A 41681-nucleotide genomic window follows, 5' to 3' on the forward strand; every position below is an offset into this window, starting at 1 on the left:
ACGTTTCACTCCGGTGTCCGAAGAGGATTACCAGCAGTGGGTCGGTAACCAGGGCAAAAAACGCCATATCGTGACGCTGTTGACCCGCAAAGTGACCGCCGGGCAATTGCAGGCCGTGAGCTCGATCACCGCCAAATATGGCTTGAACATCGACCACATCGATCGTCTGTCCGGCCGCATGCCGCTGGATACCCCGGCCGACAAGGGCAAGGGCTGCATCGAGTTCTCCGTGCGCGGCGAAGCGGCTGATCCGCAGGCGCTGAGGGCCGAATTCCTCAGCGTGGCCCAGGAACTGAACGTCGACATCGCCTTTCAGGAAGATTCTCTATTCCGTCGCAACCGCCGTCTGGCGGTATTCGACATGGACTCGACCCTGATCGAAGCCGAAGTCATCGACGAACTGGCCAAGGCGGCCGGCGTGGGCGACAAGGTGTCGGAAATTACCGAGCGGGCGATGGCCGGCGAACTGGATTTCCGCGCCAGCTTCAAAGAGCGTCTGGCGTTGCTCAAAGGTCTGGATGTTGGCGTGCTGGATTCGATCGGTGCCTCGCTGCGTCTGACTGAAGGTGCCGAAACCCTGTTCGCTGAACTCAAGCGTCTGGGTTACAAGACAGCCATACTGTCAGGCGGCTTCACTTACTTCGCCAAGCAATTGCAAGCGAAGCTGGGCATCGACTATGTGTTCGCCAACGAACTGGAAGTGGTCGACGGCAAGGTGACCGGCGTGGCGGTCGAGCCGATTGTCGATGCACAGCGCAAGGCTGATCTGCTCAAAGAGTTGGCGCACAAGGAAGGCTTGCGTCTGGAGCAGACGATTGCAGTCGGCGACGGCGCCAACGACTTGCCGATGCTGGCGATTGCCGGGCTGGGTGTGGCGTTCCGTGCCAAGCCGCTGGTCAAACAGTCGGCGAAGCAGGCAATTTCAACCCTGGGGTTGGATGGTGTGCTGTACCTGCTGGGCTTCCGCGATCGCGACGGCCAGCTTTAACACCACAAAACAACTGTAGGAGCGAGCCTGCTCGCGATGAACCTGAGGGCAACGCGGGCATTCTGAATGCCCGCGTCATCGTTAACGTCCATCGCGAGCAGGCTCGCTCCTACAGTAGCGGTGTCTATCAGGCTTTCGGCAGGCCCATGCCTTGGCCCATCTGCACCGGCGAACCGGCCGCCAACTCTTCGGCCCATTTCACTTGATCCGGCCCGAACAGCACGACAGCGGTCGAGCCCAGCTTGAAGCGGCCCAGTTCCGCACCTTTTTCCAGGTGGATCGGCGCGCGTGCGGCTTCGTCGTAGCGGAAGGTTTTCAGCTCGCGTTTCGGCGGCGTGACCAGCCCGGCCCACACGGTTTCAATCGATGCGACGATCATTGCGCCCACAAGCACCACGGCCATCGGTCCGCGCTCGGTGTCGAAAATGCACGCCACGCGTTCGTTGCGGGCGAACAGTTCCGGCACGTTTTCAGCGGTGGTCTGGTTGACCGAGAACAAACGGCCTGGAATGTAGACCATCTCGCGCAGTGTGCCGGCCAGTGGCATGTGCACGCGGTGGTAATCCTTCGGCGACAGGTAAATGGTGGCGAAATCACCGCCCATGAACGGCGCGGCATTCGCCGCATCGCCACCCAGCAGTTCCAGCACGCTGAAGCTGTGGCCCTTGGCCTGGAACACGCGGCCGTGCTCGATCGGGCCAAGCTGGCTGATCGCGCCGTCGGCCGGGCTGAGGATCGCCCCCGGTGTTTCGTCCAGTGGGCGGGCGCCGTCTTTCAAGGCGCGGGTAAAGAAGGCGTTGAAGTGCTCGTAGGCGGTCAGGTCTTCGACCAGGGCCTCGGACATGTTCACCTGGTAACGCTGCGCGAACCAGGCGGTGAAGGCATTCTTGAACCAGCGCACGCGGCATTCGGCAATGCAGCCGGCCAGTCGCGAGAGCAGGTTGTGGGGCAGCAGGTACTGGCTGATGATAAACACACGCTTGTTCATTAACTGTCCTTAAAAACCTTAATTCTCTACAGGGGTATCGGGATGGTTGCCCCATTCGCCCCAGGAGCCGGCGTAGCCTTTGACCCGCGGATAACCGAGGGACTTGGCCACCAGATAGGTGAAGCCGGACCGGTGATGGGTCTGGCAATGGGTGATGATTTCTTTATCTTTGCTGATCCCCAGTTGTTCCAGGATTTGCGGCATATCGCTGCGAATGCGCAGGTTGCGCGCCTTATCCATGCCCGCAGTCCATTCGAAATTGACCGCGCCGGGAATGTGTCCGCCCTTGGCCGCCAGGACTTTCTCACCGGAGTATTCCAGCGGCCCGCGCGCGTCCCAGATCGCAAGGTCGGCAGCACCGAGACGGCTTTGCAGATACTCGCGGGTAGCAGTGGGTTCATCGTGCAGAGTCAACGCAACCGGGCCACCAACGTGAGCCGGGATCTGAATCGACATAGGCATGCCTTCTGCCAGCCACGCCGGGAGGCCACCGTCGACATAGTGGTATTTGCTGTGGCCGATGACATCCAGAAGCCAGATAAAGCGCCCGGCCCAACCGCCGCCTTCGTCGTCATAAACCACGTAGACCGCATTGGAGTTGTGTCCCAGCTCACCGAACAACGTTTCGAGTGCAGCTTGCGGCGGCATCAGCCCCGGTGCAGGCGCCTGACCGAGCTGCGTGCGTTTCGGATCGACAAACCGCGCACCGGGAATATGCCCTTCGGTATAGCGGGCGCTGCTGGTCAGGTCCACCAGAATCAGTTCGCGGGACTCGAGGCGAGGGAGCAAGTCGCTCGGTTCGATCACCAGCGGCAAGCCAGAGAAGTCAGACATGTGAGGTCTCCAGGGCACAAAAGGGAGGATTGTAGCGCAGCGTCATTTGCCGCGCTGACTAAAGCTATGCAGCGCTTTCTCGATGCACTGCGCGGTTTTGCCGAAGGCTTGTACGGTGATTTCCGAAAATGGCCCGCCGCCTTGATCCGCCACAACGATCATGATCACCCGGCCATTGTTGACCAGCGAGCGCAGCAACACGTGTTCGCCGCTGAACTGCGAACGCAGGCTGTTGGGCAACAGGGCGGAAAACTGAGCGTTGTTGGTCGGTGTCAGACGCACTTGAGCCTGTTGCACGAGCAAGCGTTGCAGAACGTTGCTCTGGCTGACGACAAAGTTGAGGCCTGCAACTTCCTTTGGCAATCCGGCGGTCTGGTGCACCCGCAGATTGGCGTGGGTGCGATCGGCCATCAGGATCATCACCCGACGCATGCCGCATGCAACCAATGCGTCCCGGGCAGAGGTAGTCAGGTGCATGGCATTGGTGAAGCGACTCGGCTCGATCAGCAGTTCGGCACATTGTCTGCGCCACTTCGCCAGGTCTTCGGCGGTCGGTGCCGGGGCCGGCAACAGACCGGCGTGGACGCGATTTGTGCCCCACGGCCATATCAGCGCAACGGCAGGGTGCCACAGGTCGGGCATGGCGTGATGGCGCGCACTGTTGGCCGACTGCTGGTGCAGTTGCTGCTGCACTTCGTCCATCGGCATTTGCAGATAAAGGCTGGTCAGGTACTGCCAGCGCTCGCTGTGCGGGCTGTCCCAGGCCTGTTGCGCCGACAGCGCCAGGCCGTTGGCCAGCAGTACGGTGTTGGCCGGTTGATTGAGCCAGCGGCGCAGGGTCGGATCGTCGTCGAGACGGTTCTGCTGACGTAACGGATGCTCGCTGTCGCGGGCAATGCGCAGCACTTTCACCAGTTCCCGTTGCTCGGTGAGCAGCAGTTTATAACCCTGCTGCACCCAGATCGGCAGCCGCCAGAGATCCACCAGGGCCAGGCCGATTTCCAGCAAGCGCGCGCCAAACAATTGCTTTTCGACTTTTCGCGCCGACTCGCCTTTATGGATGACCCGCAGTTCCCAGTCTTCGAGCAACTGTGGATGCGTCAGCGCCAAAGGCCACAACGGCGAGAGAAACAACAGGCTGCCCCAGTGGATGTCCTGCCACAGGCGCGCCAGGCGACTGGCGAAAAAACCGTTGGCCTGTTGGCTGGCGTGCTGGCTGATCATCTGCAACTGGCGCAGGGTTTTTGGAATTTCGTTCTGGGGCAAGGCGGGCAGGCGTTCGAGCAGCTCTTCGGTGCGCTTGAGACCGAGGCGATTGATCGCGACCTCTAGGTTTTCAGCAGGCTCGGTCATGCTGCCATGGGTGTGCCGATTGGCTTCGCGGATCACGGTCAATGCCAGGGCCGGGCTGCCCTGCATTAATTCGGCAATGTCGCGCAACGAGCTGCGACTGTCGCGGATCGCCCGGCAGACACTGTCGTGACTGGCCTGCGGGATCGGCAAGCGCACGCCATCCAGAAGCTTGACCCAGCCTGCGAGAGTGGTTGGTTTTGGAGTTGGGACGTTCGTTTCGTTAGCCATGTCTGGAGGCGATCATCGTCAGCATTATTTATGCCCGGAATGGGTCAAATTGGTTTTTCGCCTGAACTGGCTTTAGTCTGGCGCAGTTTTGCCGATAAGTAGAAGAAGAGATTTATTAACTTCCGAATATGACCTTGAACCCGACTCAGTAAGTGCTCTCCTACCTATGGCTAAAATAATCGGCATCATCGTCGTATTCGCGAGCGTGCTCGGCGGATACGTACTCTCTCACGGCAAAATTGCCGCCCTGATCCAGCCCTTCGAGGTCATGATTATCGGTGGTGCGGCGCTTGGTGCATTCCTGCAGGCCAACCCCGGCTACATGACGATGCACGTGCTCAAGAAGTCCTTGAGCATGTTCGGTTCGCGCTTCAGCCATACCTTCTATCTAGAAGTACTGGGCCTGATCTACGAGATCCTCAACAAGAGCCGCCGTGAAGGCATGATGGCCATCGAAGGCGACATTGAAGATGCCGCCGCGAGCCCGATCTTCGCCAAGTACCCGACGGTTCTCAAAGACGAGCGCATGACCGCGTTCATCTGCGATTACCTGCGCATCATGTCCTCCGGCAACATGGCGCCCCATGAACTCGAAGGCCTGTTCGACATGGAGCTGTACAGTCTCAAGGAAGACCTGGAGCACCCGTCCCACGCGGTGAACGGTATCGCCGACGCCATGCCCGGTTTTGGTATCGTCGCGGCGGTACTGGGTATCGTGGTGACCATGGCTTCCCTGGGTGAGGGCGATCAAAAATCCATCGGCCTGCACGTCGGTGCGGCACTGGTCGGTACGTTCTTCGGTATTCTCGCGGCCTACGGCTTCTTCGGCCCGCTGGCCCATTCCCTGGCCCACGATGCCAAGGAAGAACTGAACGTCTACGAAGCCATCAAGGCTTCGCTGGTCGCCTCGGCTTCCGGCATGCCGCCATCGCTGGCCGTGGAGTTCGGGCGCAAGGTTCTGTACCCGGCGCACCGTCCTAGCTTCGCTGAGCTGGAACAAGCGGTTCGTGGTCGCTAAGTTATGGAAAATAACCAGCCGATAATCATCAAGCGCGTCAAGCGCATCGCCGGCGGGCATCACGGGGGCGCATGGAAAATCGCCTTCGCCGACTTCGCTACGGCGATGATGGCGTTCTTCCTGGTGTTGTGGCTGTTGTCCACCGCAACACCGGAGCAGAAGATCGCCATCGCCGGTTACTTCAAGGACCCGATCGGTTTCTCCGAAAGCGGTACGCCGTACATCATCGACCTGGGCGGTACACCGACCCTGGCGCCGGAAAACACCCTCAACCCTGAGGTCAAATCCCAGCCGCAGCCGGACAAGGTGACTGTTGACGCCGAACAGGTCGAAGGCATGGCCGAGATGGTAGAAAAGGAGCGACTCGAACTGTTGCTGCAAGAACTGCAGACCAAGGTCGAGGAGAATCCGCAGCTACAGAAATTCAAAGACCAGATTATGTTCGATCTCACGCCGGACGGTTTGCGCATCCAGATCGTGGATGCCGAGAACCGGCCGATGTTCGACTCCGGCAGTGCGCGTCTGAAACCGTATTTCGAAGACATCCTGCTGGCCATGGCTGACACCATCAAGGCGGTGCCGAACAAGATCAGCATCAGCGGCCATACCGATGCCAAGCCGTTCAGCGGCACGGGCGATTTCGGCAACTGGGAGCTTTCGGCCAACCGTGCCAACGCCGCTCGCCGTGCGCTGGTCGCGGGCAGCTATCCGGACTCGCAAGTGGCACGGGTGGTCGGTTATGCCTCATCTGCCTTGTTTGACCGCGAGCATCCGTTCAATCCGGTCAACCGCCGTATCGACATCATCGTGCTGACCAAGAAAGCCCAGCGCGCCATCGAAGGTTCGCAAGGCGCGGAACCGGCTCCCGAGCCGACGCAAGGGCAGGGTGGTCCGGGTGAAGTGCCAGCCGATCCGAACGCATTACCGGCAGACAAGGAACCATTGCCGGCCCACGAGCTTCGCGAGCGGTTGAACCTGTTCGATAACCCGGCACCGAAGCCGGGTGAAGCGCCCAAGCAGTGACCCATAAAAAAGCCGCGATGATCGCGGCTTTTTCATGTCTGCGGGAAGCGGCTCAATAGCCGTTTTCCGGCAGGCTGGCGATGATCGAGCGGTAGCTGTTCATCCGTTGTTGCTGCACGCGGCCATCTTCAAGACCCTTGAGCAGGGCGCAACCCGGCTCGCGGTCGTGTTTGCAGTCGCGGAAGCGGCAGGTGCCGAGCAGGTCATTGAACTCGATGAAACCGGCTTCGACGTCGGCACGGCTGACGTGACCCAGACCGAACTCGCGGATACCCGGGGAGTCGATCAACTCACCGCCACCGGGGAAGTGGAACAGGCGCGCGGTGGTGGTGGTGTGGGTGCCTTGGCCGGATAGCTCGGACAGCGGGCCGACGCGGGTTTCGACGTCCGGCAGCAGGCTGTTGACCAGCGATGACTTGCCGACGCCGGACTGGCCGACGAACACGCTGATGCGTCCGTCCAATAGTTTTTGAAGCTGCTCCATGCCGTTGCCGTGGTGAGCCGACACTTCGAGCACCGGGTAACCCAGGGTGCGGTAAACCGCCAGCAAGGCATTCAGCGCCGGGGCGTTCTGCTCGTCGATCAAGTCGAACTTGTTCAGCAACAGCAGCGGTTTGATACCCGCGTGTTCGGCGGCTACCAGGTAGCGGTCGATCAGGTTGGCGTGGGGTTCAGGCAACGGTGCGAAAACGATGACGATCATATCGACGTTGGCCGCCACCGGTTTGAGCTGGCCACGGCTGTCCGGTCGGCACAGTTCGGTGTTGCGCGGCAGTTGCGCCACGATCACACCGATGCCCTGGTTGCCGGCACGCCAAACCACCTGATCGCCGGTCACCAGCGCCGGCAGGTTGGCGCGCAGGTGGCAACGGAACACCTGGCCGGCGTGCTCGCCATCGCGGGCCTCGACCTCGACCTGCACGCCGAAGTGCGCGATCACCAGACCGTGCTGTTCCGGGCCCAGGTCGCCACCTTCGAGTGCCTCGACAGCTGACGACTCGCGTTTGGCGGCGCGGGCAGCGCGTTCGCCCTGAATCTTTTCGATGCGCCAGTTTTGACGACGATTGAGTTGGCGTTTGGCCATGGGTGTTCCGTATCAATAATGCAGCGATTAGGTAAAACGGCCGCGAGTTTAGCACGCCCAGCCACCCGCCTAGGCTAAACTGCGCAGCATTGCCTAGGAGCCGACACATGCAAAATCCGCAGAACCTGATCTGGATCGACCTGGAAATGACCGGTCTGAACCCGGATACCGACGTCATTATCGAGATGGCTACCATCGTCACCGACAGCGACCTGAACACCTTGGCCGAAGGCCCGGTGATCGCCATCCACCACAGCGACGAAATCCTCGCCGGCATGGACGAGTGGAACACCCGCCAACATGGCGGCTCGGGCCTGACCCAGCGCGTTCGCGACAGCCGCATCAGCATGGCCGAAGCGGAAGCCGAAACCATCGCCTTTCTGGAGAAGTGGGTGCCGAAGGGCAAGTCGCCGATCTGTGGCAACAGCATCTGCCAGGACCGTCGCTTCCTTTATACCCACATGAAATCCCTGGAAAGCTATTTCCACTACCGCAACCTCGACGTCTCGACCCTCAAGGAATTGGCGGCACGTTGGGCGCCAGACGTGCGCGACAGCTTCAAGAAGGGCAGTACCCACCTGGCCCTTGACGATATTCGCGAATCCATCGCCGAGCTGCAGCATTACCGCCAGCATTTCATCAAGTTCTGATTTAGCTGTGTCAGCGCTGACGCCTTCGCGGGCAAGCCTCGCTCCTACAGGGATTGCGCTAAACCTGTAGGAGCGAGGCTTGCCCGCGAAGAAGGTGACGCGGTCTATCTATGGAACGCCCTCTTTTGGTGCTGATGCTAAATGGCTAGACTGCGCGCCTTTCTGCAAGGACCGCCACCATGTTGCTGATGCTCTACCTGATCGCCATTACCGCCGAAGCCATGACCGGCGCCCTGTCTGCGGGCCGTCGCGGAATGGATTGGTTTGGCGTGGTGCTGATCGCTTGCGTCACGGCTTTGGGCGGCGGTTCGGTGCGCGATGTGTTGCTCGGCCACTATCCGCTGACTTGGGTCAAACACCCGGAATACCTGGTGCTGACAACCATTGCGGCGATGTTCACGGTGTTCACCGCCCGTTGGATGCGCCATTTGCGCTCGCTGTTTCTGGTGCTCGACGCCGTGGGCCTGGTGGCCTTCACCCTGATCGGCTGCATGACCGCCCTGGAAATGGGCCATGGCATGTTGGTGGCGTCGGTCAGTGGCGTGATCACAGGAGTTTTCGGCGGCATCCTGCGGGACATTTTCTGCAACGACATTCCGCTGATCTTTCGTCGCGAGCTCTATGCCAGTGTCTCGTTCGCGGCGGCTTGGTGTTACTTGCTTTGTCTTTATCTGAATGTGCCGGGAGAGCAGGCGATTCTGATCACGCTATTCGGCGGCTTCCTGCTGCGCTTGCTGGCGATCCGTTTCCATTGGGAAATGCCCAAGTTCGTCTACAACGACGAGGCCTGATCCACGCCCCCCCTGTAGGAGCGAGCCTGCTCGCGAAAAACCTGAGAACTCCACGGGGCGCCAGCATTACCGCGTTATCGTTGACGACCATCGCGAGCAGGCTCGCTCCTACAGGAGGCCGTGTTGTTTCAGGGCCCATTTGACGTGTTCGCGGACCAGCTCAGACGGATAATCCCGTCGCGCCTTCAACGCCTCCAGCACGGGAATCGTTGACGGCGCGTTACCCAGGCCGACGGCCAGATTGCGCAACCAGCTTTCATAACCCGCCCGTCTTAGCGGCGAACCTTCGGTACTGCTAAGAAACTTTTCCTCATCCCACATGAACAGTTCGGCCAGATCAGCGTTGTCCAGATTGTGTCGTGGCTTGAAATCACTTTCGCCAGAAGGACGGGCGAAGCGGTTCCACGGGCAGACGATCTGGCAATCATCGCAACCGAATACCCGGTTGCCGATCAGCGAGCGCAGCTCTTCAGGGATGACGCCTTTGAGTTCAATGGTCAGGTAGGAAATGCAGCGTCGGGCATCCAGCACATAGGGGCCGACAAAGGCATTGGTCGGACAGATGTCGAGGCAGGCGCTGCATCGACCGCAGTGTTCGGTGGCGTGGGGCGGGTCCACCGGCAGCGGCAAATCGACGAACAGTTCGGCGAGGAAGAAATAACTCCCCGCCTTGCGATTCAATACCAGGGTGTTTTTGCCGATCCAGCCCAGGCCGGCCTTTTGCGCGATGGCTTTTTCCAGCACCGGGGCACTGTCGACGAAGGCTCGGTAGCCGAATGGGCCGATGGCGGCCTGAATCTTTTCTGCCAGTTGTTGCACGCGCTTACGGATCAATTTGTGGTAATCGCGGCCCAAGGCATAACGCGAAACGTAGGCTTTTTCCGGTTGGGCCAGTAACTGCGCCATTTTGGTATCGCCCGACAGGTAGTCCATGCGCAGTGAAACAACGCGCAATGTACCCGGCACCAGTTCTTCCGGGTGCGAGCGTTTACTGCCATGGGCGCCCATGTAGTCCATTTCGCCGTGGTAGCCGGCGTCGAGCCAGCGCTGCAGATGCTGCTCATGCTCACCCAGGTCGAGGCCGCTGATGCCGACTTGCTGGAAGCCCAGCTCGCGGCCCCAGTCCTTGATGGATTGGGCGAGGGCGGGCAGGTCTGTGGTAATAGCGGGCATGAGGCGAGAGAAACCGGAGCTGAGGTGCGTATAATTCTGCCAGACATCGGAGCTCGAAGACGCATGCCGCACACTAAAGATGATTTACCCGACGCGCTGTATAGCGCCGCGCAAGTGCGAGGGCTCGATGCGAGCCTGATCGCGGCCGGAACAAAGGGCTTCGAACTGATGCAGAGGGCCGCACGGGCAACCTGGCGTGCGTTGGTCCGTCAGTGGCCGACGGCGAACGAATTGACCGTCGTCGCCGGTCACGGTAATAACGCCGGCGACGGTTACCTGGTGGCAGTGTTGGCGCAGCGTGCCGGGTGGTCTGTTCGGGTGCTGGCAGCGAGCGAGCCGCGGCTGCTTGGCGGTGATGCGGCATTGGCCCATGCAGAGGCAGTGTCCGAAAACGTTTTCATCGAAGCCTGGAGCGCGCAATCCGAGTTTCGCGGCCTCGTGCTGGACGCCTTGCTCGGCACGGGTCTGGCTGGGGACGTGCGCGAGCCGTACGCCCGCGTCATCGCTGCAATCAATGCCAGCGAACAGCCAGTGGTGGCGGTGGATATCCCTTCCGGACTGTGCGCTGATACCGGTCGCATCCTCGGCTGTGCAGTACGAGCCGATCTGACGGTCACGTTCATCGGCTTGAAACTGGGATTGTTCACCGGCGATGCGGCGGACGTGGTGGGTGAACTGGTCTTCAACGACTTGCATGCCGATCCGCAGATGCTCAAAGATGCGCCGGCCAGTGCTCGTCGACTGAACGCCGGTAACCTGCCGCAGTTGGCCTCCCGGGCACCCACTTCCCATAAGGGCAAATTTGGCCATGTGCTGCTGATCGGCGGTGATCGCGGATTGGGTGGCGCGATTCTGCTAAGCGCGCAAAGCGCACTGCGCAGCGGCGCGGGCATGGTGTCGGTGGCGACTCGCGGCGAACATGTGCCCGCCGCTTTGGCGAGAATCCCCGAGGCGATGGTGTTGGGCACTTCGTCGGCCAATCAGTTGATGGGATTGCTACAAAAAGTGTCCGTATTAGTTGTCGGTCCGGGATTGGGTCAGGGCGCCTGGGGGCGCGGTCTGTTGTCGGCCGCGGCCAACGCGCCATTGCCGCAAGTCTGGGACGCTGATGCGCTGAACATGCTGGCCGAGGAGCGGGTGAACTTGCCCAAGGATTGCGTGATCACGCCGCATCCTGGCGAAGCGGCGCGGTTGCTGGGAATGAGTACCGCAGAGGTCCATGCAGATCGCCCGGCGGCGGCCCATGCGTTGAGCAAAAAATATACAGCGGTTGTGGTGCTCAAGGGTGCCGGCAGCCTGATCGCCAGTCCCGACGGACGGCTGGCCGTGTGTCATCAGGGTCACCCGGCAATGGCCACCGCCGGTTTGGGCGATGTGCTGGCCGGTCTGGTCGGTGCACTGCTGGCTCAGGGCATGGGCGCGTTCGACGCGGCCTGCCTGGCAGTCTGGCTGCACGCCAACGCTGGTGAACAACAAGGTAAATTCGGCCGCGGGCTGGCGGCCAGTGATCTGATTCCAGCCATTCGTCAGTTGTTGGAGGAGCAAGCACCGTGTCTGAAGTAACCCTGTACCTGGCTAATGAAGAGGCGATGACCGCGTTTGGCGCACGCATCGCCCAAACCACTAAAGGACACGGTCTGATCTTTCTCGAAGGTAACCTTGGAATGGGCAAAACCACGCTGTCCCGAGGCATAATCCGTGGCCTTGGGCACGTCGGGGCGGTAAAAAGCCCAACCTTCACTCTGGTCGAGCCTTACGAGATTGGCGACACTCGCGCCTTCCATTTCGACCTGTATCGCCTGGTCGATCCGGAAGAGCTGGAATTCCTCGGCATCCGCGACTATTTCGAAGACGACGCTCTGTGCCTGATCGAGTGGCCTGATAAAGGTGCAGGCTTTTTGCCAAAGCCCGACCTGACCATTACCATTAGCCCGCAAGACAGCGGGCGTTCGCTGAAAATTTTATCCCAGGGCTCGCGTGGCGAGTCGTGGTGTGCCGCTTTGGCATTGGAATCCAAATAGATGATGGGGTTAGGTATGCGCTTTCGCGCGTTGGTTGCTGCCGTAGGGGTGTTGTTTTTGGCGGTGACCGTCGACGCCGTGGCCGAGACGAAGGTCAACAGCGTTCGCCTGTGGCGGGCGCCGGACAACACACGGCTGGTGTTTGACCTGACCGGCCCGGTGCAGCACAGCGTCTTTACCCTGTCGGCTCCGGATCGACTGGTCATCGACATCAACGGCGCGACCCTTGGTGCACCGTTGAGCGTCAACAGTGCGAATACTCCGATCACCGCCATGCGCTCGGCCCAACGCACGCCGACCGACCTGCGGGTGGTCATCGACCTGAAAAAGGCCGTTACCCCGAAAAGCTTCTCCCTGGCTCCGAACGCCCAGTACGGCAACCGACTGGTGGTCGATCTGTTCGATAACCCGGCCGATGCCGCACCACCTCCTGCGCCGACGCCGTCGGTGGCTACGGTGCCGGCTGTCCCTGTCACGCCGACGGAACCGGCAATCAAATTGCCGCCGGCACCGGCGGGCAAGCGCGACATCATTGTGGTGATCGATGCCGGTCACGGTGGCGAAGATCCAGGCGCATCCGGCTCTCGCGGTCAACGCGAAAAAGACGTGGTGCTGGCCATCGCCCGGGAACTGCAACGTCAGGTCAACGGCATGAAAGGCTTCCGCGCCGAACTGACCCGCACCGGCGACTACTTCATTCCTTTGCGTGGGCGTACCGAAATCGCCCGCAAGAAGGGCGCCGATCTGTTCGTCTCGATCCACGCCGACGCCGCACCTTCGGCCGCCGCTTTCGGGGCCTCGGTGTTCGCCCTGTCTGATCGTGGCGCCACATCGGAGACCGCGCGCTGGCTGGCCGATAGCGAAAACCGTTCCGACTTGATCGGTGGTGCCGGGAACGTCAGTCTCGACGACAAGGACCGCATGCTCGCCGGCGTGCTGCTCGACTTGTCGATGACCGCGTCCCTGACCTCCAGCCTGAACGTTGGTCAGAAAGTATTGAGTAACATCGGTCGGGTCACGCCGCTGCACAAGCAACGGGTTGAACAGGCCGGGTTCATGGTACTGAAATCGCCGGATATTCCGTCGATCCTGGTGGAAACCGGGTTTATCTCCAACGCCAACGAAGCCTCGAAACTTGCCGCATCGAGCCACCAGCAGGCGCTGGCACGTTCCATTAGCAGCGGCGTGCGTCAGTTCTTCCAGCAAAATCCGCCACCCGGCACCTATATCGCCTGGCTGCGTGACTCCGGGAAAATCGCTCAAGGTCCACGTGATCACCGGGTGAGCCCGGGCGAGACACTGGCGATGATCGCCGTGCGTTATCAGGTATCGCCGGCCACATTGCGCAGCGCCAACAACCTGCCGAGCGACGAGCTCAAGGTTGGTCAGCACTTGACCATTCCAGGCACAGAACTGGCGGCCAAAGAATGAACCAGGTGCTGTCGAACGCTGCCCGCATCGAGCTGCTCAGCCCTCGGCTGGCGAACCAGATCGCCGCCGGTGAGGTGGTTGAACGCCCGGCATCGGTGATCAAAGAGTTGCTGGAAACAGCCTCGACTCCGGCGCCAAACGTATCGACGTCGATGTCGAGCAGGGTGGCGTCAAGTTGCTGCGGGTGCGTGACGATGGCAGCGGCATTTCTGCCGATGACCTGCCACTGGCGCTGGCCCGACACGCCACCAGCAAGATTCGCAATCTGGAAGATCTGGAACAGGTCATGAGCCTGGGCTTTCGCGGTGAGGCGCTGGCGTCGATCAGTTCCGTGGCGCGTTTGACCCTGACATCGCGCACCCGCGATGCCGATCAGGCCTGGCAGGTCGAGACCGAAGGCCGTGACATGGCGCCCCGCGTGCAACCGGCGGCGCACCCAGTGGGCACTTCTGTCGAAGTTCGTGATCTGTTTTTCAACACGCCGGCACGCCGCAAGTTTCTCAAGACCGAAAAAACCGAATTCGATCATCTGCAAGAAGTGATCAAACGCTTGGCTCTGGCGCGCTTCGACGTGGCGTTCCATCTGCGCCACAACGGCAAAACTATCCTCAGCCTGCATGAGGCCCACGATGATGCGGCCCGTGCCCGGCGGGTAGCGGCGATTTGCGGTCCGGGTTTCCTGGAACAGGCGCTGCCGATCGAAATCGAGCGTAACGGCCTGCATTTGTGGGGCTGGGTCGGATTGCCGACCTTTAACCGCAGTCAGGCAGATTTGCAGTATTTCTTCGTCAACGGCCGCGCCGTGCGCGACAAACTGGTGGCCCATGCGGTGCGCCAGGCTTATCGCGACGTGCTGTTCAATGGCCGACACCCGACATTCGTGCTGTTTTTCGAGGTCGATCCAGCGGGTGTTGACGTCAACGTGCACCCGACCAAGCACGAAGTGCGCTTCCGTGACGGGCGCATGGTCCACGATTTTCTTTATGGCACCCTGCACCGCGCCTTGGGCGATGTTCGGCCGGATGATCATCTGGCCGCACCGGTTGCGACGGCCATCGTCCGGCCTACGGGCCTCGAAGCGGGCGAGTTCGGCCCACAGGCTGAAATGCGTCTGGCCGCCAATGCGCTGCTGGAGCAGCCTCAGGCACCACCGTCATTCAGTGCGCCAGCCGGGTCGGGCGCTGGCGCGGGATATCAATACCAATACACCCCGCGACCTCAATCGGCTGTACCCGCCGCCGAAGCCCAGGCTGCGTATCGCGAGTTCTTCGCGCCATTGCCGCAAGCCAGCGCGGTAGCGCTGCCGGACGGGCAGGGCGACATTCCGCCGCTGGGTTATGCGCTGGCGCAGCTCAAGGGCATCTACATTCTTTCGGAAAACGCTCAGGGGCTGGTGCTGGTGGACATGCACGCCGCTCACGAGCGGATCATGTACGAGCGTCTGAAAATCGCCATGGCCAGCGAAGGCCTGAGTGGCCAGCCGCTGCTGGTCCCCGAGTCGCTGGCGGTCAGTCAGCGTGAAGCTGATTGTGCAGAAGAGCATGTTGCCTGGTTCCAGCGTCTGGGCTTTGAATTGCAGCGTCTGGGTCCGGAAACCCTGGCGATCCGGCAGATTCCGGCCCTGCTCAAGCAGGCGGAAGCCAATCGACTGGTCGGCGATGTGCTCGCGGATTTGATGGAGTACGGCACCAGCGACCGCATTCAGGCGCACCTGAACGAACTGCTCGGGACCATGGCCTGCCACGGTGCGGTGCGGGCGAATCGGCGCCTGGCGTTGCCGGAAATGAACGGTCTGCTGCGTGATATGGAAAACACTGAGCGCAGCGGTCAATGCAACCATGGTCGGCCGACCTGGACCCAACTGGGCCTGGACGATCTGGACAAACTGTTCTTGCGTGGTCGCTGATGAGCCAGTTCCCTCCTGCGATTTTTCTGATGGGTCCGACCGCCGCCGGCAAGACCGACCTGGCCATCGAACTCACCAAAGTGCTGCCTTGCGAACTGATCAGCGTCGATTCGGCGCTGGTCTACCGAGGCATGGACATCGGCACTGCCAAGCCATCGAAAGAGCTTTTGGCGCAGTTTCCGCACCGTCTGATCGACATTCTTGACCCGGCAGAAAGCTATTCGGCTGCGGATTTTCGGCGTGACGCCCTCGAAGCCATGGCCGACATCACGGCGCGCGGAAAAATTCCGCTGTTGGTAGGCGGCACAATGCTCTACTACAAGGCTTTGCTCGAAGGCCTGGCAGACATGCCGGCTGCCGACCCGGACGTGCGCGCGCAGATCGAAGAAGAAGCTGCACGCCTTGGCTGGCAAGCCTTGCACGAGCAATTGGCAGTGATCGATCCGGTTTCTGCGGCGCGCATTCATCCGAACGATCCGCAGCGACTCAGTCGAGCGCTGGAGGTTTATCGCGTAAGCGGTCAAAGCATGACTGCCCTTCGTTTGCAACAATCTGCGCAAAGTACTGAAGCAGCCGCTTCGGGACGGCAACAATTGCCCTATACTGTCGCGAACTTGGCGATTGCCCCGGCAAATCGTCAGGTACTGCACGAGCGAATTAAACAAAGATTCACTTTAATGTTGGAACAGGGGTTCATCGACGAGGTCGTAGCCCTGCGTAAGCGAAGTGACCTGCATGCCGGGTTGCCGTCGATACGTGCAGTAGGCTACAGACAAGTCTGGGACTACCTGGATGGCAAGCTGACGTCAGCCCAAATGCAGGAGCGTGGAGTCATCGCCACGCGCCAGTTGGCAAAGCGTCAGTTCACCTGGTTGCGCAGTTGGGCTGATTTACATTGGCTGGACAGCCTGGATTGCGACAATCTGCCACGCGCCTTGAAATACCTGGGGACCATCTCCATATTGAGCTGAGTCCTTGCAATTGCCGTCTATCCTTGGGGGTGTGACGGCCACAAGTCATTTGTTTACCTATTTTTTTATATTGAATCCTTAAAGGAGTGCGGCACATGTCAAAAGGGCATTCGCTACAAGACCCTTACTTGAATACTTTGCGTAAAGAGAAAGTTGGGGTATCCATCTACCTGGTCAACGGTATCAAACTGCAAGGCACGATCGAGTCTTTCGACCAGTTCGTTATCCTGCTGAAAAACACCGTCAGCCAAATGGTCTACAAACACGCTATCTCTACAGTAGTGCCGGTTCGTCCAATTCGTCTGCCTAGCGCAACCGAATCCGAAGCAGGTGATACTGAGCCAGGTAACGCCTGATAGGAGTCTCCTTTGTTCTTTGAGCGCCACGGTGGTGGTGAGCGAGCCATTCTCGTTCACTTGGATGGTCAGGACCCTGAGGCGCGCGAAGATCCGCAGGAGTTTCAGGAGTTGGCAATGTCGGCAGGCGCCGAGACCGTCGCGTTTTTTAACGTGCCGCGTAATCGGCCAACCGCCAAATACCTGATTGGCAGCGGCAAGGTCGAGGAGTTACGCGACCTGGTCAACGCCGAGCAGGTAGATCTGGTGATTTTCAATCACATCCTCACGCCCAGTCAGGAACGCAACCTCGAACGGGTTTTCGAGTGTCGCGTGATCGACCGCACGGGTCTGATTCTCGATATCTTCGCCCAACGCGCCCGCACCCATGAAGGCAAGCTCCAGGTTGAACTGGCCCAGCTTGAGCACATGAGTACGCGGCTGGTTCGTGGCTGGACTCACCTTGAGCGGCAGAAGGGCGGTATCGGTCTGCGTGGTCCTGGTGAAACCCAGCTGGAAACCGACCGGCGCCTGTTGCGGGTTCGCCTGCGCCAGATCAAGGGGCGCCTGGAAAAGGTCCGCAGCCAGCGCGAGCAGTCGCGTCGTGGCCGCAAGCGCGCTGACATCCCGACGGTTTCACTGGTGGGTTATACCAACGCCGGCAAATCGACGCTCTTCAACTCGGTGACCGAGTCCGACGTCTTCGCCGCTGACCAGTTGTTCGCCACCCTCGACCCGACCCTGCGCCGGCTCGAGCTCAATGACCTCGGGCCGATCGTACTGGCCGACACCGTGGGTTTTATTCGCCACCTGCCGCACAAACTGGTCGAGGCATTTCGGGCTACGCTCGAAGAGTCGAGCAACTCCGACCTGCTGTTGCACGTGATCGACTCCCATGAACCCGAGCGTATGGCCCAGATTGAACAGGTCATGGTGGTGCTCGGGGAGATCGGGGCTCAAGACTTGCCGATCCTGGAGGTATACAACAAACTCGATTTGCTCGAGGGCGTTGAGCCGCAGATCCAGCGCGATGCCGATGGCAAGCCGCAGCGGGTCTGGTTGTCGGCCAAGGACGGTACGGGTCTGGACTTGCTCAAACAGGCCGTGGCAGAGCTGCTCGGCGATGATTTGTTTGTTGGTACCTTGCGCTTGCCGCAACGTTTTGCTCGACTGCGTGCGCAGTTTTTTGAAGTCGGTGCGGTACAGAAAGAAGAACACGACGAAGAAGGCATCAGCTTGCTGGCCGTTCGCCTGCCGCGAGTCGAATTGAATCGACTGGTAAGCCGCGAAGGTCTGCAGCCGCTGGATTTCATCGAGCAACACACTTTGCAATAAAAGCCTGAGAAAGCGGTTGTGCCGTGGTGACAGGCATTCTGTAGCATTGGTCGGCGCGCCGTGGGTGCGTCTTTGCTTTATCAGATGGAGAGCGCTATGGCTTGGAATGAGCCGGGTGGCAACTCGAATAATCAGGATCCTTGGGGTGGCAAGCGCCGTAATAACGGCGATCGCAAGGGGCCGCCAGATCTCGACGAGGCCTTCCGAAAGCTGCAGGAAAGCCTGAACGGGTTGTTCGGTGGTGGCAAGAAACGTGGTGAGGACGGTGGTGGTTCGGGCAGGAGCGGCGGCTTCGGCGGTCTGCTCGGGATCGGCCTGGTCGTGCTGGCAGCCGTATGGCTGTACAGCGCTGTCTATGTAGTCGACGAGCAGGAGCAAGCCGTGGTGCTGCGCTTCGGCAAGTACTACGAAACCGTTGGCCCGGGTCTGAATATCTATTTCCCGCCGATCGACAAGAAGTACATGGAAAACGTCACGCGTGAGCGTGCGTACACCAAGCAAGGTCAAATGCTGACTGAAGACGAAAACATCGTCGAAGTGCCTTTGACCGTGCAGTACAAGATCAGCAATCTGCAGGATTTCGTGCTGAGCGTCGATCAGCCGGAAATCAGCCTGCAGCACGCGACTGACAGCGCCTTGCGCCATGTGGTGGGCTCCACCGCGATGGATCAGGTGTTGACCGAAGGTCGTGAATTGATGGCCAGCGAAATCAAGGAGCGTCTGCAACGCTTCATGGATACCTATCGCACCGGTATCACCGTTACCCAGGTCAACGTACAGAGTGCAGCGGCACCGCGTGAAGTGCAGGAAGCCTTCGATGACGTGATCCGTGCCCGTGAAGACGAGCAGCGTTCGCGCAACCAGGCTGAAACCTATGCCAACGGCGTCGTGCCGGAAGCCCGTGGTCAGGCCCAGCGCATTCTTGAAGATGCCAATGGCTACCGTGACGAAACCGTCTCGCGTGCCAAGGGTGAGGCCGATCGCTTCACCAAACTGGTTGCCGAGTACCGCAAGGCCCCTGAAGTTACTCGCCAGCGTCTGTACCTGGACACCATGCAGGAAGTCTTCAGCAACACCAGCAAGGTTCTCGTGACCGGTAACAAGAATGGCCAGAGCAATCTGCTTTACCTGCCGCTGGACAAGATGGTCGAAAGTGGTCGCAGCACCAGCACTCCGGTGACCAGTGCGGCAGCCACCGGCAATGAAGCGAATGCACGTGCGGCAGCTGATCTGCAGCAACAGCAAGCACGTACCAGGGAGAGTCGCTGATGAGCAATAAATCGCTGATCGCCCTTATTGTCGGCGTCGTTGTGGCGATCGCTGCCTGGAACTGCTTCTACATCGTGGCTCAGACCGAGCGCGCGGTGTTGCTGCAGTTCGGTCGCGTGGTCCAGACCGATGTTCAACCAGGCCTGCATGTGAAAGTGCCTTACGTTAACCAGGTGCGCAAATTCGACGCACGCCTGATGACGCTGGATGCACCGACACAGCGCTTCCTGACGCTGGAAAAGAAAGCCGTGATGGTCGATGCCTACGCCAAGTGGCGCGTGAAGGACGCCGAGCGTTTCTACACCGCGACTTCCGGTCTCAAGCAGATTGCCGACGAGCGTCTGTCCCGTCGTCTGGAATCGGGCCTGCGTGACCAGTTCGGCAAGCGCACCCTGCACGAAGTGGTATCGGGTGAGCGTGATGCGCTGATGGCGGACATCACTGCGTCGCTGAACAAGATGGCCGAAAAAGAGCTGGGGATCGAGGTTGTCGATGTCCGGGTCAAGACCATCGACCTGCCGAAAGAAGTGAACCGCAGCGTGTTCGAGCGCATGAGCACCGAGCGTGAGCGTGAAGCTCGTGAGCACCGCGCCAAGGGTAACGAGCTGGCAGAAGGCATCCGTGCCGACGCCGATCGTCAACGCCGCGTGCTGCTGGCTGAAGCCTATCGTGAGTCAGAAGAGACTCGCGGTGATGGTGATGCCCAGGCCGCTGCGATCTACTCCAAGGCCTACGGTCAGGATCAGGAGTTCTACGCGTTCTACCGTAGCCTGCGTGCCTACCGTGAAAGCTTCGCGAACAAATCCGACGTCATGGTCCTCGACCCAAGCAGTGACTTCTTCCACTACCTGGAAAAAGCCAAGCCTTGATACCACGTTGACCCGAATCATCCCGCCGGGCGGCTAATACCTCTGGCGGGGTGATCCTTTGGGAAAACGTGTGTATGATGCGGCAGCCGGGAAATTCCCGGCTTTTTTGCGTCTGCACGTTTGATTGCTATTTTTGTGCAGGTGCCCGAGCGCAATGGCTCGACAGGTTTTACGAGGAAAGTGCTTGGCGAAGCCCATTTCAGGCTTTTCGCTTCGTCGCTCATGCGCGTGGTTTGTGCTGAGCTGATCATTTTCTGCTTCACTCAAGGCTCGCCCAACGGCTTGCCGCCCGGATCATAGGGGAATGGCGTAATGGCAACGGTAGACCGCTGGCTGCTGCCAGATGGCATCGAAGAAGTACTGCCACCGGAAGCGGCGCGTATTGAAGTCGCGCGTCGTCAGGTGTTGGATCTGTTCCAGAGCTGGGGTTACGAGTTTGTCGTGACTCCCCATATCGAGTACCTGGAATCCCTGCTGACCGGCGCGGGCCAGGACCTGGATCTGCGTACCTTCAAGGTTATCGACCCGCAGTCGGGCCGGCAGATGGGTTTCCGGGCGGACATCACGCCGCAGGTGGCGCGCATCGATGCGCATACCCTGCGCCGTGAAGGCCCGAACCGCCTGTGCTATGCCGGTAGCGTGCTGCATGCCCAGCCACGTGCCTTGTCGACTTCGCGCAGTCCGATCCAGTTGGGTGCCGAGTTGTACGGCGATGCCAGTCCGAGCAGTGATGTCGAAGTCATCAGCCTGATGTTGGCCATGCTGCAACTGGCCGATGTGCCGGACGTGCACATGGACCTTGGACATGTGGGTATCTACCGCGGGCTGGCTCGCGCCGCCGGTTTGTCCGGTGAAGTTGAGCAGCAGTTGTTCGATGCATTGCAACGTAAGGCCATCGACGAGGTCATTACCTTGACCGAAGGCTTGCCGGCCGAGCTGTCGGGCATGCTGCGGGCGCTGGTCGATTTGTGTGGCGGTCGTGAGGTTTTGGTGGCTGCCCGCGAGCGTCTGGCGAAAGCGCCGGCGCAGGTGACGGCAGCGCTGGATGACTTGCTGGCAATTGCCGAGCGTTTGTCCGTACGTTTCCCGGAGCTGCCGCTGTATTTCGACCTGGGCGAGTTGCGCGGTTATCACTACCACACCGGTGTAGTGTTCGCTGTGTTCGTGCCGGGTGTTGGCCAGTCCATTGCCCAGGGCGGTCGTTATGACGATATCGGCGCCGACTTCGGTCGCGCCCGTCCGGCAACCGGCTTCTCCACCGATTTGAAAACCCTGGTGACCCTGGGGCGTGCTGAGATCGAGCTACCGTCTGGCGGTATCTGGATGCCTGACAGTACGGATGCGGCACTCTGGCAGCAGGTTTGCCAGTTGCGCAGTGAGGGTCAGCGTGTCGTTCAGGCTTTGCCTGGGCAACCTTTGGCCGCCGCCCGTGAAGCGGACTGCGACCGGCAATTGATTCAGCAGAACGGGCTTTGGCAAGTATCGCCACTGGCTTCTTGAGTTTTCCTGCCGGCTGCCGCCGGCACCAAGTTTGCGCGAATGAGGACAAGTGTTATGGGTAAGAATGTCGTAGTCCTGGGCACCCAATGGGGTGATGAGGGCAAAGGCAAGATCGTTGATCTGCTGACCGAACATGCTGCCGCCGTAGTGCGCTACCAGGGTGGCCACAACGCTGGCCACACACTGGTGATCGACGGTGAAAAAACCGTCTTGCACCTGATCCCGTCGGGCGTGCTGCGCGAAGGCGTGCAGTGCCTGATCGGTAACGGCGTGGTGGTTGCACCTGACGCCCTGCTGCGGGAAATCAACAAGCTGGAAGAGAAAGGCGTGCCGGTGCGCGAGCGCCTGCGTATCAGCCCTTCCTGCCCGTTGATCCTGTCCTATCACGTTGCACTGGACCAGGCCCGTGAAAAGGCCCGTGGCGAGCTGAAGATCGGCACCACCGGTCGCGGCATCGGCCCTGCATACGAAGACAAGGTTGCTCGTCGTGGCCTGCGCATCGGTGACCTGTTCCACCGCGAGCGTTTCGCCGCCAAGCTGGGCGAGTTGCTGGACTACCACAACTTCGTACTGGTCAATTACTACAAAGAGCCTGCGATCGACTTCCAGAAAACTCTGGACGAGTGCATGGAGTACGCCGAGCTGCTCAAGCCGATGATGCTCGACGTCACCGCCGAGCTGCACCAGCTGCGTCGGGCTGGCAAGGACATCATGTTCGAAGGCGCCCAGGGCTCCCTGCTGGACATCGACCACGGTACCTACCCGTACGTCACCAGCTCCAACACCACCGCGGGCGGCATCGCCACCGGTTCGGGTGTTGGCCCGATGTTCCTGGACTACATCCTCGGCATCACCAAGGCGTACACCACTCGCGTCGGTTCGGGTCCGTTCCCGACTGAACTGTTCGACGACGTTGGCGCATTCCTCGCCAAGCGTGGTCACGAGTTCGGCGCCACCACTGGCCGTGCCCGTCGTTGCGGCTGGTTCGATGCCGTCATCCTGCGTCGCGCCATCGACGTCAACAGCATTTCGGGCCTGTGCCTGACCAAGCTGGACGTTCTGGACGGCCTGGAAACCATCAACATCTGTGTTGGCTACAAGAACCAGGACGGTGCAGTGATCGACGCGCCGACCGACGCTGACAGCTACATCGGCCTGGAGCCAGTGTACGAAGAGATGCCGGGCTGGAAAGAATCCACCCTCGGTGCCAAGACTCTGGAAGAGCTGCCACAGGCTGCACGCAACTACATCAAACGCGTCGAAGAGTTGGTCGGTGCGCCGATCGACATTATTTCGACGGGCCCGGACCGCAACGAAACCATCGTTCTGCGCCATCCGTTCGCTTGATAAGTTGTTGATGTAAAAACAAAGGCCCCTTAATCGGGGCCTTTGTCGTTTATGCCTGTCGCGCGGCATGACCTTTGCACCGAACATTAAAAAGCATTGCTTCTGGCGTGCTATCAATTTAATGGCGCCAAAGCAGAGGGATTTCCAGTGTCAGCAGTTCTCTCACTGTTACAAAGCCGTCTCTTGCGGCCTGTGTTCGTTACTCTCGGTATCGCCCTTTTGGTGCAGGTGCTGGTGGCTGTCGCTCTGACCCGGAGCACGGTGACTGCGCTTGAATCTGATCTGGGTTTTCGCCTGGGAGCTGACAGTCAAAACTTTCCGGCGAGCTTGAGCAGGCGGGGCGTGAAGTCACGTCGAGCCTCGATAGTCTGTCCACCAGCACGCGTCAGCGCCTCGCGGCCGGTTTATCCTCGCGACTGGAGGAGGAACAGGCGCAATTGCGCGCGACCCTGGAAAAAGACCTGAAGGACTCCGCCAATGATATGGCGCAGCTTCTGGCTTCGGTCGCACCCCGCGCCATGTGGGACAGCGACGTTCCAACCCTCTCCGAATTCGCCCGCCGGGCGCAGCGCAATCCAAATGTGTTGTTCGTGGTCTATGACGATGCGACGGGCCAACACCTTACGCGCTACCTGAACCGGGAAAACCCGATCAATAAGGCCCTTTTGGAAAAAGGCCAGGGCGAGCGGGCGCTGGACAAAGTACTGGATGCGGCGAAAAACGATCCTTCGGTCTACTACCTCGAAGCCTCGATCAACCCCAATGGCGTGGAAATCGGCAAGGTCCTGATGGGCGTCTCGACAGCCTCGGTGGAAACCGACCTGGCGGCTCTCGACAAGCGTTTCTCTGCCCTGATCGCCAGCAGTGATCAACTGGTGGGCGACAGCCTCAAAGGTGCGGCAGCCGACAGCGCGGCGGCCATGCGTGCAAGGCTGCAGTCTGCGCAATCCACGGCGTCCGAGATGAAAGCCAATACCACGAGCACGGTGCAGGGAGCGGCGGCAACCTTGCGCTGGCGCATCGGCCTGGGTCTCGCGGTGGTGGGTGCCGGCGTTCTGCTGCTGCTCGCCATGGTGCTGGGGCGTCGAGTGGTCAATCGTTTGAAGATGCTGATTGCGGCTATGGACGATCTGGCGGCCGGTGAAGGCGATCTGACCAAGCGTGTGCAGATCAACAGCAAAGACGAAATCGGCGATATGGCCTCTGCGGTCAATCGCTTTGTGGATAAGTTGCAGCCGATTGTGCGTGAGGCCGGTGATGTGGCTCAGCGCACCGGCGTGGAAATCGGTGCCATGACTTTGCGTAATGCTGGCGCCGATGCGGCAGCGGGCATGCAGCGTGATGAAGTGGCCGAGAGCCTTCGTGCATTGTCGCAAATGGCGGACGATGCTCAATCTGAAAGCCATGCCATGCAGGCGGCGTTGAGGCAGGTCGTGGATATTCGTCAGGCCACCGATGAAAACACTCGAACTTCGGCCAAAGTTGGCGGCCTGATCGAGGCATTGGCCGGGCAGGTCGATACCGGTGCTCAAGTGATCGAGCGACTGGCGCAGCAAAGTGAACAGATTGAAGTGGTGCTGACGGTGATTCACGGAATCGCCGAGCAAACCAACTTGCTGGCACTGAACGCGGCCATCGAAGCGGCACGAGCCGGGGAGACCGGTCGCGGGTTTGCAGTGGTGGCTGACGAGGTGCGGGCGCTGGCGAGCAAGACCCAAAGCTCCACTGGCGATATTCAGTCGCATATCGTGGCGTTGCAGCAAGGCGCACGCGAAGCGGTGGCGGCGATCGGGCAAGCGGGGCGTCAGGCTAACGAAGGGTTGCTGGTGTTGCGTGACAGTGCACGGTTGCAGCAATCAGTGCAGGCATCGGTGGAGCAGGTGCATGCGGCGATTGGTCTCGCGACTCAAGCGGCGGCTCATCAGGCGCAGGGGGCTCAGGCAGTGCGTGGCCGTGTGGAAACGATTCATGCGCAGGCCGAGAAGGCAGCTCAGGCAGTCGTCGAAACCACGGCCAGCGGCAAGTTGCTGGATGGGTTGGCGGCGCAGTTGAAGGCAAGCCTGGGGCAGTTCAGGGCTTAGGGTTTTCTTCGATTGAGCGGGCCTCTTCGCGAGCAGGCTCGCTCCCACATTGGAATGCATAAACCTGTGGGAGCGAGCCTGCTCGCGAAGGCGATGTCAGCGGCTCAGATACATCCGCGTCGTCAGTAGATATACCGGCAACCCCGACACCAGAATCAACAACGCTGCATAAGGCGCCGCCGCCGCAAACTCCACATTCGCAATATGGGTCTCTTTGAGGTGTTTGCTGGATTTCAGCACGGCAGCACTGGAAACGGTGATCAGCCCGCCAGCGTCGCCGCCGGTGAAGTAGTGCAATTTCGAATCGAGCTGGCCTTTTTCGCGCTGTAGGGCGAACCAGTAATAGTTGTTGACCAGTACGGTGGCCACTTCGCCGTTTTCCACGGCTTTGAGGGCGACCATGTTGTTGCTGTAGGTCTTGCCGAAGGCGCGCAAACCGGTGAGCCATTCTTCCGCTGCATCCATGCCGTGCACCTTGATAATCGCTACGGCCTGTTCCTGGAATGCGCCGCTGGTAGGCACGAAGCCGACCTTGCCTTGCCATTTTGGCTCGGAGAATCAATTACTGACTTCGGAAGGTACTTTTCGTCGATCAGCTTAGGGTTGAAGGCAACAACCTGCACCAGATTGGCACTTGTAATTGGATGGACTCGCCCTCGCTGTCGTTGGCTGTTTAGACTGCCACCGTGGCGCATTGACGCCTCGGCTTGGGCGAGTGCATCCAATTACAGGTCGAGTGCGGCTTGGAGGCTTTAACTTTTTTGAAGGCCAGAAACGCAAAAACCCGCTTTCGCGGGTTTCTGTGAAATTCAAGGTCGTAACCGTGAATTTGAATTGGTGCCCAGAAGAAGACTCGAACTTCCACGACCGTAAGGTCACCAGCACCTGAAGCTGGCGTGTCTACCAATTTCACCATCTGGGCATTTATCTTCAGCGTTGCCGCTGTTGATGTGGCGCACTATACGGAGAGTATTTTTATCTGTAAACCCCTGATTTAAATTTAATAAATCAGAGGCTTAGAATGCAAAAAACCCGCTTTCGCGGGTTTTTGTGTGAGCCTTGAAATTGAACTAATCTCAAGCTCGAAATTGGTGCCCAGAAGAAGACTCGAACTTCCACGACCGTAAGGTCACCAGCACCTGAAGCTGGCGTGTCTACCAATTTCACCATCTGGGCAGTATCGGCAACGTTGTCCGTCGTCGATGGCGCGCACTATACGGAGCGTCTTTTTAACTGTAAACCCCCGGCGCCAAAAAAACCTGGAAAATTTCTCCAGTGGTCTACAAATCAGCTTTGAGGTGTCGATACAAGGCTTCAGATGGGGCGTCTTAGCCTGAAATTTCCCGTTTCATTACGCCTATGCCAAACTAACCCGCATATAGACAAGGTGAAAACTCTCTAATGGCCGATTGGCAGTCCCTCGATCCCGAGGCCGCTCGTGAAGCGGAAAAATATGAAAACCCCATTCCTAGCCGCGAACTGATCCTTCAGCATCTTGCTGATCGGGGTTCGCCTGCTAACCGCGAGCAACTGGTCGAAGAGTTTGGTCTGACCACAGAAGACCAGATCGAAGCCCTGCGCCGCCGCCTGCGCGCCATGGAGCGCGATGCTCAACTCATCTATACCCGTCGTGGCACGTATGCGCCGGTGGACAAGCTCGACCTGATCCTGGGTCGCGTCAGCGGCCACCGCGACGGTTTCGGCTTCCTGGTTCCGGACGATGGCAGTGACGACCTGTTCATGAGCCCGGCGCAAATGCGTCTGGTGTTTGACGGTGACCGTGCCCTGGCCCGTGTTTCCGGTCTGGACCGTCGCGGTCGCCGCGAAGGCATGATTGTCGAAGTGGTGTCCCGTGCTCACGAAAGCATCGTGGGTCGTTACTTCGAAGAAGGCGGTATCGGTTTCGTCGTTGCCGACAACCCGAAGATCCAGCAGGAAGTGCTGGTGACGCCGGGCCGTAACGCCAATGCCCAGGTCGGTCAGTTCGTCGAAGTGAAGATCACTCACTGGCCGACGCCACGCTTCCAGCCGCAAGGTGACGTGGTTGAAGTCGTGGGTAACTACATGGCGCCGGGCATGGAAATCGATGTCGCCCTGCGTACCTATGACATTCCTCACGTTTGGCCGGACGCCGTGCTCAAAGAAGCGGCCAAGCTCAAGCCAGAAGTCGAAGAGAAGGACAAAGAGAAGCGCATCGACCTGCGCCATCTGCCGTTCGTCACCATCGACGGTGAAGATGCACGCGACTTCGACGACGCAGTCTACTGCGAAGCTCGGCCAGGCAAGCTGCGCCTGTTCTCCGGCGGCTGGAAGTTGTACGTGGCGATTGCCGACGTATCCAGCTATGTGAAACTCGGTTCGGCACTGGATGCCGAGGCTCAGGTTCGAGGCAACTCGGTGTACTTCCCCGAGCGCGTGATTCCGATGCTGCCTGAGCAGTTGTCCAACGGCCTGTGCTCGCTGAATCCGCAAGTCGATCGTCTGGCCATGGTTTGCGAGATGACCATCTCCAAATCCGGCGAAATGACCGACTATTGCTTCTACGAAGCGGTGATTCACTCCCATGCGCGCCTGACGTACAACAAAGTCAGCGCCATGCTCGAGACGCCAAAAGTGGCCGAGGCTCGCAAGCTGCGTGGCGAGTACACCGACGTCGTGCCGCACCTCAAACAGTTGTACGCGCTGTACAAAGTGTTGCTGGCCGCCCGACATGTGCGCGGTGCGATCGACTTCGAAACCCAGGAGACCCGGATCATCTTCGGCTCCGAGCGCAAGATCGCCGAAATCCGGCCGACCATTCGCAATGATGCGCACAAGCTGATCGAGGAATGCATGCTGGCCGCCAACGTGGCCACCGCCGAATTCCTGAAAAAACACGAAATTCCTGCGCTGTATCGCGTTCACGATGGCCCGCCGCCGGAACGTCTGGAAAAACTGCGCGCCTTCCTTGGCGAGCTCGGTCTGTCCCTGCACAAAGGCAAGGACGGTCCATCGCCGAAGGACTACCAGGCACTGCTGGCCGGTATCAAGGATCGTCCGGATTTCCATCTGATCCAGACCGTCATGCTGCGCTCGCTGAGCCAGGCGGTGTACAGCGCCGATAACCAGGGCCACTTTGGCCTGAATTACGAGGCTTACACCCACTTCACCTCGCCGATCCGCCGCTACCCGGACTTGCTCACGCATCGGGCGATTCGCAGTGTCATCCATTCGAAGCAGGACACTCCGCACGTGCGTCGTGCCGGTGCGATGACCATTCCGAAGGCGCGTATCTATCCGTACGACGAAGCGGCTCTGGAGCAGCTCGGCGAGCAGTGCTCGATGAGCGAGCGCCGTGCCGATGAGGCAACCCGCGACGTAGTGAACTGGCTCAAGTGCGAGTTCATGAAGGATCGCGTGGGCGAATCGTTCCCGGGTGTGATCACTGCGGTTACCGGTTTCGGCCTGTTCGTCGAGCTGACCGACATCTACGTCGAAGGCCTGGTGCACGTCACCGCGCTGCCGGGCGATTACTACCACTTCGATCCTGTACACCATCGCCTGGCCGGTGAGCGTACCGGTCGCAGCTTCCGCCTTGGTGATACCGTAGAAGTGCGGGTCATGCGCGTCGATCTTGATGAACGCAAGATCGACTTCGAGATGGCCGAAACCACCATCAGCGCGCCGATCGGTCGCAAGAAACGTGGTACAGAAACCGCAGCTCCAGCGGCGTCTGCTACGAAAACGGCCGCAGAGCCGGCACCGGCGAAAACCGGTCGTCGTCCTGTCAAGGAAAAGGCTGTCGAAGCTTATCGCCCTAGCGATGCGGCGGCGAAAAACGCCGAAGTACGCAAAAGTCGTGAAATGAAAAAGGCGCTGCTGTCCGACGCGAAAAACGGCGGTAAAGCGGCGTCTGCGGGAAAGACCGGACGGTCGGCGCCTGACAAGGCTGTCGGCGGCAAACCAGCCAAACCGAGCAAACATCGTAAAGGCCCGCCAAAAGCGGGCTCGGCCCCAGCCAAAAGCGGCGGGGCGCGTAAACCAAAGGCCAAGCCATGAGTCAGTTGGAAAAAATCTACGGCGTACATGCGGTAGAAGCGTTGCTGCGTCACCACCCGAAACGCGTCAAGCAGATCTGGCTGGCCGAAGGCCGCAGTGATCCGCGGGTGCAGACGCTGATCGAGCTGGCCAACGAAAATCGTGTCCAGGTTGGTCAGGCCGAGCGCCGCGAAATGGACGCCTGGGTCGAAGGCGTGCATCAGGGCGTGGTAGCGGATGTAAGTCCGAGCCAAGTCTGGGGTGAGGCGATGCTCGACGAGCTGCTTGATCGCACCGAAGGCGCACCGCTGCTGTTGGTGCTCGACGGCGTGACCGATCCGCACAACCTCGGTGCCTGCCTGCGTTCCGCCGATGCGGCGGGTGCGCTGGCGGTGATCGTACCGAAGGACAAGTCGGCGACACTGACGCCTACTGTACGAAAGGTCGCCTGTGGCGCCGCGGAAGTGATTCCGTTGGTCGCTGTGACTAACCTGGCGCGCACACTTGAAAAGCTCAAGCAGCGTGGCTTGTGGGTCGTCGGTACGGCAGGCGAGGCGGAAGTCAGTCTTTATGAGCAAGACCTGACGGGCCCGACCATCCTGATTATGGGCGCAGAGGGCAGCGGCATGCGCCGCCTGACCCGCGACCTGTGCGACTACCTGGTGCGCCTGCCGATGGCGGGTAGCGTCAGTAGCCTCAACGTCTCCGTAGCGACCGGCGTTTGCCTGTTCGAGGCCTTGCGTCAGCGTGGCGTAAAAGCGTCAGTGACCACTAAAAAGTCCTGATAGAACACCCTTCTGTAGGAGCTGGCTTGCCAGCGAAGGCGCCTCGAGTGCGCCATCGCCAGCAAGCCGGCTCCTACAGTCAAGTGGTGGTGGATATTGTTCAAATAATCACCAATTGCCTTGCACCTCCGCAGTCCCTTCTCTACAATTGCGCCCCTTGCTGTGACGGCAGGCACGCATGTGCCTTACCCACGCAAGTCCATAAGTGTCATTCACTCCTTGTCTGACCGCTTTTGAGCGGCAGGCTACAACCCGTAAGGAGCATTCATGCGTCATTACGAAATCATCTTTTTGGTCCACCCGGATCAAAGCGAGCAAGTCGGCGGCATGGTTGAGCGTTACACCAAGCTGATCGAAGAAGACGGCGGCAAAATCCACCGTCTGGAAGATTGGGGCCGTCGTCAATTGGCCTACGCAATCAACAATGTTCACAAGGCTCACTATGTGATGCTGAACGTTGAATGCACTGGCAAGGCCCTGGCCGAGCTGGAAGACAACTTCCGCTACAACGATGCAGTGATCCGTAACCTGGTCATCCGTCGCGAAGAAGCCGTTACCGGCCAATCCGAGATGCTCAAGGCTGAAGAAAACCGCAGTGAGCGCCGTGAGCGTCGCGACCGTCCTGAGCACTCCGACGCTGAAGGCGTTGACAGTGATGACAGCGACAACAGCGATAACGCTGACGAGTAATCCACGGACCTTTTAAGGAGCCTATCAAATGGCACGTTTCTTCCGTCGTCGTAAATTCTGCCGCTTCACCGCTGAAGACGTGAAAGAGATCGATTACAAAGATCTCAACACTCTGAAAGCTTATGTATCCGAGACCGGCAAAATCGTTCCAAGCCGCATCACCGGTACCAAAGCTCGTTATCAGCGTCAGCTGGCCACCGCTATCAAGCGCGCCCGCTTCCTGGCCCTGCTGGCCTACACCGACAGCCACGGCCGCTGAGACCGGGCAGTCGACACGTAGCAAAGGATTGAATGTATGCGTGCCTTAGCTGAGTTCATCATGCGGGGCCGTATGCAGGCCACTCTGGTAGTGGCTGGATGCGCGGCATTGCCGCTGTTGTATTGGTTGGGTGCTGCCGCCGGATGCCTTGTGCTCCTGCGGCGCGGATTGAAGGACGCCTTGGGCGTTCTTGCTCTGGGACTGCTGCCGGCGTTGATCTGGTGGCTTTACTCCGACGACCCACGGGCACTTCTGGTGCTGCTGGGGTCTGCGAGCCTTGCGCTGGTTTTGCGCGCAAGCGAGTCCTGGAACCGCGTGCTGCTGGTCAGCATAGCGATGGGAGTGGTGTTTTCAGTGGTGCTGGGGACGGCTTTTGGTCCTCAGATCGAGATGCTGGCGCAGGCTTTGATCAAAGTCATGCCGTCGCTACTCGGTGAGGTCTACCAGAAGATGTCGGTAGACGAGCAAGCGCGTTTCGCGTCCCTGATTGCACCGATCCTGACCGGCCTGATTGCGGCCTTGTTGCAAATCGTCAGTGTGCTGAGCCTGATTGTCGGGCGCTACTGGCAGGCGTTGTTGTACAACCCCGGTGGTTTCGGTCGCGAGTTTCGCGCCGTCCGAATCCCGCTGGGGCCCGCGATGTTGCTGCTGGCGGGCATGGTTGTGACACCGAACTTCGGTGTCCAGATGTCCATGCTTGTGCCGTTGTGCAGCGTACCGCTGGTTTTCGCCGGGCTGGCCCTGATTCACGGGCTGGTGGCGCAAAAGCGACTGGCCAGGTTCTGGCTGGTGGGGTTGTACGTCACGCTGTTGCTGTTTATGCAGCTGATCTATCCGTTGCTGGTGGTCTTGGCCATCGTCGACAGCCTGATTGATTTTCGCGGTCGTCTGGCGCCGAAAGACGCCGATAACGCGAACGGTGAAGGTTAAAAGTTAAGAGGATTTTCACATGCAACTGATCCTTCTGGAAAAAGTCACCAACCTGGGCAACCTGGGTGACAAAGTGAACGTTAAGGCTGGTTACGGTCGTAACTACCTGCTGCCTTACGGCAAAGCTACCGCTGCGACCCCAGCCAACCTGGCTGCGTTCGAAGAGCGTCGCGCTGAGCTGGAAAAAGCTGCAGCAGACCGTAAATCGTCGGCTGAAAGCCGCGCTGCCCAACTGGCTGAGCTGGAAGTGACTATCACTGCCACCGCTGGTGACGAAGGCAAGCTGTTCGGTTCGATCGGCACCCACGACATCGCTGATGCACTGACCGCCTCTGGCGTTGAAGTTGCAAAAAGCGAAGTTCGTCTGCCGAACGGCACCATCCGCAACGTAGGTGAATTCGACGTAGCCGTGCACCTGCACGCCGAAGTTGAAGCCACCGTACGCGTTGTCGTGGTAGCAGCTTAAGCAGTACTTGTCGGCTGGCACCCTCGGGTGCTTGCCGGTAACATCGGGCACGATCCTGTTTACAGGTCGTGCCCTTTGTCTTTCTGGTAACTCCCGTTTTCAACCCTGCTTTTCCTAAACAACCAAGTGGCCATGAACGAAATCTCCGCTCCCGAGCAATACGATCTGCAAACCGCCGCGCTGAAGGTGCCGCCGCATTCCATCGAAGCCGAACAGGCTGTACTCGGTGGTCTGATGCTGGACAACAACGCCTGGGAGCGCGTGCTCGATCAAGTCTCCGACGGCGATTTCTATCGACATGACCACCGTCTGATTTTCCGCGCGATCGCCAAGCTGGCCGATCAGAACATGCCGATCGACGTCGTGACCCTGTCCGAGCAACTGGACAAGGAAGGTCAGACCTCGCAAGTCGGCGGCCTCGGTTACCTCGGCGAACTGGCGAAAAACACGCCGTCCGTCGCCAACATCAAGGCTTATGCGCAAATCGTTCGCGCGCGGGCGACCTTGCGGCAGTTGATCGGCATCGCCACCGAGATTGCCGACAGCGCTTTCAATCCGGAAGGCCGCACCGCTGAAGAGATTCTCGATGAAGCCGAACGTCAGATTTTCCAGATCGCCGAGGCCCGGCCAAAAACCGGCGGCCCGGTGGGTGTCAATGAGCTGCTGACCAAAGCCATCGACCGCATCGACACCCTGTTCAACACTGACAACGCCATCACCGGCCTGTCCACTGGCTACACCGATCTCGACGAGAAGACCAGCGGCCTGCAACCGTCCGACCTGATCATCGTCGCCGGCCGTCCGTCCATGGGTAAAACCACCTTTGCGATGAACCTGGTGGAAAACGCCGTACTGCGTAGCGAAAAGGCTGTTCTGGTTTACTCGCTGGAGATGCCAGGCGAATCGCTGATCATGCGTATGCTGTCGTCCCTGGGTCGTATCGACCAGACCAAGGTGCGTTCTGGTCAGCTGGAGGACGACGATTGGCCGCGCCTGACTTCGGCGGTCAACCTGCTCAATGATCGCAAGCTGTTCATCGACGATACCGCCGGCATCAGTCCGTCGGAGATGCGCGCCCGCACCCGTCGCCTGGTGCGTGAGCATGGCGAAGTCGGCCTGATCATGATCGACTACCTGCAACTGATGCAGATCCCGGGATCGGGCGGTGACAATCGGACAAACGAGATTTCCGAGATATCCCGTTCCTTGAAGGCTCTGGCCAAGGAATTCAATTGCCCGGTGGTGGCGCTGTCCCAGCTCAACCGCTCCCTGGAGCAACGACCCAACAAACGGCCGATCAACTCCGACCTCCGGGAATCCGGAGCGATTGAGCAGGATGCTGACGTCATTATGTTTGTATACCGGGATGAGGTATATCACCCGGAAACCGAACACAAAGGTATTGCCGAGATCATCATCGGCAAGCAGCGGAACGGGCCGATCGGCTTTGTCCGCTGGCGTTTATCGGTAAATACACACGATTCGAGAACCTGGCGCCGGGTAGCTACAACTTCGATGACGATGAGTAAGGTATCGAGCGCCTGACGGGGCCCTTCGCTGTAGGAGCGAGGCTTGCCCGCGAAGAGCGCGTCACCAATTTCCGACCATGGCCGTCGGAATTGATCAAATTTGTGCTATATTCCGCGCCCGCGAAATTCAATGAAAGCCAACACCGGTTATCGACATGCAAGCAGCCAAGCCGTTATTTGACTATCCAAAGTACTGGGCCGAATGTTTCGGGCCGGCGCCATTCCTGCCGATGAGCAGGGAGGAGATGGATCAGCTTGGCTGGGATTCCTGCGACATCATCATTGTCACCGGTGATGCCTATGTCGATCACCCGTCGTTCGGCATGGCGATCATCGGCCGGCTGCTGGAGTCCCAGGGCTTCCGCGTCGGGATCATTGCCCAGCCAGACTGGCAGTCCAAAGACGATTTCATGAAGCTCGGCGAGCCGAATCTGTTCTTCGGCGTCGCGGCCGGCAACATGGACTCGATGATCAACCGCTACACCGCGGACAAGAAAATCCGTTCCGATGACGCCTACACCCCAGGTGGCCTGGCGGGCAAACGTCCGGACCGCGCGAGCCTGGTCTACAGCCAGCGCTGCAAGGAAGCCTACAAGCACGTGCCGATTGTGCTCGGCGGCATCGAAGCATCCCTGCGCCGCATCGCCCACTACGATTACTGGCAGGACCGGGTGCGCAACTCGATCCTGATCGACGCCTGCGCCGACATCCTGCTTTACGGCAACGCCGAGCGCGCCATTGTCGAAGTCGCCCAGCGTCTGTCCTACGGTCACAAGATCGAAGACATCACCGATGTGCGCGGCACTGCGTTCATCCGTCGCGACACGCCGAAAGACTGGTACGAAGTCGACTCCACACGCATCGACCGTCCGGGCAAGATCGACAAGATCATCAACCCTTATGTGAACACTCAGGACACTCAAGCCTGCGCCATCGAGCAGGAAAAAGGTCCCGTTGAGGATCCGCAGGAAGCCAAGGTCGTACAGATCCTGGCCAGCCCGAAGATGACTCGCGACAAGACAGTGATTCGCCTGCCTTCGGTTGAAAAAGTCCGTGGCGATGCCGTTCTATATGCTCACGCCAACCGTGTGTTGCACCTGGAAACCAACCCGGGTAACGCCCGTGCGTTGGTCCAGAAGCACGGCGAAGTCGACGTCTGGTTCAACCCGCCGCCGATTCCTATGACCACCGAAGAAATGGACTACGTGTTCGGCATGCCTTATGCGCGCATTCCGCACCCGGCGTATGGCAAAGAGAAAATCCCGGCCTACGACATGATCCGTTTCTCGGTAAATATCATGCGCGGCTGCTTTGGCGGCTGCACCTTCTGCTCGATCACCGAGCACGAAGGCCGGATCATCCAGAATCGTTCCGAAGAGTCGATCATTCGCGAGATTGAAGAAATTCGCGACAAGGTTCCGGGTTTTACCGGCGTGATTTCCGACCTCGGCGGCCCGACCGCGAACATGTACCGTATCGCCTGCAAAACGCCGGAAATCGAATCCGCATGCCGCAAGCCATCGTGCGTGTTCCCGGGCATCTGCCCGAACCTGAACACCGACCACTCGTCGCTGATCCAGCTCTATCGCAGCGCCCGCGCCTTGCCGGGCGTGAAGAAGATCCTGATCGCGTCCGGTCTGCGCTACGACCTCGCTGTCGAATCGCCGGAATACGTCAAGGAGCTGGTCACCCACCACGTAGGTGGCTACTTGAAGATCGCCCCGGAACACACCGAGGAAGGTCCGCTCAACCAGATGATGAAACCGGGCATCGGCAGCTATGACAAGTTCAAGCGCATGTTCGAGAAGTACTCCAAGGAAGCCGGGAAAGAGCAGTACCTGATTCCGTACTTCATCGCCGCCCACCCGGGCACTACCGACGAAGACATGATGAACCTGGCCCTGTGGCTCAAGGGCAACGGTTTCCGTGCCGACCAGGTGCAGGCGTTCTATCCCTCGCCGATGGCCACCGCCACCGCGATGTACCACTCGGGCAAGAACCCGCTGCGCAAAGTGACCTACAAGAGCGACGCGGTCACTATCGTCAAGAGCGAAGAGCAGCGTCGTCTGCACAAGGCGTTCTTGCGTTATCACGACCCGAAAGGCTGGCCGATGCTGCGTGAAGCATTGACCCGCATGGGGCGTAGCGACTTGATCGGGCCGGGCAAGAATCAGCTGATCCCGCTGCACCAGCCCTCCACCGACAGCTACCAGAGTGCCCGTCGCAAGAACTCGACGCCGGCCGGCAGCCATAAAGTGGCAGGGGAAAAGACCACCAAGATCCTGACCCAGCACACTGGCCTGCCACCGCGCGCCAGCGATGGCGGCAACCCGTGGGACAAGCGTGAACAAGCCAAGGCTGCGGCATTCGCCCGCAACCAGCAAGCGGCCAAGGATCGCAAGGATGCGGCCAAAGGAAAGGGTCCGAAACCTGCGCGCAAGCCAGTCGTACCGCGCTGAAACCCGCTTGAAATGAACAAAACGCCAACCTTCGGGTTGGCGTTTTGCATTTCAGCCACTGATCGTTCCCACGCTCTGCGTGGGAATGCCTCCAGGGACGCTCCGCGTTCCAGCGCCACCTCGGAGCAATGTCGAACATCATGTGACCGCCACAAATACGTGCAACTCTTGCAAACCAATTTCCCGCATCGCCCGATTTTGGTGCTGTACTGCCTCCAGTAACCGGAGAAAGCGCCAGCGCCGCTGGATGGCATAAGTCTTGCGCGCTTTCGAATACGCTTAAGGCTCGCAGGAGGCACGCCGTGTCGATTCATGTCGCATTGCATCATGTTACGCATTACCGCTACGACCGCGCCGTCGAGCTCGGTCCGCAGATCGTTCGCCTGCGCCCGGCCGCCCACAGTCGCACGCGGATACTGTCCTATGCGCTGAAGGTCTCGCCCGAGCAGCATTTCATTAACTGGCAACAAGACCCCAGGGTAATTATCTGGCGCGGTTGGTGTTTCCGGAGAAAACCGACGAACTGCGGATCGAAGTCGATCTGCTGGCGGAAATGGCGATCTTCAATCCGTTCGACTTCTTCCTCGAACCCTACGCAGAAAAGATCCCGTTCACCTATGCCGCGGACGAGCGCAAGGAACTGGCGCCGTACCTGGAAACCTTGCCGTTGACGCCAAAGTTCAAGGCTTATCTGGACGACATCGACCGCACGCCACTGCCCGCCGTGGATTTCCTCGTTGCGCTTAATCAGCGCCTGAGCGAAGACGTCGACTACCTGATTCGCATGGAACCGGGTGTGCAAACCCCCGAATTCACCCTCGAAAACTCCTCCGGTTCATGCCGCGATTCGGCATGGCTGCTGGTGCAACTTCTGCGCAACCTCGGGCTGGCAGCGCGCTTCGTCTCGGGCTACCTGATCCAGTTGACCGCTGACGTAAAAAGTCTCGACGGACCTTCGGGCACCGAGGTCGACTTCACTGACCTGCATGCCTGGTGCGAGGTGTACTTGCCCGGCGCAGGCTGGATTGGCCTGGATGCGACCTCAGGGCTGTTTGCGGGTGAAGGGCATATTCCGTTGGCCTGCAGCCCCGATCCGTCCTCTGCGGCACCGATCAGTGGTCTGGTGGAGCCGTGCGAGTGCGAATTCAGTCATGAAATGTCGGTTGAGCGGATTTGGGAGGCGCCAAGGGTCACAAAGCCCTACACCGAAGAGCAGTGGCTAGCGATTCAGGCCTTGGCCGGCAGATCGATGCCGACCTGCTCGAAGGCGATGTGCGCCTGACCATGGGCGGCGAGCCGACATTCGTGTCCATCGATGACCCTGACGGCGCCGAGTGGAATACCGCTGCACTGGGGCCGGACAAGCGTCGACTGTCCGCCGAGCTGTTCCAACGCATGCGTAAACGCTACGCACCTCTGGGACTGGTGCATTTCGGCCAGGGCAAGTGGTACCCCGGCGAGCAACTGCCGCGCTGGTCACTCAATTGCTACTGGCGCCGCGACGGTGTGCCGATCTGGCATAACAGCGCGCTGATTGCCGATGAGCAGGAAGACTATGGCGCAGATGGCGAATTGGCCGGACGTTTCCTGGCAAGCGTGGCTGAACGACTGAAGATTCCGACACGTTTCGTGTTTGCGGCCTACGAAGACAATTTCTATTACCTCTGGCGCGAAGGCACCTTGCCGCAGAACGTCAGCGCCGAAGACTCACGACTTGAAGAGCCGCTGGAGCGTGCACGTCTGCGCAAAGTCTTTAGTCAGGGCCTGGACAAGGTCATCGGTCAGGTGCTGCCGCTGGCGCGCACCGCCAAGGGCGATCAGTGGCAAAGCGGACGCTGGTATCTACGCGACGAACATTGCCGGCTGGTGCCGGGTGATTCGCCGTTGGGCTATCGATTGCCTCTTGGGTCGCAGCCCTGGGTGAAAGCGGCGGAGTACCCGTTCATTCATCCGCAGGACCCGAATCAGGATTTCCCTTCGCTGCCTGACACTATGCAACTCAATCGTCCGGATGCGCCCGCCGAAGCGGTTGAACGGGAGCCAAAGATCGACGAATCCGCCGACTGGCTGACCCGAACCGCGTTCTGTGCCGAGGCCCGGGAAGGCCGGTTGTACCTGTTCATGCCGCCGCTGGAACGTGTCGAGGACTATCTGGAACTGGTAACAGCGATCGAAGCCACCGCACAGGAGTTGCATTGCCCGGTGCTGCTGGAAGGCTATGAGCCGCCGAGTGATCCACGTTTGAGCAACTTTCGCATCACCCTGATCCGGGCGTGATTGAAGTCAACGTGCAGCCGTCCGCGACCTGGGATGAACTGGTCGATCGCACCGAGTTTCTTTACGAGCAAGCGCGCCAGACCCGACTGACCACCGAGAAATTCCTGATCGATGGTCGGCACACCGGCACTGGTGGCGGTAACCATTTCGTACTGGGTGGCGCAACACCGGCTGACTCACCGTTTTTGCGTCGACCGGATTTACTGCGCAGTCTGATCAGTTACTGGCATAACCACCCGTCACTGTCCTACCTGTTTTCCGGACTGTTCATCGGCCCGACATCGCAAGCGCCACGCGTCGATGAGGCCCGTAACGATGCCTTGTACGAATTGGAAATCGCCTTTGCGCAGATGCCTGAGCCGGGTGAGGAGTGCGCGCCATGGCTGGTCGATCGATTGCTTCGCAATCTGCTGATTGACGTCACCGGCAATACCCATCGTGCCGAATTCTGCATCGACAAACTGTATTCGCCCGATGGCGCGACAGGACGGTTGGGCTTGCTGGAATTGCGCGCATTTGAAATGCCTCCCCATGCGCGCATGAGCCTGGCTCAGCAGTTATTGCTGCGAGCACTGGTCGCACGATTCTGGCGCGAGCCTTACGCACCGCCGAAACTGGCGCGCTGGGGCACAGAGCTACACGACCGATTCTTGTTGCCACACTTTATCGAGCAGGATTTTGCCGACGTCATCGCCGATCTGAATGCCGCCGGGTATCCGGTGCGGGCCGAGTGGTTTGCGGCGCATCTGGAATTTCGCTTTCCCAAGGTTGGCGATTACGCCGTCAGTGGGATCGCGCTGGAGCTGCGCCAGGCACTCGAACCGTGGCATGTACTGGGCGAGGAGGGCGCGGTCGGCGGCACGGTGCGTTATGTGGATTCGTCCCTGGAGCGCTTGCAGGTCAAACTCACCGGCTTGCCACCCCAACGCTATCTGCTGACGTGCAATGGTATCCCGGTACCGTTGCAGCCAACCGGGCGTGTAGGCGAATTCGTCGCCGGTGTGAGATTTCGCGCCTGGCAACCGTCGAACTGTCTTCAACCGACCATCCCGGTTCATGCGCCGCTGGTGTTCGACCTGCTCGACACCTGGATGGGGCGCTCTCTGGGCGGTTGCCAGTATCACGTCGCGCATCCGGGCGGGCGCAACTACGAGACCTTGCCGGTGAATGCCAATGAAGCCGAGAGCCGGCGTATGGCGCGTTTCTTCCGTATCGGACACTCGCCAGGGAAACTTCCTATTCCGATTCTGGAAATTAACGACGAGCTACCGATGACGCTCGATTTACGACGTTTCTAAACCGTACGCGACGCCCGGATTTTTCGTATATCCGGGCGTCATGAGCCTGCGTTAGTCTGACCGTTCCTTGCTGTCTGCCGAGCCTTCCATGCCTGACCTGCTAGACCGCTACCGCTGACAGCGGGCACCTATCACGAATTGCTCGACGACAGCGGTGCCGTGCGCCCGCACTGGCGCCGGCTATTCGACCAATTGCAGCGCAGCACGCCAGCGCAACTGGTGCAGCGTCAGGCACTGCTGATCGGCAGATTCAGGAAAATGGCGTCACCTATAACGTCTACGCCGACCCCAAGGGCGCTGATCGGCCTTGGGAGCTTGACCTTCTGCCCCATGTGATTGCCGCCGATGAGTGGCAGCAGTTGGCTGCCGGCATCGCCCAGCGCGCACGGTTGCTCAACGCCGTGCTGGCCGATCTTTACGGCCCGCAACGCCTGATTGCCGAAGGTCTGCTGCCGGCCGAGCTGGTGTTCGGACACAACAACTTCCTCTGGCCCTGTCAGGGCATCAACCCGCCTGACGGGGCCTTTCTGCATCTGTATGCCGTGGATCTGGCACGCACCCCCGATGGCCGCTGGTGGGTGACGGCGGACCGGACACAAGCGCCGTCCGGTGCCGGCTACGCACTGGAAAACCGCACCATCGTGTCCCGGGCGTTCCCCGAGTTGTACCGCGATTTGAAAGTGCAACATCTGGCAGGCTTCTTTCGCACGCTTCAAGAAACCCTGGCCCGTCAGGCGCCAAGCGATAAAGAGGTGCCACTGGTGGTGCTGCTGACGCCGGGGCGTTTCAACGAAAGCTATTTCGAACACCTGTATCTCGCTCGCCAACTCGGTTATCCGCTGGTAGAAGGCGGCGACCTGACGGTGCGCGATGCCACGGTTTACTTGAAAACCTTGAGTGGCCTGCGCCGGGTTCACGCGATCATGCGCAGGCTGGACGACGACTTTTGCGACCCGCTGGAGCTGCGTACCGATTCGGCACTTGGCGTCCCCGGCCTGCTTGAGGCTGTGCGACAAGGGCGGGTATTGGTGGCCAACGCCCTGGGCAGCGGAGTGCTCGAATCGCCGGGATTACTTGGCTTCCTGCCCAAGATCAATCAGTTCCTGTTCGGTGAAGAACTGATTCTGCCGTCCATCGCCACCTGGTGGTGCGGCGAAGCGCCGGTCCTGGCCCAGGCTTTGGAGAAACTGCCGGAGTTACTGATCAAGCCGGCATTTCCGTCCCAGAGTTTCGCTCCTGTGTTTGGCCGTGACTTAAGTGAAAAACAGCGCCAATCCCTCGTCGAGCGCGTGCAGGCCCGGCCCTACGCCTATGTTGCGCAAGAATTGGCGCAGTTGTCCCAGGCGCCATCTGGCAGGCTGAGGGAGGACAGTTGCAACCCCGGGCCATCGGCGTACGCGTGTATGCGGTGGCCAGCCGCGATGGTTATCGCGTGTTGCCCGGTGGTTTGACCCGCGTGGCCGCCGAGGCCGATGCCGAAGTGGTATCGATGCAGCGTGGCGGTGCGAGCAAGGACACCTGGGTGCTGGGCGATCGCCCGCCTGGCGGCGAACACTGGAAAGCCCAGCGCAACATTGGCGTGCACGATCTGGTGCGACGCGACCCCTACCTGCCGTCGCGGGTGGTGGAAAACCTGTTCTGGTTCGGCCGTTACTGTGAGCGCTGCGATGACAGCGCGCGGTTGCTGCGGATCATGCTGGCGCGTTATGTCGACGGCGATGACCCACAGGCCTTGCAGGCGGCAGTCGAGCTTGGCGAACGGCTGATGTTGTTACC

Annotated in this window: 28 protein-coding genes, 2 tRNA genes and 7 pseudogenes (1 of these 37 running past the window's edge); 28 read left to right on the top strand and 9 right to left on the bottom strand. The window is 59.8% G+C overall.

Translation table 11 applies throughout. The features are described from left to right. Positions 1 to 988 carry the 3' portion of a phosphoserine phosphatase SerB gene (gene serB, locus CES87_RS12665; protein WP_095192149.1) on the top strand. It extends 227 nt beyond the left edge of the window, so 988 of the gene's 1215 nt are visible here — the last part of the coding sequence; its start codon lies off the left edge, out of view; it ends in the stop codon at positions 986 to 988. 127 nt (positions 989 to 1115) lie between these two features. Here the strand turns inward: serB and asd are convergent, their stop codons facing one another. Genes asd through CES87_RS12680 form a run of 3 tightly spaced genes read right to left on the bottom strand, consistent with a single transcriptional unit; the run spans position 1116 to position 4391 of the window. Then, positions 1116 to 1976 (bottom strand): archaetidylserine decarboxylase, encoded by an 861-nt coding sequence (gene asd, locus CES87_RS12670; RefSeq protein WP_128606370.1) that lies wholly within the window; start codon positions 1974 to 1976, stop codon positions 1116 to 1118. An 18-nt stretch (positions 1977 to 1994) separates the two neighbouring features. Continuing rightward, on the bottom strand, positions 1995 to 2810 hold the full coding sequence (locus CES87_RS12675; protein WP_128606371.1) for a rhodanese-like domain-containing protein: 816 nt from the start codon (positions 2808 to 2810) through the stop codon (positions 1995 to 1997). Between the two features lie 42 nt (positions 2811 to 2852). Next, positions 2853 to 4391 (bottom strand): HDOD domain-containing protein, encoded by a 1539-nt coding sequence (locus CES87_RS12680; protein WP_128606372.1) that lies wholly within the window; start codon positions 4389 to 4391, stop codon positions 2853 to 2855. Between the two features lie 166 nt (positions 4392 to 4557). Here CES87_RS12680 and motA point away from each other — a divergent pair, with 166 nt between their 5' ends. Next, a complete protein-coding gene (gene motA / locus CES87_RS12685; protein WP_128606373.1) occupies positions 4558 to 5409 on the top strand; it encodes a flagellar motor stator protein MotA in 852 nt (283 codons plus the stop codon). Between the two features lie 3 nt (positions 5410 to 5412). Continuing rightward, complete coding sequence (motB, locus tag CES87_RS12690; protein WP_128606374.1) at positions 5413 to 6432, top strand: flagellar motor protein MotB; 1020 nt, start codon at positions 5413 to 5415, stop codon at positions 6430 to 6432. A 52-nt stretch (positions 6433 to 6484) separates the two neighbouring features. On the opposite strand, the gene rsgA is transcribed toward motB, so the two are convergent. Continuing rightward, positions 6485 to 7516 carry a small ribosomal subunit biogenesis GTPase RsgA gene (gene rsgA, locus CES87_RS12695; RefSeq protein ID WP_128606375.1) on the bottom strand — a complete coding sequence of 344 codons (1032 nt, stop codon included), beginning with the start codon at positions 7514 to 7516 and terminating at the stop codon, positions 6485 to 6487. A gap of 107 nt (positions 7517 to 7623) precedes the next feature. Here rsgA and orn point away from each other — a divergent pair, with 107 nt between their 5' ends. Continuing rightward, the gene (orn, locus tag CES87_RS12700) at positions 7624 to 8166 is read left to right on the top strand and encodes an oligoribonuclease (protein ID WP_128606376.1); all 543 of its coding nucleotides are present in this window, start codon (positions 7624 to 7626) and stop codon (positions 8164 to 8166) included. A 179-nt stretch (positions 8167 to 8345) separates the two neighbouring features. Next, positions 8346 to 8957: a trimeric intracellular cation channel family protein gene (locus CES87_RS12705; protein ID WP_128606377.1), complete on the top strand. Its 612-nt coding sequence runs from the start codon at positions 8346 to 8348 to the stop codon at positions 8955 to 8957. A gap of 108 nt (positions 8958 to 9065) precedes the next feature. Here CES87_RS12705 and queG read toward each other — a convergent pair whose 3' ends face one another. Then, entirely contained in the window at positions 9066 to 10130 is a 1065-nt protein-coding gene (queG, locus tag CES87_RS12715) for a tRNA epoxyqueuosine(34) reductase QueG (RefSeq protein ID WP_128606379.1), read from the bottom strand. 63 nt (positions 10131 to 10193) lie between these two features. Here queG and CES87_RS12720 point away from each other — a divergent pair, with 63 nt between their 5' ends. The 12 genes and pseudogenes from CES87_RS12720 (at position 10194) to CES87_RS12775 (ending at position 25195) form a co-directional block, all read left to right on the top strand. Beyond that, complete coding sequence (locus tag CES87_RS12720) at positions 10194 to 11693, top strand: NAD(P)H-hydrate dehydratase (protein ID WP_128606380.1); 1500 nt, start codon at positions 10194 to 10196, stop codon at positions 11691 to 11693. Then, complete coding sequence (gene tsaE, locus CES87_RS12725; RefSeq protein WP_128606381.1) at positions 11681 to 12151, top strand: tRNA (adenosine(37)-N6)-threonylcarbamoyltransferase complex ATPase subunit type 1 TsaE; 471 nt, start codon at positions 11681 to 11683, stop codon at positions 12149 to 12151. Before CES87_RS12720 ends, tsaE begins: the two co-directional genes overlap by 13 nt. Beyond that, on the top strand, positions 12152 to 13582 hold the full coding sequence (locus CES87_RS12730) for an N-acetylmuramoyl-L-alanine amidase (RefSeq protein ID WP_128606382.1): 1431 nt from the start codon (positions 12152 to 12154) through the stop codon (positions 13580 to 13582). It begins immediately after the preceding gene. A gap of 8 nt (positions 13583 to 13590) precedes the next feature. Further along, a pseudogene (mutL, locus tag CES87_RS12735) lies at positions 13591 to 15488 on the top strand (DNA mismatch repair endonuclease MutL). Further along, positions 15488 to 16459, top strand: coding sequence for a tRNA (adenosine(37)-N6)-dimethylallyltransferase MiaA (miaA, locus tag CES87_RS12740; RefSeq protein WP_128606383.1), 972 nt, complete (start codon positions 15488 to 15490; stop codon positions 16457 to 16459). The pseudogene mutL and the gene miaA overlap by 1 nt, the downstream one beginning before the upstream one ends. A gap of 95 nt (positions 16460 to 16554) precedes the next feature. Next, positions 16555 to 16815, top strand: a complete 261-nt coding sequence (gene hfq, locus CES87_RS12745; RefSeq protein ID WP_057397732.1) for an RNA chaperone Hfq — start codon at positions 16555 to 16557, stop codon at positions 16813 to 16815. A 12-nt stretch (positions 16816 to 16827) separates the two neighbouring features. Next, entirely contained in the window at positions 16828 to 18129 is a 1302-nt protein-coding gene (gene hflX, locus CES87_RS12750; RefSeq protein ID WP_128606384.1) for a ribosome rescue GTPase HflX, read from the top strand. Between the two features lie 96 nt (positions 18130 to 18225). Continuing rightward, on the top strand, positions 18226 to 19398 hold the full coding sequence (gene hflK, locus CES87_RS12755; protein WP_128606385.1) for an FtsH protease activity modulator HflK: 1173 nt from the start codon (positions 18226 to 18228) through the stop codon (positions 19396 to 19398). Next, the gene (gene hflC, locus CES87_RS12760) at positions 19398 to 20267 is read left to right on the top strand and encodes a protease modulator HflC (RefSeq protein ID WP_128606386.1); all 870 of its coding nucleotides are present in this window, start codon (positions 19398 to 19400) and stop codon (positions 20265 to 20267) included. The genes hflK and hflC overlap by 1 nt, the downstream gene beginning before the upstream one ends. Positions 20268 to 20579: 312 nt before the next feature. Next, positions 20580 to 21767, top strand: a complete 1188-nt coding sequence (locus CES87_RS12765; protein WP_128606387.1) for an ATP phosphoribosyltransferase regulatory subunit — start codon at positions 20580 to 20582, stop codon at positions 21765 to 21767. Positions 21768 to 21821: 54 nt separating this feature from the next. Continuing rightward, a complete protein-coding gene (locus tag CES87_RS12770; RefSeq protein WP_095192127.1) occupies positions 21822 to 23114 on the top strand; it encodes an adenylosuccinate synthase in 1293 nt (430 codons plus the stop codon). Between the two features lie 147 nt (positions 23115 to 23261). Next, a pseudogene (locus tag CES87_RS12775) lies at positions 23262 to 25195 on the top strand (methyl-accepting chemotaxis protein). A gap of 96 nt (positions 25196 to 25291) precedes the next feature. Here CES87_RS12775 and CES87_RS33055 read toward each other — a convergent pair. The 4 genes and pseudogenes from CES87_RS33055 to CES87_RS12790 form a co-directional block, all read right to left on the bottom strand. Then, positions 25292 to 25402 (bottom strand): annotated as a pseudogene (locus CES87_RS33055) (hypothetical protein); the annotation flags it as partial. A gap of 3 nt (positions 25403 to 25405) precedes the next feature. Then, positions 25406 to 25818 (bottom strand): annotated as a pseudogene (locus tag CES87_RS12780) (ABC transporter substrate-binding protein); the annotation flags it as partial. A 212-nt stretch (positions 25819 to 26030) separates the two neighbouring features. Further along, positions 26031 to 26117 (bottom strand) — tRNA-Leu (locus CES87_RS12785). A gap of 167 nt (positions 26118 to 26284) precedes the next feature. Then, a tRNA-Leu gene (locus tag CES87_RS12790) sits at positions 26285 to 26371 on the bottom strand. A 225-nt stretch (positions 26372 to 26596) separates the two neighbouring features. Here CES87_RS12790 and rnr point away from each other — a divergent pair. The 11 genes and pseudogenes from rnr to CES87_RS12840 all read left to right on the top strand — a co-directional run. Continuing rightward, the gene (gene rnr / locus CES87_RS12795; RefSeq protein WP_128606388.1) at positions 26597 to 29233 is read left to right on the top strand and encodes a ribonuclease R; all 2637 of its coding nucleotides are present in this window, start codon (positions 26597 to 26599) and stop codon (positions 29231 to 29233) included. After that, the gene (rlmB, locus tag CES87_RS12800) at positions 29230 to 29997 is read left to right on the top strand and encodes a 23S rRNA (guanosine(2251)-2'-O)-methyltransferase RlmB (protein ID WP_128606389.1); all 768 of its coding nucleotides are present in this window, start codon (positions 29230 to 29232) and stop codon (positions 29995 to 29997) included. The genes rnr and rlmB overlap by 4 nt, the downstream gene beginning before the upstream one ends. Positions 29998 to 30264: 267 nt before the next feature. Next, on the top strand, positions 30265 to 30687 hold the full coding sequence (gene rpsF, locus CES87_RS12805) for a 30S ribosomal protein S6 (RefSeq protein ID WP_007939579.1): 423 nt from the start codon (positions 30265 to 30267) through the stop codon (positions 30685 to 30687). Positions 30688 to 30715: 28 nt separating this feature from the next. Continuing rightward, on the top strand, positions 30716 to 30946 hold the full coding sequence (gene rpsR / locus CES87_RS12810) for a 30S ribosomal protein S18 (protein WP_002551829.1): 231 nt from the start codon (positions 30716 to 30718) through the stop codon (positions 30944 to 30946). Between the two features lie 36 nt (positions 30947 to 30982). Next, positions 30983 to 31876, top strand: coding sequence for a hypothetical protein (locus CES87_RS12815; RefSeq protein WP_128606390.1), 894 nt, complete (start codon positions 30983 to 30985; stop codon positions 31874 to 31876). Between the two features lie 19 nt (positions 31877 to 31895). Then, complete coding sequence (gene rplI / locus CES87_RS12820) at positions 31896 to 32342, top strand: 50S ribosomal protein L9 (RefSeq protein WP_008058981.1); 447 nt, start codon at positions 31896 to 31898, stop codon at positions 32340 to 32342. 132 nt (positions 32343 to 32474) lie between these two features. Continuing rightward, positions 32475 to 33871, top strand: a pseudogene (gene dnaB / locus CES87_RS12825) (replicative DNA helicase). A gap of 155 nt (positions 33872 to 34026) precedes the next feature. Then, positions 34027 to 36330 carry a YgiQ family radical SAM protein gene (locus CES87_RS12830; protein ID WP_128606391.1) on the top strand — a complete coding sequence of 768 codons (2304 nt, stop codon included), beginning with the start codon at positions 34027 to 34029 and terminating at the stop codon, positions 36328 to 36330. A 302-nt stretch (positions 36331 to 36632) separates the two neighbouring features. Continuing rightward, positions 36633 to 37001, top strand: coding sequence for a transglutaminase N-terminal domain-containing protein (locus tag CES87_RS33060; protein WP_256590874.1), 369 nt, complete (start codon positions 36633 to 36635; stop codon positions 36999 to 37001). Next, positions 36884 to 39905, top strand: a pseudogene (locus CES87_RS12835) (DUF2126 domain-containing protein). The gene CES87_RS33060 and the pseudogene CES87_RS12835 overlap by 118 nt, the downstream one beginning before the upstream one ends. A gap of 88 nt (positions 39906 to 39993) precedes the next feature. After that, positions 39994 to 41681, top strand: a pseudogene (locus CES87_RS12840) (circularly permuted type 2 ATP-grasp protein); the annotation flags it as partial.

This window comes from Pseudomonas sp. ERMR1:02 (assembly GCF_002277815.1).
GTDB lineage: Bacteria > Pseudomonadota > Gammaproteobacteria > Pseudomonadales > Pseudomonadaceae > Aquipseudomonas.

Excerpts from the sequence above, each read along its gene's own strand:
- hflK (WP_128606385.1), top strand. The coding sequence starts at position 18,226 with ATGGCTTGGAATGAGCCGGGTGGCAACTCGAATAATCAGGATCCTTGG.
- rplI (WP_008058981.1), top strand. The coding sequence starts at position 31,896 with ATGCAACTGATCCTTCTGGAAAAAGTCACCAACCTGGGCAACCTGGGT.
- rpsR (WP_002551829.1), top strand. The coding sequence starts at position 30,716 with ATGGCACGTTTCTTCCGTCGTCGTAAATTCTGCCGCTTCACCGCTGAA.
- CES87_RS12730 (WP_128606382.1), top strand. The coding sequence starts at position 12,152 with ATGATGGGGTTAGGTATGCGCTTTCGCGCGTTGGTTGCTGCCGTAGGG.
- CES87_RS12720 (WP_128606380.1), top strand. The coding sequence starts at position 10,194 with ATGCCGCACACTAAAGATGATTTACCCGACGCGCTGTATAGCGCCGCG.
- rnr (WP_128606388.1), top strand. The coding sequence starts at position 26,597 with ATGGCCGATTGGCAGTCCCTCGATCCCGAGGCCGCTCGTGAAGCGGAA.
- asd (WP_128606370.1), bottom strand. The coding sequence starts at position 1,976 with ATGAACAAGCGTGTGTTTATCATCAGCCAGTACCTGCTGCCCCACAAC.
- rlmB (WP_128606389.1), top strand. The coding sequence starts at position 29,230 with ATGAGTCAGTTGGAAAAAATCTACGGCGTACATGCGGTAGAAGCGTTG.
- hfq (WP_057397732.1), top strand. The coding sequence starts at position 16,555 with ATGTCAAAAGGGCATTCGCTACAAGACCCTTACTTGAATACTTTGCGT.
- queG (WP_128606379.1), bottom strand. The coding sequence starts at position 10,130 with ATGCCCGCTATTACCACAGACCTGCCCGCCCTCGCCCAATCCATCAAG.
- CES87_RS12680 (WP_128606372.1), bottom strand. The coding sequence starts at position 4,391 with ATGGCTAACGAAACGAACGTCCCAACTCCAAAACCAACCACTCTCGCA.
- motB (WP_128606374.1), top strand. The coding sequence starts at position 5,413 with ATGGAAAATAACCAGCCGATAATCATCAAGCGCGTCAAGCGCATCGCC.
- CES87_RS12705 (WP_128606377.1), top strand. The coding sequence starts at position 8,346 with ATGTTGCTGATGCTCTACCTGATCGCCATTACCGCCGAAGCCATGACC.
- rpsF (WP_007939579.1), top strand. The coding sequence starts at position 30,265 with ATGCGTCATTACGAAATCATCTTTTTGGTCCACCCGGATCAAAGCGAG.
- CES87_RS12815 (WP_128606390.1), top strand. The coding sequence starts at position 30,983 with ATGCGTGCCTTAGCTGAGTTCATCATGCGGGGCCGTATGCAGGCCACT.
- rsgA (WP_128606375.1), bottom strand. The coding sequence starts at position 7,516 with ATGGCCAAACGCCAACTCAATCGTCGTCAAAACTGGCGCATCGAAAAG.
- CES87_RS12765 (WP_128606387.1), top strand. The coding sequence starts at position 20,580 with ATGGCAACGGTAGACCGCTGGCTGCTGCCAGATGGCATCGAAGAAGTA.
- CES87_RS12830 (WP_128606391.1), top strand. The coding sequence starts at position 34,027 with ATGCAAGCAGCCAAGCCGTTATTTGACTATCCAAAGTACTGGGCCGAA.
- CES87_RS12770 (WP_095192127.1), top strand. The coding sequence starts at position 21,822 with ATGGGTAAGAATGTCGTAGTCCTGGGCACCCAATGGGGTGATGAGGGC.
- CES87_RS12675 (WP_128606371.1), bottom strand. The coding sequence starts at position 2,810 with ATGTCTGACTTCTCTGGCTTGCCGCTGGTGATCGAACCGAGCGACTTG.
- hflC (WP_128606386.1), top strand. The coding sequence starts at position 19,398 with ATGAGCAATAAATCGCTGATCGCCCTTATTGTCGGCGTCGTTGTGGCG.
- miaA (WP_128606383.1), top strand. The coding sequence starts at position 15,488 with ATGAGCCAGTTCCCTCCTGCGATTTTTCTGATGGGTCCGACCGCCGCC.
- motA (WP_128606373.1), top strand. The coding sequence starts at position 4,558 with ATGGCTAAAATAATCGGCATCATCGTCGTATTCGCGAGCGTGCTCGGC.
- orn (WP_128606376.1), top strand. The coding sequence starts at position 7,624 with ATGCAAAATCCGCAGAACCTGATCTGGATCGACCTGGAAATGACCGGT.